This is a genomic window from Imperialibacter sp., from assembly GCF_040222815.1.
Lineage (GTDB): Bacteria > Bacteroidota > Bacteroidia > Cytophagales > Cyclobacteriaceae > Imperialibacter.
Map to the genome: position 1 here is coordinate 1 of NZ_JAVKCH010000055.1, position 43531 is coordinate 43531.

42 protein-coding genes are annotated in these 43531 nt (G+C 46.0%); 14 read left to right on the forward strand and 28 right to left on the reverse strand.

All coding sequences use genetic code 11. The features are described from left to right. The 3 genes from RIF36_RS25875 to RIF36_RS25885 form a co-directional block, all read left to right on the forward strand. Positions 1–198, forward strand: a 198-nt coding sequence (locus RIF36_RS25875) for an amidohydrolase family protein (RefSeq protein ID WP_350149703.1), incomplete at its 5' end; no start/stop codon positions are given. 203 nt (positions 199–401) lie between these two features. Then, the gene (locus tag RIF36_RS25880; RefSeq protein WP_350070429.1) at positions 402–971 is read left to right on the forward strand and encodes a Crp/Fnr family transcriptional regulator; all 570 of its coding nucleotides are present in this window, start codon (positions 402–404) and stop codon (positions 969–971) included. A gap of 74 nt (positions 972–1045) precedes the next feature. Further along, entirely contained in the window at positions 1046–1993 is a 948-nt protein-coding gene (locus RIF36_RS25885; RefSeq protein WP_350129553.1) for an SDR family NAD(P)-dependent oxidoreductase, read from the forward strand. A 155-nt stretch (positions 1994–2148) separates the two neighbouring features. On the opposite strand, the gene RIF36_RS25890 is transcribed toward RIF36_RS25885, so the two are convergent. From RIF36_RS25890 to RIF36_RS25905, 4 genes are read right to left on the reverse strand one after another with little or no spacing between them, the layout of a single operon-like run. Beyond that, positions 2149–2856: a LytR/AlgR family response regulator transcription factor gene (locus RIF36_RS25890; protein ID WP_350070423.1), complete on the reverse strand. Its 708-nt coding sequence runs from the start codon at positions 2854–2856 to the stop codon at positions 2149–2151. Next, on the reverse strand, positions 2853–3863 hold the full coding sequence (locus RIF36_RS25895; RefSeq protein ID WP_350070420.1) for a sensor histidine kinase: 1011 nt from the start codon (positions 3861–3863) through the stop codon (positions 2853–2855). Before RIF36_RS25895 ends, RIF36_RS25890 begins: the two co-directional genes overlap by 4 nt. 32 nt (positions 3864–3895) lie before the next feature. Further along, positions 3896–4516 carry a DUF2867 domain-containing protein gene (locus RIF36_RS25900; protein WP_350070417.1) on the reverse strand — a complete coding sequence of 207 codons (621 nt, stop codon included), beginning with the start codon at positions 4514–4516 and terminating at the stop codon, positions 3896–3898. After that, on the reverse strand, positions 4503–4898 hold the full coding sequence (locus RIF36_RS25905) for a hypothetical protein (protein ID WP_350070414.1): 396 nt from the start codon (positions 4896–4898) through the stop codon (positions 4503–4505). The genes RIF36_RS25900 and RIF36_RS25905 overlap by 14 nt, the downstream gene beginning before the upstream one ends. A 478-nt stretch (positions 4899–5376) precedes the next feature. On the opposite strand from RIF36_RS25905, the gene RIF36_RS25910 reads away from it, so the two are divergent. From RIF36_RS25910 to RIF36_RS25935, 6 genes are all read left to right on the forward strand, one after another. Beyond that, the gene (locus tag RIF36_RS25910; RefSeq protein WP_350129550.1) at positions 5377–5949 is read left to right on the forward strand and encodes a Crp/Fnr family transcriptional regulator; all 573 of its coding nucleotides are present in this window, start codon (positions 5377–5379) and stop codon (positions 5947–5949) included. A gap of 85 nt (positions 5950–6034) precedes the next feature. Further along, on the forward strand, positions 6035–6445 hold the full coding sequence (locus RIF36_RS25915) for a hypothetical protein (RefSeq protein WP_350129547.1): 411 nt from the start codon (positions 6035–6037) through the stop codon (positions 6443–6445). Positions 6446–6457: 12 nt separating this feature from the next. After that, positions 6458–7054, forward strand: a complete 597-nt coding sequence (locus RIF36_RS25920; protein WP_350129544.1) for an START domain-containing protein — start codon at positions 6458–6460, stop codon at positions 7052–7054. Positions 7055–7167: 113 nt separating this feature from the next. After that, complete coding sequence (locus tag RIF36_RS25925) at positions 7168–7407, forward strand: UPF0175 family protein (RefSeq protein WP_350070402.1); 240 nt, start codon at positions 7168–7170, stop codon at positions 7405–7407. Beyond that, complete coding sequence (locus RIF36_RS25930; protein ID WP_502880864.1) at positions 7404–7889, forward strand: PIN domain-containing protein; 486 nt, start codon at positions 7404–7406, stop codon at positions 7887–7889. The genes RIF36_RS25925 and RIF36_RS25930 overlap by 4 nt, the downstream gene beginning before the upstream one ends. Before the next feature lie 361 nt (positions 7890–8250). Continuing rightward, positions 8251–9333 carry a Fic family protein gene (locus RIF36_RS25935; protein WP_350129538.1) on the forward strand — a complete coding sequence of 361 codons (1083 nt, stop codon included), beginning with the start codon at positions 8251–8253 and terminating at the stop codon, positions 9331–9333. A gap of 105 nt (positions 9334–9438) precedes the next feature. Here RIF36_RS25935 and RIF36_RS25940 read toward each other — a convergent pair whose 3' ends face one another. Further along, entirely contained in the window at positions 9439–11070 is a 1632-nt protein-coding gene (locus RIF36_RS25940) for a carboxylesterase/lipase family protein (protein WP_350129535.1), read from the reverse strand. Positions 11071–11246: 176 nt separating this feature from the next. Here RIF36_RS25940 and RIF36_RS25945 point away from each other — a divergent pair, with 176 nt between their 5' ends. Then, positions 11247–11951: an NUDIX hydrolase gene (locus tag RIF36_RS25945; protein ID WP_350129532.1), complete on the forward strand. Its 705-nt coding sequence runs from the start codon at positions 11247–11249 to the stop codon at positions 11949–11951. Between the two features lie 58 nt (positions 11952–12009). Here RIF36_RS25945 and RIF36_RS25950 read toward each other — a convergent pair whose 3' ends face one another. The 4 genes from RIF36_RS25950 to RIF36_RS25965 all read right to left on the reverse strand — a co-directional run bounded on the left by RIF36_RS25950 (position 12010) and on the right by RIF36_RS25965 (position 18163). Next, complete coding sequence (locus RIF36_RS25950; protein WP_350129529.1) at positions 12010–13269, reverse strand: aminotransferase class V-fold PLP-dependent enzyme; 1260 nt, start codon at positions 13267–13269, stop codon at positions 12010–12012. Between the two features lie 136 nt (positions 13270–13405). Further along, positions 13406–16666, reverse strand: a complete 3261-nt coding sequence (locus RIF36_RS25955; RefSeq protein ID WP_350129526.1) for a S41 family peptidase — start codon at positions 16664–16666, stop codon at positions 13406–13408. Between the two features lie 183 nt (positions 16667–16849). Continuing rightward, positions 16850–17719 carry an alpha/beta hydrolase fold domain-containing protein gene (locus tag RIF36_RS25960; protein WP_350129523.1) on the reverse strand — a complete coding sequence of 290 codons (870 nt, stop codon included), beginning with the start codon at positions 17717–17719 and terminating at the stop codon, positions 16850–16852. A 33-nt stretch (positions 17720–17752) separates the two neighbouring features. Further along, complete coding sequence (locus RIF36_RS25965; RefSeq protein ID WP_350129520.1) at positions 17753–18163, reverse strand: GlcG/HbpS family heme-binding protein; 411 nt, start codon at positions 18161–18163, stop codon at positions 17753–17755. 205 nt (positions 18164–18368) lie between these two features. On the opposite strand from RIF36_RS25965, the gene RIF36_RS25970 reads away from it, so the two are divergent. After that, positions 18369–19367, forward strand: coding sequence for a Gfo/Idh/MocA family protein (locus RIF36_RS25970; RefSeq protein WP_350129517.1), 999 nt, complete (start codon positions 18369–18371; stop codon positions 19365–19367). A 17-nt stretch (positions 19368–19384) separates the two neighbouring features. On the opposite strand, the gene RIF36_RS25975 is transcribed toward RIF36_RS25970, so the two are convergent. The 5 genes from RIF36_RS25975 to RIF36_RS25995 form a co-directional block, all read right to left on the reverse strand. Continuing rightward, a complete protein-coding gene (locus RIF36_RS25975; protein ID WP_350129514.1) occupies positions 19385–20383 on the reverse strand; it encodes an NADP-dependent oxidoreductase in 999 nt (332 codons plus the stop codon). Between the two features lie 228 nt (positions 20384–20611). Continuing rightward, positions 20612–20977, reverse strand: a complete 366-nt coding sequence (locus tag RIF36_RS25980; RefSeq protein WP_350129511.1) for a cupin domain-containing protein — start codon at positions 20975–20977, stop codon at positions 20612–20614. Between the two features lie 31 nt (positions 20978–21008). Beyond that, positions 21009–22727: a GH39 family glycosyl hydrolase gene (locus RIF36_RS25985; protein WP_350129508.1), complete on the reverse strand. Its 1719-nt coding sequence runs from the start codon at positions 22725–22727 to the stop codon at positions 21009–21011. A 99-nt stretch (positions 22728–22826) separates the two neighbouring features. After that, positions 22827–23114, reverse strand: a complete 288-nt coding sequence (locus RIF36_RS25990; protein ID WP_350129505.1) for a hypothetical protein — start codon at positions 23112–23114, stop codon at positions 22827–22829. A gap of 87 nt (positions 23115–23201) precedes the next feature. Further along, positions 23202–24629 (reverse strand): sulfatase family protein, encoded by a 1428-nt coding sequence (locus RIF36_RS25995; RefSeq protein ID WP_350129502.1) that lies wholly within the window; start codon positions 24627–24629, stop codon positions 23202–23204. Between the two features lie 389 nt (positions 24630–25018). Here RIF36_RS25995 and RIF36_RS26000 point away from each other — a divergent pair, with 389 nt between their 5' ends. Genes RIF36_RS26000 through RIF36_RS26010 form a run of 3 tightly spaced genes read left to right on the forward strand, consistent with a single transcriptional unit; the run spans position 25019 to position 30743 of the window. Continuing rightward, positions 25019–26101, forward strand: coding sequence for an efflux RND transporter periplasmic adaptor subunit (locus RIF36_RS26000; RefSeq protein WP_350129499.1), 1083 nt, complete (start codon positions 25019–25021; stop codon positions 26099–26101). Between the two features lie 26 nt (positions 26102–26127). Then, positions 26128–29304 (forward strand): efflux RND transporter permease subunit, encoded by a 3177-nt coding sequence (locus RIF36_RS26005; protein WP_350129496.1) that lies wholly within the window; start codon positions 26128–26130, stop codon positions 29302–29304. Positions 29305–29309: 5 nt separating this feature from the next. Continuing rightward, entirely contained in the window at positions 29310–30743 is a 1434-nt protein-coding gene (locus tag RIF36_RS26010; protein ID WP_350129493.1) for a TolC family protein, read from the forward strand. A gap of 277 nt (positions 30744–31020) precedes the next feature. Here RIF36_RS26010 and RIF36_RS26015 read toward each other — a convergent pair whose 3' ends face one another. From RIF36_RS26015 to RIF36_RS26080, 14 genes are all read right to left on the reverse strand, one after another. Next, a complete protein-coding gene (locus tag RIF36_RS26015) occupies positions 31021–32046 on the reverse strand; it encodes a serine hydrolase domain-containing protein (protein ID WP_350129490.1) in 1026 nt (341 codons plus the stop codon). Positions 32047–32068: 22 nt separating this feature from the next. Continuing rightward, positions 32069–33502, reverse strand: a complete 1434-nt coding sequence (locus RIF36_RS26020) for an amidohydrolase family protein (protein ID WP_350129487.1) — start codon at positions 33500–33502, stop codon at positions 32069–32071. A gap of 141 nt (positions 33503–33643) precedes the next feature. Further along, a complete protein-coding gene (locus tag RIF36_RS26025) occupies positions 33644–34828 on the reverse strand; it encodes a PQQ-dependent sugar dehydrogenase (protein WP_350129484.1) in 1185 nt (394 codons plus the stop codon). A gap of 270 nt (positions 34829–35098) precedes the next feature. Next, complete coding sequence (locus RIF36_RS26030) at positions 35099–35809, reverse strand: DUF4386 domain-containing protein (RefSeq protein ID WP_350129481.1); 711 nt, start codon at positions 35807–35809, stop codon at positions 35099–35101. Between the two features lie 41 nt (positions 35810–35850). After that, the gene (locus RIF36_RS26035; protein ID WP_350129478.1) at positions 35851–36843 is read right to left on the reverse strand and encodes an NAD(P)-dependent alcohol dehydrogenase; all 993 of its coding nucleotides are present in this window, start codon (positions 36841–36843) and stop codon (positions 35851–35853) included. Between the two features lie 104 nt (positions 36844–36947). Beyond that, the gene (locus RIF36_RS26040; protein ID WP_350129475.1) at positions 36948–38693 is read right to left on the reverse strand and encodes a helix-turn-helix domain-containing protein; all 1746 of its coding nucleotides are present in this window, start codon (positions 38691–38693) and stop codon (positions 36948–36950) included. A 215-nt stretch (positions 38694–38908) separates the two neighbouring features. Continuing rightward, complete coding sequence (locus RIF36_RS26045) at positions 38909–39445, reverse strand: hypothetical protein (protein ID WP_350129472.1); 537 nt, start codon at positions 39443–39445, stop codon at positions 38909–38911. 83 nt (positions 39446–39528) lie between these two features. Next, positions 39529–40038, reverse strand: coding sequence for a hypothetical protein (locus RIF36_RS26050; protein ID WP_350129469.1), 510 nt, complete (start codon positions 40036–40038; stop codon positions 39529–39531). Between the two features lie 228 nt (positions 40039–40266). Beyond that, entirely contained in the window at positions 40267–40740 is a 474-nt protein-coding gene (locus tag RIF36_RS26055; protein ID WP_350149704.1) for a WapI family immunity protein, read from the reverse strand. Between the two features lie 187 nt (positions 40741–40927). Then, positions 40928–41332, reverse strand: a complete 405-nt coding sequence (locus tag RIF36_RS26060) for a type II toxin-antitoxin system VapC family toxin (protein ID WP_350129463.1) — start codon at positions 41330–41332, stop codon at positions 40928–40930. Further along, positions 41329–41559 (reverse strand): hypothetical protein, encoded by a 231-nt coding sequence (locus tag RIF36_RS26065; RefSeq protein ID WP_350129460.1) that lies wholly within the window; start codon positions 41557–41559, stop codon positions 41329–41331. The genes RIF36_RS26060 and RIF36_RS26065 overlap by 4 nt, the downstream gene beginning before the upstream one ends. A gap of 238 nt (positions 41560–41797) precedes the next feature. After that, complete coding sequence (locus tag RIF36_RS26070; RefSeq protein WP_350129457.1) at positions 41798–42313, reverse strand: hypothetical protein; 516 nt, start codon at positions 42311–42313, stop codon at positions 41798–41800. 244 nt (positions 42314–42557) lie between these two features. Next, complete coding sequence (locus RIF36_RS26075; protein WP_350129454.1) at positions 42558–43052, reverse strand: hypothetical protein; 495 nt, start codon at positions 43050–43052, stop codon at positions 42558–42560. 33 nt (positions 43053–43085) lie between these two features. After that, the coding region (locus RIF36_RS26080) for a hypothetical protein (RefSeq protein WP_350149705.1) at positions 43086–43531 on the reverse strand (446 nt) is incomplete at its 5' end.

Here is a 43531-nt window from a genome sequence, read left to right on the forward strand (position 1 = left end):
CCAGTTGAGATCATAAAAATGGGAACACTTAATGCTGCTGAAATGATGAGTGCCCAGGACAGTTTAGGTTCAATTGAAGTAGGGAAAATTGCAAATATGGTATTGCTGAATAAGAACCCTATTGATGACATCAATAACACCCTACTAATTAATTCTGTAATTAAAAGGGGCCGAATTCAGAAGCGACTAGATCAATAAAAACGACCACCAGCAAACACTAAAATGAATATGCGAACTGAGCATTTTGAAAGGACATTGCAGATAGGAAACCTAACTGCTTCTAGTAACTGGGGCGCATACTCATTTTAGCTGAGCGTTATGTGCAGTGGTGGTATTGTTAAGATTCAACTTTTTATCATATGACAATTAGTGATTGATTATCACCAAATAGTTTTGCGCTAATGGAACCGCTAATCAATTATTTGTTGCAGTTTGATCAACTCAATCAACAACAGATTGACTTAATTACAAGCAAAACAACCTTCCTGGAACTGAAGAAGGATGAGTACTTCTCAGAAGCCGGGAAGACTCCTAAACGTATAGCATTTATACTGGAAGGTATTTTACGTGTATGCTATTACAACAGCAAGGGTGATGAGATCACAAAATATTTTATAGAGGAACATAATTTCGTGGTGGACATCAATAGCTACACTCAGAAAATTCCTTCATCAGAGTATGTCCAGGCTGTATCCACTTGCAGGCTTTTAATATTCACTACACAAGCTTGGGAAGAGCTTTCATCCACCATTATCCCCTGGGATGGTATCATTGCAAAAGTCACAGAGAGGGCTCTGATCGAAAAGGTCAATAAATTAAGCCCAATGCTCTCCGAAGATGCTACTTCCCGATACCTTGCTTTCCTTGAAAAATTCCCCTCACTTGCCAACAGGGTCCCTTTGTCTTATTTAGCCTCCTATCTAGGTATTACCCAGTCTTCATTGAGCCGAATAAGAAAAAATATTCGATAGACTGCTATTTGCCAAATGACAAATGATTTCATTTTTCGCTGCTTCAAGTTTGCAGTGTACAAAAAATATCAAAAATGAAATCAATAATTATTACGGGAGCTACAAGCGGTATCGGCTATGAATGTGCAATACAAATGGCCAAAATAGCACCTCATGAACAAATAATTCTGACCTGCAGAAACTTAGATTCTGGTCATCATACAATCCGCAGAATCAAACAAATGACAGGCCATAATCATCTAGTTTGCATGCCACTTGACTTAACTTCTTTACAGTCGATCAGAGATTTTAAAACGGCCTTTGCAAATCTTGAGTCGAAAGGAATTTCCGCATTAATCAACAATGCCGGTATCCAGAATATTGGAAAGACACAATACACAAAGGACGGATATGAAATTACCTTTGGAGTTAATCATGTTGCACCACTTTACCTAACCCTATTGCTTTTACCTTTTCTAGAAAAAAATGGAAGTATAGTCTTTACAGCCAGTGGTGTACACGATCCCAAACAAAAAACACCAATCTCCATACCAATTTTTCAAAATGCAAAATCATTAGCTTATCCTACGGAAAATGGTGATACTGACAAAATCAATGGAGAACGAAGATATTCAACCTCAAAACTGTGTAATATCCTGACAGTTTATAAACTTCATGAAATGCTATTAGAGACCAATATTCGCATCAATGCTTTTGATCCTGGGATGGTTCCAGGTACAGGCCTTGCGAGAACATATCCTTCATTTATGCAATTCTTATGGAAGAACATTTTTCCAATACTTGTCCTTCTCAAACCGAATGTAAATACCGCTAAAAACTCGGGTAAACGTTTAGCCAACCTTGCTTTTTCTGAAAAGTACAGAAGTGCTAGAGGGAAATACTTTGAGGGGGAAAAAGTAATTAGCTCTTCGGATGATTCTTACAACAAATCGTACCAGGAAGAACTTTGGAATTCTTCCTTAGAACTACTCAATATGAAACAAGAAGATATACCCATGCTATTGCAAAATGCAGGCACATAACAAACACTTCCATCCATAAGCTAACTGAGCTACCTGTCTGCCGACAGGCAGGTTTGCAAAGGCAAGTGCTATAAGATACTTTTATAGATATTTGAAAATCCAGCTTACGGATGATAGTTGGACGTATAAGCAAAATTCTAAAATTCACTCACCTTTTACAGCAACCCTTTTTTGCCAAGGAGCTCGAAAAACTTTTCCTGATAAGTTTTACCTATAGGGATTCGCATCTCTCCGATTTTGATGATCGATCTTTCGATGCTGTTGATCTTGTCAATGGCGATCAGGTAAGATCTATGAACACGAACAAAGTTGCTTTCTGGTAACACGCCTTCGAAGGAAGCAAAGTTTTGTAAGCACATGATTTGCTTACCCTCTGTGGTATGAATCCGCAAGTAGTCACTCATCCCCTCTACATATAGTATGGTGTCGATGAGCACTTTTTCGATTCGATATTCAGTCTTTACAAAAATGCTGTTGTTGGGAGCGTCTTTTGTTTGCCTGCGCCATGTCAATTCTTCATACACCTTGTCGACCGACTTCAAAAACCTCGTAAAATCAAACGGTTTTAGCAAATAGTCACTCACTTGTAGTTCATAGCCCTTGAGTGCGTATTGCTCGTAAGCGGTGGTTAAGATGACCAGAGGCTTTTGGGTAAGGCTCTCCAGCAACTCGATACCCGTCATGGCATCCATTTGAATGTCTAGAAACACCAAATCCACAGGATGTTCCTTCATGTACTTGAGCCCTTCGAGACTGCTTCTAAAACTTTCCTTGAGATCGAGGTAAGGCGATCTATGGATAAAACCTTTCAGTTTTTCAGCAGCCAACGGCTCATCTTCGATGATAATGCAGGAGAGGGTCATGTCATTTTGATGGATAGGTCTACTTCAAATAGGTTGTCTTGTGTTGATATCTGAAGATCAAAAGCATCGGCATACAGCAACTCCAACCTTCTGCGAGCATTGGCCAATCCTATGCCATGTCTCATTTCCTTGGTATCCTCTTTTTCAGGGCTAAAATAGTTTTGACAGGTCAATCGCACTAGCTGATCGGTCACATCCATATGGATCTTTATGGCTGGCATATTTGCTGGCTTTGACACAAACTTGAAGGCATTTTCAATAAATGGCAGAAATAGCAAGGGCGCTATGGTCAATTCATTTGCTGTGCTGTCAATCTTAAGCTCTATATATTCGGGATGTTCAAACCTCAAGCGCTGCAACTCAGTCAATTGACAGATATACTCCACTTCTTTTTCGATAGGTACTTCCTTGCCATCACTTTCATAAAGCATATACCGAAGTAATCCTGCCAATTTGATAAGCATAGCTGATGCCTCGTCTTGCGAGCGATAGATCAGCGTATCAATATTGTTGAGGGTATTAAAAAGAAAATGGGGGCTCAATTGGGCTTTCAACATGGCCAACTCATTGCGCAGCGACTGATTTTCCAGGGCAGTTTTGTTCTGCAGGTTTTGGTTCCAGCTGATAAATCCACGCAGCAAGCTGCCACATTGACTGATTAGAAATGACCCAACTACCCCTTCCAGCAGCTTCTGCGTGGCAAACGCTCTAAACTCAGGATAGAGCAGCCAGAACCCCCCGACAAAAACCAGGGACATCACTGCGCTGAACGATACAGCAACAATGAGATAGCTAAAGTACCTCCTGGTGTCAAGAAACAATGGCTGAAAGTAGCCATAGAAAGCATAGAAATTGATGATGCCCCACAACCCCAACAGAACAGCCGCCTCAGGGTTGGCAGACAAAAAGCCAATCTCCCCGGGATTAGCGCTGATGCTCATCCAGGACAAGGCAGCAAATGTGGTCCAAAACAAAAAATGGACAATAAAATAAAGCAGTTTTTGCATGTGTCCTTTGAGTAGGGGTCAGTTCCAGCAAATTAATTAACCGACTGTTGGCCTGAAACTTTTCGTTGCTGAAACTTTTCCCACTGGCGCCCAATGAGCTTGAGCATGACGGGATAAACAATAAGCAGTCGAAATGGCTTGATCAATTGCATATACACTTCCCCAAAAAGTCCTTTTGGCTTTACATATACCGTCATCTGTACCCCGTATTGGCCATTCTCTTTTAGGACCCGCCCGAAGTGAACAGCCGCCAGCACTGTTACATTCTCTATCTCCGATAGCATTTCTTCCTTCAAATCATAGACTGGCACAAAGTCAGCAAAACCAGTATATTCAACATCAAGTGTCGACAATCCTTCCTGGTTCGCATACCGCTTCCGAATGCTGCCAGCCGGCATTGTTTCTTTGGTCTTGGGCGTGTCCTCCCATCCCAATACTTTTCCAATGAAAAACCTAAGTCTAAACAGCCAACCGGCCAGTCCGCTCGAGGTGGTTGCTTCCAATGCCTGTACAAAAGAAGCATTTAACTCCCCTATGTATTGATCGGTATCCAACTCAACTGGCAGATCCCATACGTCTTCTATTCTTAGATCCGGTAAGAGTCGATGCACACGCCAGGCATGTTTGAGATGTTCTTCCTTATTGATTCGCATGACTTAGGTTTTTGGTTTGAAATAGTGGCAAAACAAAAAAGAAGGCAGCTACCGTTAAGAAGGTAGCAAATACAATACTCCCATTAGGAAAATAGAACTCCATCGCCAATCGTGACAAATAGAGCGTCGCAAACATCCCGATAAAAGCTCGGCCCGCATTATTAGACAAGAGTTTACCCGGCATTACCAACAGCACGAACGCCGTGTAGAAAAAGAAAACGATCAAGAATAAATTGAGCATTTGCATGATATTGCTATTATCCACACTTAGCTTCGATAACTCATCATGCCAATCAAATATGCTCCAAAAGCTGACGTGTAGGATTCCGACCAACAGGTTGATCACCCCACCAAGCCGAATGAACAGGACATGTTTTTTCATAACTTTTTTTGGCAAAGGATGCAGGATAATACCTATGCACAAAACGTAATCTGCGAACTGACGAATTGTATCTGCGAACGCTGTGATTTAGGAACTAAAGACTTCATTGGTAGTGTCATGCTCACTCCTTAATGTTGTCGATTGAAGCTCAAGGCAAAATGAGTGGGATACTTATCAGGAGGTTAGCATCAATTATCTAGATGAAGCACATTTTTCTGACGTTATCATTTTTCGCTATTTGTCTCGGTAGGTACGGACAAATGATGCTAACACGCCGCTTCACAATGAATGTGGCTTCATAGGTTTTCGATCATTTGCTGGCTTGGATTGTCCGCCACAAAGGTTAATTTTATCTGCCGAGCTATCGGTAGAGTGGATAAGTGCTAGAGAGGACTGAACTGCATTATAGCTCCATGCCTTGGCCAAGTTAGTCGTTACCCACCAAAGACTCAGAATGGTCAACCTAGCCAAACACATTATGGAGAACCTCATTAAATTTTTTAACAGCACCATCCCGCTTTCTGAAAAGATAATAAGTCTGATGGCAGGCATGTTTGTTTGTGATGAGCTGAAGAAGGGGGCGTATTTTGTGAAGACCGGAGAATATGCAAGGGAAATTGCCTTTCTGGAAACTGGCATTGTAAGGGCTTTTTACGTCAACAATGAGGGGAAGGAATATAACAAGACCTTCTTTTCAGCGCCTTCAATCATTGGCTCCTATGCGTCGCTGATCAGCAAGCAAAAGAACAATGTTGCTCAGCAGGCCCTTACAGATTGCAAAATTTGGAAAGCTTCGTTTCACGAAATAGAAAAGGTATCCGAGGGAAATTTTGAGATAGAAAGATTGAGGCGAATAATAGCCGAAAATTACTTTTTGAGTAATGAGAAAAAAGAACTCGAAATGGCTATGCTGGACGCTGACAAGCGATACCTGATCATGCAGGAGGAATATCCGGGAATTGAATTAAAAATACCACAATACCATATCGCCTCTTACCTTGGCATTAGCCCTACCCAATTGAGCAGAATTAGAAAAAACCGATCCCTCTGACCAGCATTTCTTTACATATGTAAATGCCCAGCCGTTTTTCATGCTCTTACTTTACAATTCAATTTTAACCAAAATCGATATTGTAATGGAAAGCAATGAACTCAGTTTTTTCAAAGGCTTATTTGTTGTTTCAGCACTTTGGAACCTCATAGGTGCCATTTTTGGCTATTTCAACACCGCTTTCACTTTTCATGGTTTTTTCAACAGGGAGTTAACAGATCCGCTATACTATGCCATCTATCAGGGGGCTTGGGGAACGACACTGGTCTATTTTATTGGCTACTCCATTGTGGCGTACAATCCGCTGAAACATACAGGAATTGTCATAGTTGGAGGAATTGGTAAAGTTGGCTTTGCCATTTCGTTGTTGAAGTTTTACCTGTCGGGGCTTGCCGGGCCTGTTGTGTTCATCGTCATCATCGGTGATTTCATTTTTTCGATTCTTTTCACGTATTACTTCTTCAGGCTGTATCAAACCAAAGAAAGTATCCTCTAATCAGCAGAAATCGTGAAAGTTAGCATATTGCTGATAAGCGCATTCGGGTTCTTGTCAATAGTATCTCATGCCCAACAGTCATGGGAAATTGACAGGGACAAAGACGGTATTATCGTTTACACGAAAGAAGAAGAAGGGTCAGCTTTCAAGTCTTTTAAGGCCGTTATGGCCGTCGTTGCGTCAACGGACGAAATAGTGGAAATACTGAAAAATGCGGATGATTACACCAAATGGTATGGTTACACAAAAACATCGGCACTCCTAAAGCAAGCGGGTGATGCACAATACAATTATGTGGAGACCATATTTCCATGGCCATACAGTAATAGAGACATGGTTTACCGCATGTCTGTTAATGTGTCTGCCAACGGAATAGTGAAAATTTTGCTGAAAGGAATCCCTGATTACGTGCCGGAAAAGCAAGGAATAGTGCGAATGAAAAAAGCAGAGGGGTATATTTTGTTGCAGCCGATAGACGGCAAAACAGAAGTGACCTATGTATTTCACTCCGAACCAGGAGATAATATTCCGCCATGGCTGGCCAACAATTCAATAGCTGAACTGCCTTTCCGAACATTGTCTGGGTTGAGAAAGATGCTTAACGAGTAAAATAAAATACATCCGGCCAATACCAAGGTCTCAATTTGATTTAAGAAACAACTGCAAAACAGAATCTGTTTGGTTATTAATTGGTAAATTGTTTTCGATAAAATTTGAAGAATATGGCCCTCATCATCAGTGACGAAACGCTTTCAAAGGCTAAAACATCTGCCGGTGAATTACTCATCGATGTGGCATGCTACCTGTATGATAAAAAAAGGATGAGTATGGGACAGGCTCGCCATTTGGCAAGTCTTGATCAAATGAGCTTTCAAAAGGAGCTAGCGAAGCGAGATATTAATATTCATTATTCTGAAGAGGACTTAAATAGTGATCTCAAGAATCTTGGAATTGATCTATGACCGTCGTTTGCGACACGTCATCAATTTCTAATCTTCTGCAAATAGGTCTTGTAAGTATTTTGCACACACTCTATGGGCAAGTGTTAATCGCTCCTGCTGTGCAAAGAGAGTTGAGGGCATTCTCCGATCATGGTGAACAGATAGACCAATTTAGTTGGATAAATGTAAGGGCACCAGAAAACCGTGAGATGTTAGCTCAATTACTCGAAATGCTCGATTTGGGAGAGTCTGAGTCCATCATTGTGGCAATCGAAAGTGATGCAAACTACCTGATAATTGATGAATATAAAGGAAGAAAAATAGCTGAATTGTACGGGGTCAAAATATCTGGAATACTTGGGGTGTTGATTCAGGCTAAAAAGCTAGGTTTGATTTCATCAGTCCAAGAAAATATCAAGAAGCTCGTCGAGATTGGATTCAGGCTTGACAAATCACTTGTGGAAAGGGTGCTTAAGAGCCTCGGTGAAGTGAAGGGCGATTAAACCTTAGGTTCAAAAGAGTATTAAAAAAGGCTCCGATCTCCCGGAGCCTTTCAATTTACCTTTCTCCAAAAAATTTAAGGGGTTATTATGCGTAGTTTGGCAGAGCAACCCCTCTAATCGATTAACTCGATTTTCCCTCAGATTCTCCTGACGCAAGGAAGAGACTCTGAGGATGAAGAATCCAATCACCATTTTTGGGTAGGGGTTATTACTCAGAGACCCTTGTAGGAGATTCTTGGCTCTTGCCAATTGATGGCTGCAGACTTACCAGGGTAAAATTTACTTACTAGTTGTAAACGAGGGTAAAACTTTCGTATTTTTACCCTCTTTGAGTTGTCAAGGGTAATATTTACCTCCTTAAATGCCAGGCTTTAATCGAGAACTACCATACAATGCGTTGCCTTTGCTGCCTCCAAAAGAAGGAGTGGAGACCAAGCCGGTATTGATTAAAGCCATCGCCGCCAGCAGAGCACTGGCTCAATTGAACGGTGCACTTTTAAACCTGCCGAACCCAACACTATTTCTGGATACTATCAACTTGCAGGAAGCCAAAGCGAGTTCAGCCATTGAGAATATTATTACTACTAACGACGACTTGTATAAGGCCATTGTAGCAGAGAAGATGTTTGAGAAATCGGCCACTAAGGAGGTTTTGAGCTATAAAGAGGCAATTTGGCTGGGTCTAAGTAGATTAGAAGCGAAACCTTTCATTACAACTAATCTTTGTATTGAAATTGTTCAGTGTATAAAGAAAAACACAGGTGGCATCCGAACAACTCCTGGAACCACTTTAGCTAACCAAAAAGGCGAAGTAATATACACCCCTCCCTCTGGTGATGAAATCATCAGGGACAAGTTGGCGAATCTGGAAAAGTTCATTAATGATTACGACGGACTGGATCCGTTGATCAAAATGGCTATTATTCATTACCAGTTTGAGGCGATTCACCCTTTTGCAGATGGAAATGGAAGGACAGGCAGGATCTTATTGCTGCTTTACCTGAAGTTGAGCAAGCTGCTGGACATACCAGCTATTTACTTAAGCGAGTACATCATTGAAAACAAGGCGGAGTATTACCGCAATATAAGAGGAGTAACTGAGGCGGGTGATTGGGAAAGTTTTATTCTTTACATGCTTGAAATGGTAGAAACGACTGCAAAGAATGGGTTAATCCGCCTTGAAAAGGTGGTTTCGTTGATGACGACAATGGCTGAGGAGATAAAGCAGGAGTTGCCCAAAACATATTCTAAAGATTTGATAGAGGTGCTTTTCAGGCTTCCGTATACCAAAAGACAGTTTTTGATCGACGCCGGACTAGGAACTCCCAAAACCGTAGGAAATTATCTTCTTTCCTTGGAAGCCAGAGGCTTTTTAAGTGCTACTAAAGTCGGAAAAGAGAAACTATATCTTAACAGGCGGCTCATGGAAATACTGGAAGGCTAGGGAAATGAAAAGGCTCCGATCTCCCGGAGCCTTTCAATTTATCTTTCTCCAAAAAATTTAAGGGGTTACTATGTGTTGTCTGGCAGAGTAACCCCCTTTAATCGCTTAGTTCTTATACGCCTTGTCCAAAAACACATACCGGGCGTCGTCTTTCGCATCTACTGCTTTGGATTCCACATCGATAATCATAACCGGAGGCGTTGTGTCCTTCGCTTCAGCGGCTGGCCAGTTAGGTACGCCATCACCGTTGGGATTGCCGGTTTTAATGAAGTTGGCAAAGAAATTTTCCATGGTTTCTGACACTTTGAAGTCGTCCGGCGTCCAGGCATAGTCGTCGACCAGGTAAAGGTTGCCCATGCAATATTCAATTTCTGAGGCATGAGAAGCACCAACTGGTTCCGGCATTTTGGGTGCATTTTCATCTTTCTTCACAGTGCCGCCCGCCAAACCTGAAGCAAGTGTTTGGTCTCTCAGTGGAGGCCTCACTCTGCTGAACAGGTAGCGATACACTGGCTGGTTGCTATTTTTTCTGTGCAGGTCAAACCACTTCCAGGTGCTGTAGGAAATGAATCTGTCGGAAGCAAGTGCGGTGGCTGAAAGCTCGATCTCTTTTTCTGAGCCATAAGGATAGAGCTTCAGCACTTCTTTGTGGTCGTCCGGATATACTTCCTTCACTTTGGCCACATAGCTTTCTTCGTTGTAGGGCTTGCCCTGCATAAAGGCCATGCCAGGGATTTCCGCAGAGTTCCAGCCCAGCAGTAGCGGCACCATGGCCTGCTCTTTGGCATTGAAAATCTGCGGGATAGTCTTAGGGTAAAAGTACCCATCGATCACTGTAGGGAAGCCGAAGCGTCTGGACGCCTGGTAAATCTCATAAACTTCCTTGGTGCTAAGGGCTCTCAGTTCTTTCAGCGTTGGGTAGCCAGCTTTTTGCGCAAACTCCAGTCCTGTCTTTTCAGCCTCCGTCAATGGCACAGGAGCCAATGTTGGATTAATGGCTGCGCCACTTTCTCCAATAGCACCAGCAATCAAATCCTTGGAAAGGGGAGAGGCCATTTGTGCGCTTACCGAAATAGAACCTGCCGACTCGCCTGCAATAGTTACCTTCTTAGGGTCGCCACCAAAAGCAGCGATGTTTTTCTGCACCCACTTCAGGGCAGCGTTTTGGTCCAGCAAACCGTAGTTGCCTGAGCCTTTGTAGGGTGACTCAGCACTCAACTCTGGGTGAGCGAAAAAGCCGAAGATGGCCAGGCGGTAGTTAACTGTTACAACGACAATGCCCTTTTTGGCCATGCTGGCACCGTCGTAGCGTGGCTCGGAGCCATCGCCCGCTACAAAGCCGCCACCGTAGAAGTACACAAGCACAGGAAGTCCGGTTTCTTTGGCTTTAGCGGGTGACCACACGTTCAGGTAGAGGCAGTCCTCGCTGATGCCGTCGGAGCGGAAGTTCATATCGCCGAACACCGCTGCTTGCACGGCACGTGGGCCAAATTTCTTGGTTTGTTTTACACCACTCCAGTTCTCCACTGGCTGTGGAGCTTTCCATCTCAGTTCACCGACAGGTGGTTTGGCAAATGGAATGCCGAAGTACATTGATAAGCTGGTAGTCACATCGTAGTTGCCTTCGATGGTGCCATTTTCAGTTTTAGCTTGAACGGGGAAACTATTGTTTTTCTGTGCCATGGCTGTAGCGCTGATCAAACATAGCCACCCCACGAGTAAGGTGAGTTTTTTCATATGTAAGTGGGTGTTTTATTATTGTCTCAATTTGTAACAATAATAACCAGTATTTTGGAGAACTCCTATTTATTTTGAATTATTGGGAGTAGAGAAGAAGCCAAAAGCAATGTCGTGCCACCAACTCGGCTGTTGCCTTCGTTGTGGGCACGACATGGGCAACACTCATCATTCAAATGGACAGAACAGATTATCTTCCTCATATTGCTTACGACTCAGTCATTTTTGGCTTCTCTGGTGATAAGCTGAAAATCCTGATCATGGAGTATCACAACACGAAACTGTTCGCCTTGCCAGGGGGCTTTGTGGGAATAAAGGAGGATTTGAATGACGCCGTGCGCCGGGGTTTGAAAGAACGAACCGGTCTCGACGATATATACCTGGAGCAGTTTTATACTTTCGGCGACATGGCCCGTTTCAAGCCAGAGGTGATGAAAACCATTCTTCAGGCGATAGATGACAACGTGTCGGACGATCACTGGCTGCTGGAGCGCTTTATCTCCGTGGCGTATTATGCCCTTATCGATTATGAGAAAGTGGTGCCCCGGCCTGATGCTATTTCTGATTCATGTACATGGTATGACGTAGACGGCCTGCCAAAACTGATGCTTGACCACCAAAAAATCGTCAACAAAGCGCTTCAAACGCTCAGGCAAAACCTTGACCACAAGTTGACCAACCTGCTGCCGGAAAAGTTCACCATGAAAGAGTTGCAGTCGGTGTATGAGGCGATTCTGGGGGAAAAGCTACGCCGCACTACCTTCCAGCGCAAGTTGCTGGCGTCTGACCTGCTGGTGCGGCATGAGAAGCTGTACAATGGAGGAGCGCACAAGGCGCCGTTTTTATATTCGTTTGCAAGGAGTGAGGATTTGAGGAGCTGAGGAATCGAGTATTTGAGAACAATGCATCAAATACTCGATTCCTCAAATCCTCAGCCACTTACAGCGTTTCCCCAACAAATTCCACGAACCTTTCCACTTCCGCTTTTGAGTTGTAGATATGTGTCGATACCCTGATGGCATCGAGATGACTTTCAGGCACCACCCTCAATCGGAAACTGGCTTTGGCACCCAATGTGTTGAATTCCTTGTAGCCAATATTTTTCGGTTTAAAGGTGATCATGCAAATGCGTGAGGCCTCTTCAACAGGAGTGAGGATATTAAGTTTTTGTTTGAATTGACTGAGTCCATCGAACAGGAGCGAGGAAAGCTCTTTTACCCTGTTCTCAATTTTTTCTTTACCCACAGAGGAATGAAACTCTGCCGAAGCTGCAGCCCCCATGTACATAGGTTTGCTTTGTGAACCGTAGTCAAAACGATGGGCGGTAGGTACATTAGGACCCATTTGTGGTGGGTTGCTGTACAGATCCCAGCCTGTGTCGGAATAAGCACCTACCTGATATGCCTGCAAAGTGTCGAGTAGCTCCTCTCTCACATAAAGGAACCCCGTGCCATTCGGCCCCAGCATCCATTTGTGGCAGGAGGTGGCGTAGAAATCGCAGCCGAGCTCCCTCAAGTTCAGGTTGAAAGTACCAGACCCATGGGCGCCGTCGATGGCAGTGAAAATACTTTTGCTGCGGGCCCATGCGGTAATTTCTTTGATGGGTAGCACCAGGCCTGTGGTGCAGGTGATATGGGGTATTGCTATCACTTTTGTTTTTGGCGTCACCAGCGCTTTGATCCTGGCCAGGTTTTCGTCTGCTGTCATGGCTGGTTCGAAGGGTTTGAGCACGATGCCGTGTAGTTTGGCCCGATTGAGCCAGGGCAGGGCATTGCCCACATGTTCATGTAAAGTCACAATCACCTCATCGCCAGCTTTCAGGGGTAGCCCCCAGGTCACGATGTTGATACCTTCAGTGGTGTTGTGTGTCAGGCTGAGCTCCTCAGTTTTTACTCCCACAAAAGTTGCCAGTACTTCCCTGGCTTTATCAGTATGACCATACTCGCCCGAGCTATTTGTCTCGTCCAAGTACTTTTTGATGGTGTCAAGCACAGGTGTGGGCGACGGACCGAAAGTGCCATTGTTGAAGTAGACCCGCTTATCTTGAAGCGGAAAAGCTTTTCTTAATTCAGTCCAGTAGGCCTCGCCCTCGGCTGTTGGGAATTGGAAAGAAGCTGGTGCAGTTGATAGAAATGGTATGGCGGAGATACCGATGGCACTTTTGGAGGCTCGTCGTAGAAAGCTGCGTCTATTGCTCATAACCACTAATTTCTACTCCTTATTTAAAACAGACAAGGTTTTATTTTTAAAAGGATTGGTGAAAAGGCGATACAATCGCCTGTTTCATCCCTTCCCGTTGCAAACGGGAAGGATAGAAGATAGGCTGGCTACCCTGTTATTTATTCTCAAACGATTTATCAGGATACGCTGGCACTGGCGGTACTGGCCTTGGGTCTTCTTTGATCTTCTTTTGCAAAAACGCTATCGCTGCTTTCAGTTGCGCATCCTCACCCTGGAAGGTGGCATGGGGCAGGTTGTCTACCACAATGTCTGGTTCGAAGCCATGGCCTTCCACCAACCACTTGCCTTCGGGCCCATACACACCCATCATGGGCGCACGGGCAATTCCACCGTCACTCAAAGTGTTTGCGCCGCTTAGCCAGATTTCTCCGCCCCAGGTACGGGTACCAATGGCCGTGCCCAGCTCCAGTCTTTTGAAACCGTCGGCGAATGACTCCCCATCGGATGCCGTGTTTTGGTCCACCAGAATGACAATATGCCCTCTGAAAGCATATTGCATATTCCAGTACGGCTTGCCAGAGCGGCTTTTCCAATACATCCATGCTTTTCTTAGCAGCTTCTCCAGCACAAAGCTTTCGATATTTCCACCCCGGTTGTGCCGAACATCAATGATCAGGCCTTGTCGGTCAAACACCGGATAGAATTCCCGGTACCACTGCTCAAGGTCGCTGCTGCCCATGGCTTGCAGGTGTACATAGCCTACGCTATTGGCTGTAGCTTTGTCTACTTCCAATCGCCTGGAATACTCCCAGTCCCGGTAGCGAAGGCTGTATGGATTGCTCATAGGTACCACGATCACATCCTTTTCGACCGTGCCACGCTTCACACTCATTCGCACCTGCTTACCGGCCTGGTTGCGGATAAGCTCTCCAATATCCACGGCACTCAAAGCAGCCTTCCCATTTACGCTGGTGATCACATCGCCCACCTTTATGTCGAGGTAAGGGTCGTCCAGTGGTGATTTTTCGTCCGGGTAATCCGGATCCGCTTTGTAAATGTAGTCGATGCTGTAACCGCCTTTACTCTCATCCCTTGTGCAGATAGCTCCCAGGCTTGCTACAACGACATCCAGGGCATCTTCTCTAGTGTCGCCGCCCCTTACGCTTGTGTGCAGGGCAGAAAGTTCACCAACAAAGCGGCCAATCAGGTCGGAAAGCTCTTCTCTGGTAGTAACCCTATCCACGAGGGGCAGGTATTTGGCATGCATGGTATCCCAGTTGACGCCGTGCATGTTTTTATCGTAGAAATAATCCCTTTCCATGCGCCAGGCATCTGTGAAAATCTGTTCCCAGTCTTCTTTGGGGGTAATGGCAAACTTCCAGCCACTTAGGTCGATCTTCTTATCATTGAGGTCAGCTACCTTGCTTGTGCCTGTTTCAACCATGTAGTAATTCCGTTGCTTTACCACCAGCATTTTCTCGCCGTTTCCTGTCAGGTTGAAGCCGTTGATGTCTTCGATCATCGTGACCAGCTTGGGGTCGTCGTTGGTGATCTTTACCACGCCAACGTGGGTTTTGGCACCAACACCTGTTTCTCTGCTCAGCAGGTAAAGGCCTTTTTTTGTTACTTCAAGTCCTCTGTAATTGCCAGGGCTCACGGGCACTTCTTCAATTCTTTCGGCGATGCCGTCTTTGTCTATTTTTACGGCAACTGCAGGTTTGGCTTCCTCCTTCTTATCACCCTCCTTACTGTCTGGCTTTTCTGTTTTAACCGCTAATTCATCATCTGGCCGGAAGGGCGACCTGGTGCCTTTTTGAAGGGCAATGTGGTAAATCTTTTCGCTGGCATCGAAGTAGGGTTCGGGTTGCCTTGCACCCCATGGCGAGCCTACCAATGTGGTAAAGCTGCGATCTGATAAAAAGTAAATGAACTTGCCGTCGGGACTCCAGGCCGGCCAAAGGCTGTTGGCTCTGTCAGTAGTAATTGGAAAGCTATCGCCCGTGTCGACATTGGATACAAATAGCTGAGCCATGGTGTTATTGGCAGACTGTACAAAGGCTATCCACTTGCTGTCGGGCGACCACGAAAATTGACCTACCCCTTCTTCATTGGTAGATATTCTTTTGCTCACACCTGTGGCAATGTTGAGAATGAACAGATGTGCTTCCAGGTCGTCGTAAGCCAGCCACTTGCCGTCGGGAGAGGGTGCTCCTCTGTATCTCAGCACGGTGCCGTCTTTTGAGAGGGCTTTGTGCACACCAATGCCGTTTGCTGGCATGCTGATGAATTCAAACTCTCCGCTTTCGTCTGACAATGTGTAGATGTTTTTGCCATCGGCCGAGAAAACGGCATCCCGAAAGCGGACATCTTTCTTGTCGGTGAACTCCACTGTTCTGCCCGACTTCACAGGCACCACAAACACCCGCCCTCTGGCTGTGATCACTATTCGGTCTCCTTCTTTATCGGGTGAAGCTGAGCTGATGTACTTTGCAGGATTGTCTACCCATCTTTCCCTAAGCTGATCGAGGTCAGTAGGGATTCGGATGTCAATTTTGTTTTGGGCGTTGTCAGGAATGCTGTAATGCCAGATATCGGCACCCCACTGGTAAACAATGTGGCCGTTGGAAAGACCAGCGTCCCGAACGTCAAAGTCTTTGTGGGTGGTGTGCTGAGTTAGGTCTGCACCATTCTCATCAATCGACCAGACGTTCATGGTGCCGTCACGGTCGGTGATGAAATAGACACGCCCATCGTACCACATGGGGTGGTGGCTTTCACCTGCATAGCCGAGCGTAAGCTGAACTGCCTCCGGGCTTCCTTCGGTATACTTCCAAATCTGTCGGGCGGTGCCTCCTTTGTACCTCTTGGTCACATTGCCATGGTACGACGGCCTTACGAAGTATACCGTTTTGCCGGTGGCGTCGAAGGACGCTTCACTTGCCTGAGCCAGAGGAATTCTTGTTTTCTTTTTTGTTGCGGGGTCAATGGTCACCAGCTGACGATCGGGGAGGGTAGCATACGCCCTGGTGTCGTACACCACTTTTCCGTCGGGCGTCCAGCAGTTCATCGTGGAGGGGTCGCTCTCAAATGTCCAGCGGGTGGGTAAACCACCGGAGATCGGCATGGTGTAAATCTCCTGCGGCCCTTCGTAGCTCGCAGAGAAGGCAATGGTGGTGCCATCTGGAGAAATGGCGGCGTCCGTTTCTTCCTCCGCATGGGTGGTGAGTCGCTGAGCCAATCCGCCGGTAAGCGGCACGATCCAGATGTCTCCCTCAGCGGTGAAAACGACTGTGTTCCCGTGAATGTTAGGGAAGCGGTAATAGCCTTCAATGCCCTGGGCGAAAACAGCAGTTTGTATGAGAAGTAGGGAAAGTGCTAAAAAGGAGAGTAGCTGCTTATTCAATTGGAGATTCATAGGAATGGTCTTTTTGGGTTGAATGCAATATCTGAGTCTAATCAGGAAAATACTTGGTGTCCAAGATCCAACTGCCTCATGGAGGCTGTCTACGGGATTATACAATGCAACAATTTAGTGCTTTCTGGAGGAAAGTATTCTCCATTTATGTATTTGCATTCTTCCTGCCAGTGGTTGATGGGACTACTTCAATACCTCCTTCAAAAACGCCACTATTTTGGCTGTAAACTCCGGCTGGTTGTACTCCTCCGTCCCATGACCAGCGCCATACACTACTTCAAACTGCACCTTCACGTGACTTGCCTCGCAAGCACCTACCAGTTCAAGCGACTGGTTGATTGGCACCTGAATATCCTGATCTCCATGCGCAATGAATATCGGCGGATCGGTAGCGTCAACCTGATAAACCGGGCTGGCCAGCTTTGCCAGGTCAGGCACTTGTTCTACGGGTTTGCCCAGCAGGAGAGCCAGTGCTGGTGCCCGCACACTAATGCCGTGCGGGGTTGACTGGCTCAGGATGGTTGTAAAGTTGGTGGGGCCGTACAGGTCAATGGTTGCCTGTACATCAGAGCTTGTGGTCAGGAAGTAGCCAAGGGTGCCTTCGAGTTCCTTGTTTCCGTTGGTAGTGCCGATCAATGCGGCCAGGTGGCCACCAGCGGATGAACCCGCTACTATCATCTTGTCCGATCTGTAACCATATTTTTTGGCGTTAGCCCTCAGGTAGCGGATGGCAGCTTTGACGTCGTGCGCCATGGCCGGAAAGGGTGCCTCCACGCTCAGTCGGTAGTCGACGCTTGCCAGGGCATAGCCATTTTCGAGCAGTTCTTTAGGTGGGTTTTCTTTGGAACCCGAATGCCAGGCGCCTCCATGTACCCACACCACAAGGTAAGGCTTAGGTGAGTTTTCAGGCAGGTAGATATCGACCAGTAGGTTTCTGTCCCCTACTGTTGCGTAAACAAGGTCTTTGTACTGCTGTCCGACAACCAGCTGCGTGGATAGAAGTAGCAGCAGCACTGCTATCAGGGTTTTTTGTGTGGTATACTTTGTCATCATTGGACTAGTAGTTTAGCTATTCCTTGATGAAACTTACTGGAAAACAGCCTGAATAGCTTCTTCCGCTATTCTTTCATCTTCCGATTCGGTGAGTCCGCTGATGCCGATGCCACCAATTACTTTTTCATTTTGGACAATTGGGAGGCCACCACCAAAGCCGGTAATGCCAGTGTCGGTCCAGTAGCCCTGCTCACGATCAACGGTGCGCATAAATTCCCCCATGGACCTGGTTGATTTCCAGTCCCTGGCGCTGGTGTAAGCCTTACTTTGGGCGATTTGAGCTGTGGCTGGATTGGCTCCGTCCATGCGAAGAAAGGAGATAAGCTCACCTTCCGTGCCCGATACAGCCACAGCGATGTTTTTATCGATTTCTTTAGCCAGCTCTACGGCTTTTGCTACAAGCTTGAGGGCTTCTTCCGCACTTACTTTCTGAATCGTATGCATTTACACTTAGTGAGTTTAAGTTATTTGTGTCTTTTATGGGGTAAGCCCTGAAAATAGGCATAATATTAAACATTTGCCCGAGCCTTTGAGTCAAAGGTGTGTGGGACGTGCCACCGTCCTGCCATTGAGCCGACCGGATTTTCATTATCAGCCTGAAGTGGTTATTATTGTCTGAAACGATGTTTTTCACAAGTCATCAATAATCATGACACAGCAAAAAGTTAGATGGGGCATTATCAGCACCGCCAAAATTGGCATGACCAAGGTGATCCCCGGCATCCAAAAAAGTGAGTATTGCAACGTAGTAGCGATCAGCTCGAGAAACCAGTCTTCAGCTAACGAGGCAGCTAAAAAATTGGGTATACCCAGGGCACACGGCTCCTACGAAGCTTTGCTGGCCGACCCTGAGGTAGATGCCATTTATAATCCATTGCCCAACCATTTGCATGTGGAATGGACGATTAAAGCCATAGAAGCAGGCAAGCATGTGCTTTGCGAAAAGCCGGTGGGTATGAATGCCAAAGAAGCTGAGCAATTATTGACTGTAAGCAAAAAGCACCCCCAGCTCAAGGTAATGGAGGCCTTTATGTATCGATTCCATCCTCAGTGGATCAAAGCGAAAGAGCTGGTGAAGTCGGGAGTCATTGGGCAAGCCAAAGTGGTGCAGTCTTTCTTTTCTTATTACAATGTTGACCCCAACAATGTCCGTAACCAGGCCGATATTGGTGGCGGAGGACTGATGGACATCGGATGCTACTGCATTTCGTTTCCCAGGTTCCTTTTTAGTGAAGAACCAACAAGAGCTGTGGGCCTGTTGGATTTTGATCCGGTGATGAAAACGGACAGAATAGCTTCCGGGCTGCTCGATTTTTCAGATGGAAAATCAGCCACCTTCACGTGCTCTACGCAACTCATGCCATATCAGCGCTGCATAGTGTTTGGCACTGACGGCTATGTTGAAATAGAAATACCAGCCAATGCACCGCCCGACACTCCCTGCCGGATCTGGCTGGTCACGAAGGAAAAAAAGAAAGAAATCATGCTTCCCGTTGCTGACCAGTATACTTGCCAAGCAGATGTTTTTGCAGAGGCCATTCTCGACAACAAACCAGCGCCAACTCCGCTTGAAGATGCCGTCAGTAATATGAAGGTGATTGATGCTATTTTCGAAAGTGGTAAAAGTAAAGGTTGGGTGATCATTTAATCACCCACTTTTTTAGCTTAAGCCTTCACCAGCATCTTTCCGGTATTCTCTCCTTTAAAAAGGCCGAGCAGTGCAGTTGGAAGCTGATCGAATCCATCAATAATCGTTTCAGTCGTTTTCAGCTTGCCCTCTTTTACCCACTGCGCCAGGTGTTTGAAGCCTTCAGAGTATTTGTCTTGAAAATTGAAGACGATGAAACCCTGCATAAGCACACTTCTCGTAAGTAGCATAGGCTGGATACGTGGTCCCATGGCCATTTCCGTATTGTTGTACAACGAGATTTGTCCACACAGCGGAATGCGAGCGTGAAAGTTGATATTGCTGATGACTGCATCTGAGATAGGGCCTCCCACGTTGTCAAAATAGATATCAACCCCATTGGGACATGCCTCTTTTATCGCTAAACGGATGTTGGGCGTGGTTTTGTAGTTGATCGCTTCGTCAAAGCCAAACTCGTTTTTGATCAAGGCGACTTTTTCGTCGGTTCCGGCAATGCCTACCACACGGCAACCATGAATTTTGGCTATTTGCCCGACGAGCACGCCAACGGCACCTGCTGCGCCTGACACCACAACCGTTTCCCCCTCCTTCGGCTTGCCAATATGCATGAGGCCGAAATAAGCAGTGAGCCCTGGCATACCCAAAATGCCCAGATAGTAGCTGGCCGGGGCAATCTTCGTGTCAACTTTCCTTAATTCCTTCTCATTCGCAACGATCTGCTGTGCCCATGAAAGCATGCCGAGCACCACATCTCCTTCTTTGAAAAGGTCAGACTTACTTGAAAGCACCTTGGCTACTACGCCGCCGTAAAAGGGCTTGCCTACCTCAAAGGGTGGGGCATATGACTTGGCATCACTCATACGGCCACGCATGTAGGGGTCGACTGAGTAATACAATCCCTGCAGAAGTACCTGACCTGCCTGCAGTGCGGGCACCTCAGTAGTTTCAAACCTGAAAGTATCTTTGGTAGGGGTGCCAACGGGTCTGGCGGCCAGAACGATTTGTTGCGTAGTCATGCTCGAGTGTTTGAAAGTAAAGGTATAAGAAAAGCGGTGATTCGATGAACGCTCACCCACCAACTGAAACTTCAGTTCTTGAACAGCCTAGCGGGATTATGCTTTTTGGTGATCGTATTCACCAAAAAGCATAACTATTGGTGAATACGATCACCAAAAGTCATGTTTTGTACCCGAAGCCCACCCAACTATTGACCCCCACTGAAAACGGCAGGATATAGTAGTCGTTTAAATTTTTTCGATCTTCTCCCTTGTAAGTTCACCGGGATCGTTTCCAGTGTTAACAGTTGCAGCAGGCTCAAACAGCATCACAGCCACTTCTTCTTTGGCTACCGGCCGGTGCTCCACACCTCTGGGTACAATGAGGAATTCATTTTCGTGGATCACGATAGTTTTATCCCTAAACTCCATTTTCAGCTCCCCTTTGATCACGTAAAACAACTCGTCTTCGTCGTCGTGCTTGTGCCACACAAACTCACCGAGGAGTTTAGCCAGTTTCACATGCTGGCCATTGAGTTCACCCACAATGCGTGGATGCCAGTGGTCGGAGAATAATGCGAGTTTCTGGTCGATGTTGACTATATCAGTTTTCATCAATAAAGTTGGAGGTTGGTTTTTGACAAATCTACCACTCTAGCTTCAAGAGAGAAATACCTTGCCTTGGCAGCTTCATGCTGATAGAAAGTTTACTGTCCTTCACATTCACCCACTGCGGCGAATCGTAAAGTTTGAGTTGACCAGATTTTTCCAGTAGGCTGATTTGTTCGGAAGTTGGATTTTGAGGACTCCCCATCTCCTTCCAAACCGTGTAAGAGTTGCTGTGCTCCTGATCGATTCGGTAATGGGTGAGTAAGATTCTTCCATCTGCCGGAAAGCCTTCAAGGGTTATTTCAACCGGTGAGTCTTCCACTTGCAGGTCATTGGTGTCGTGATAGTTCCAAACCATCACTGTTGCTGCTTTGTCCGACCTGGAAGCCAGTGCATTGACGTCAGGTGCCGGGCCTCGCACACTTTCATCCCGGACTTTGGCGTAGTCGTAGCTTAAATTGTCCTGCCTTACTTCCACTCTTTGGCTCTCCATCATTCCAAACATTCGGAAAGTGTTCAGAACAGGCTTATCCACGCCATTTGTGGCCATGTCCCGAAAGCCGGCAAACCAGGGCTGCTCCTCAAATTCGAAGCCCCAGGTAATGGCACCGAGGAGGTTGACGCCGTGGTGTTTGGCGAGGTCATACTTTCTGGCAAATGCTGCCGCTGTGTAGGCTGCATACATGGTGCCGTTGCGGTAAGCATTGTGCGGATAATCGGCTTCTGAGCACGCCGCACAGCCTTCCGGATCCGACTCGCCAATCAAAATAGGTAAGTGTTTGAGGGTGGGGTAGGAGGCTACGACTTCAAATCCTTTGTCGATATCACGCAGCTGGGTGCCCATGTTCATTTGCACCATGTCGTCTACTACTTTTGGGCTGCCTTTGGCGTGGAAGGAAATGAAGTCCAGTGGAGAGCCGGTTTTGCCAGTCACGTAGTTTTTACCGGACACTACATGATCGAGAAAAGTGCGGAGGAATTCGGCTGCTTTGTCCCAGCCTGGGCCGGTTGTTTCAGGGCCACCCACTTTGGCTGTTGGTAAAGCTCGTTTTACTGCATCGGCGCTGTAGTCGTATAGCTTGATATACTCTTCGGTAGTACCCTGCCAGTAGCCGATATTAGGCTCATTCCAAAGCTCCCAATACCAGCTTTCCACTTCTTCTTTACCATACCTTTCCACGCAGTGGCTTACCCATTGGTAGACGAGCTCCGCCCACTTTTTATAGTCTTTGGGAGGATAGGCCCAGCCCGTGTAAATGTCGTTGTACTCGGCGCCGGGCTTCCAGTAGTGCCGGTAGGGCTCGGGCTTGCTCGAAAGTGCCTGAGGCATGAATCCGATTTGCGCAAAGGGTTTCATGCCCCGCTCGATATAGGTGTCGAATATCCTGTCGACGATTGTCCAGTCGTAAATGGGTCGGCCTTTTTTATCTTCAGTATAGGCATTGGTAGAGCCCCATTTTAGGCCGTAAGTGCCTTCGCCTGTTACCAGCAGGCTATGTGCTCTCACATACACTGCTACCTTGCTGAGCTGAGCTATTTCCGAAAGCAGCTTTTGCCCATCTTTCATATACGTGTAATTGGGCTCGTCGTAGCCCCACCAGGCCCAGATGGGATCAAGCTCACCCATTTGTTTCGTTAAGTCGATCTGGATGGTTACAGGTTCAACGGTGTATTGGGCGAAGGAATGATAGGTGGAAATAGAGAAGAGGAGGAAGCATACTGGCTTCCACAAAACCAATGATTTTGATGTGGTCATTAGAAGAGGCGTTGGATGTAGCAGTCAGCCCAATGTAAACAAAAATACTGGCTTGCTGTAGCTACAACTGCACAAAGCTAAGATTGACTGAATTTTCAATCAGAAAAGAAGGAAGTAAAAAGCCAGACTGATTGCGGTCACAGTTGCCACCAGCAGCATTCTTTTTTTACTAGTACGTTGCTTATCATCAACCGCCAGTTGTGCTCTCAGGGATTCGAGGTATTGAGCGCTTGCCTTTCTATAAACAGGAGCCTTTCTGGAAATGATGGTATCGGTGATATAAGCCGTGTCGAAGTTTTTGTAAGGCCCGGCACCTTTTCCTTTCAGGAGAGAACGGTTGTTCCTGAGGGTTTTAATTGCATCGATGGCAAAACCTGCGCCGTGCATAGGGAGTGAGGTTGTTTCTTCTTTTAACGGTGCAAGATTGCTTCAGGTTGCCGGCTTGGCATGAAGGAAAATAGCCTCTGTTGCCATCTATTTTCCTCCCGGAAACCATTCCCCATCAAAAGCGCTTCTTAGCTCCTTTAATCTTTCATCATACTCCGGGTCAGTCGTAAAATGAGTCATTTCGTAGAGGTCTTTGTTAAGGTCGATCAGGTTTTCCTCGATCCCGACTACGTCGTAACGCAGGTATTTGAGACCGTCTTCAGACACCACCATCTTTCCTACCTGGCTTTCCACGCCAAGGTGCTCCCGCCAGTCCACTTTCTTTCCCTCGAACAAAGGCCGCAAGCTTCTGCCCCGGGGGTCTGATTTTCCGTCGATGCCAGCATAATCGCACAGCGTTGGTAGCAGATCCAGCCCGTTAGATATCAGGTGCACGCTGTCGACCTGTGCCGCTGGAATCTTGCCTTTCCACATAGCCAGAAAGGGCACGTTCGCCGCCTCTTCATACAGCAGGCTTTTATGCTCCAGCCGGTGTGACGCATCCATTTCGCCATGGTCGCTGGAGAGCATAACTAAGGTATTTTCTTCCTGTCCGCTTGCCTTCAGTGCATCCAAAATTGTTTGAATCTGCCTGTCGACCACCTCCGTTAGGCGGTGGTAGGCCCAGCGGTGCATGCGCCATTGCTTTTCCGTATAGTGGTCACGGGCCTGCTTCTGAAAATTTCTTTGATCAACCCGCCAGCTAATGGCTGCCGGTTCATCTTCCTGAGGCTCAAAGTTGGGTGGGAGTGGAGGGCAATACTTGCTGAAAAACTCTTCTTCGCCTACACCCTCAGGCAGCTTCAGCGCCTCGTCGAGCGTGGCTAATTCTGTTTCGCCAATTTCGAGTAGCCTCTTTTCCTGCTGTGTTTCTGCAAAATCCCTAATGGCCATGTAGCAAATGTCGTGGGGATTGATCAGCGACACCACTAGAAAGTAGGGCCTTTCATGGGGTTTGGCAATGTACTTTGCTGCCTCCAGGGCCAGTTCGTCTCGTTCATCGTTGGTGATGTCGGTAAAGCCGAGTGTCTCCGGTGTGAGTGACTTTGGAAGATGCTCCTTTCCGCCAAACACCAGGTCGTATCCGGCCGCTTTCAGATAAGCTGCTATGGTGGTGCTTTGCACGTCTTCCGACACGTTGGGAATCTTCATAGCTCCAACATTCTCCCGGACGGGTTGCCCATTGGCGTCATTGAAGTAACCCGGAAATCTGCCTGTAATCATGCTTACCCGTGAAGGCGTGCAAACCGGGTTGGTCACATAGGCCCGGGTAAACCTGATGCCATTGGCGGCTATGTAGTCCATGGCTGGCGTCTTCAGCCACTGGTTGCCGGCGCAGCTCATCATGCTGGCATTTTGCTGATCGGTGTAGATATAGATGATGTTCGGTTTTTGACTAACCTTTTCTGATTCGCTGCCGCACCCATAAAGGGCGATGGCAAGTATCCCTATGGCGAGCTTTCTTATTTTATCCATTTTGTCAAACTGTATGCGAGTGGTAAATTTTTTGTAAGAACCGCTTTGAGGAAGGTGCTGGCAACAAGAACAGTGACCTGGTTTTTCGATGTATTTTTCACTGTTTTTCGAGTCTTATTACTGACAAACCAATATAATCAATTGCATAAAGCAACCGGGTAGTTTTTCAAATTTTGTGCAGCCTTGCCGGTTAACTCTTTACAAATTCTCATTATCAGGCACTGTTTTTTTGCACGGTTAACAATCTCTTTCAAGGCTTTTTTTAAATCTTCAGCAAAACTTCAGAATTACTCCCGAAATACTTCAGAATCAGTAGATGAATTTTGTTCGGTCAAAAGTGACAACTGAAATAATCAAGTTTTTTGGAGAATCAAGAACGCAAAATTATTATGAATAAAACACTCATGTTCGTGGGTTTGTGTGTGCTGTTGTGCTACACAAGCTGTGAATCGCACAAAGAAAAAAAGGAGGAAGAAACTAAATTTTTAGTGACTAGTCCGTTGAGGATGGACACAACTGTTACAAAAGATTACGTTTGTCAGATTCGGTCCGTACAGCACATCGAACTGAGAGCGCTTGAAAAAGGCTATTTGCAAAAGATATACGTGGACGAAGGGCAGCGTGTAAAAAAGGGGCAGCTAATGTTCCAGATAATGCCCAAACTATATGAAGCTGAGCTCCAAAAGGCACAAGCTGAGGCCAGTTTTGTTGAAATTGAATACCAGAACACAAAACGACTTGCCGAAAGCAATGTGGTAGCACCAAATGAGCTGGCCTTGGCCAAAGCAAAGTTTGATAAGGCAATGGCTGAGGTATCGCTGGCTGAAGTTCACCTCGGATTCACTCAAATCAGGGCTCCTTTTGATGGGCTAATGGATCGTTTTTTCGTGAGGCAGGGCAGCCTTGTTGACGAGGGAGACCTGCTGACAAACCTTTCGGACAATAGCAAAATGTGGGTCTACTTTAATGTTCCGGAAGCAGAGTATCTGGAATACGAATCCAGTGTGAAATCTGAAGAAAAGATGGAGGTTGGTCTCTTGATGGCTAACAATCGCCTTTTCAACCACAGGGGCGTAGTGGAAACCATTGAGGCTGACTTTAATAACGAAACCGGCAACATCGCTTTCAGAGCAACCTTCCCGAACCCCAATGGGTTACTCAGACATGGTGAGACAGGCAATATACAAGTGACAGTTGACCTTAAGGGTGCCCTGCTTATCCCTCAGAAGTCGACTTTCGAAATCCTTGACAAAAGATATGTTTATGTGATCGACGAGGAGCATAAGATCAGATCAAGGGCAATAACCATTTCAGCCGAAATGCCGCACATATATGCTGTTCAGAGCGGGTTGGAAGCCAACGATAAAATCCTTCTGGAAGGGCTGAGACTGGTCAGAGAAAATCAGGAAATAAGTTTTGAGTTCAGGGATCCGGCAGAAGTACTGTCGCATTTAACGCTTTATGCGGAATAATTAAGCATCCTTAAAATCGAGAAGAAATGTTTAGTAAAATAATTCATAGGCCCGTTTTTGCCATTGTAATTTCGGTCATTATCGTTTTTGTGGGTTCGCTGGCAATTAAGCAGCTGCCTATCTCGCAATTTCCCCAAATTGCCCCAACAACCGTAAGTATTTTCATTGCTTACCCAGGTTCCAGTGCCGACGTGCTGGTTAAGTCGACGCTCATTACCCTGGAAAACTCCATCAACGGTGTTCAGGGCATGAGGTACATGACCACCGATGCCACCAGTGCTGGCGAAGCTACAGTCACCATCATCTTCGAACCAGGTACGGATCCCAACCAGGCCGTAATACGGGTTAAAACGAGGGTCGACCAGGTCATGCCTCTTTTGCCGGAACTAGTTCAGCGTGAAGGTGTGATTATTACACCTATTCAACCAAGTATGTTGATGTATGTGAACCTCTACAGCACTGAGGAGGGATTGGACGAAAAATTCCTGTACAACTACGCCAACGTTAAAATGATTCCGGAAATAAACAGGATCAATGGCGTGGCCAGAACGCAGATATTGGGTAGCCGCACCTATGCTATGCGGGTGTGGCTTAACCCGGATCGCATGAGGGCCTACAATATCTCCATTGAGGAAGTAATGGAGGCGCTGGGAGAGCAAAGCATTATTGGTCGTCCGGGTAGGATAGGCCAAAGCTCGGGCATCGCTGCGCAGTCGTTAGAATACGTGTTGACATACAAAGGACGGTACAACAAGCCGGAAGAATATGAGCAAATCATTGTTCGGGCGAATGCCGAAGGTGAAAGCATACACCTGAAGGACATTGCCACAATTGAGCTGGGCAGCGAATTCTTTGACATTTATTCTAACCTGGATGGGCACCCTTCTGCGGCCATCGTATTGAAGCAGAACTACGGCAGTAATGCCAGTGAAGTTATTGCTCAGGTGAAGGCGACGCTTGAAGAGATGAGGGTCAGTTTCCCTCCAGGAGTGGACTACAAGATCAGTTATGACGTGTCCAAGTTTCTGGATGCCTCTATTGAGCAGGTGACACACACTTTGCGGGATGCCTTTATCCTTGTGGCTCTCGTAGTGTTTGTATTCCTTGGCGACTGGCGCTCCACGCTCATACCGATTCTGGCTGTTCCGGTCTCCCTTATCGGTGCATTCTTTGTTATTCAGTTTTTTGGGCTGTCTATCAACCTGGTGACACTGTTTGCACTGGTGCTGGCCATTGGTATAGTAGTGGATGATGCCATTGTGGTGGTGGAAGCTGTGCACGCCAAAATGGAAGAAGAGCACCTTTCGCCGTACAATGCTGTGAAAAAAGTAATGGGGGAGATCAGTGGGGCGATTATCGCCATCACCATGGTAATGGTGTCGGTGTTTCTGCCTATTTCGTTTATGACCGGCCCGGTGGGTACGTTCTACCGGCAATTCTCTATTACGATGGCCAGCTCCATTGTGATTTCGGCGGTGATAGCACTTACACTTACGCCGGTATTGTGCGCCATGCTGCTGAAGAATACGCACGGGCAACCCAGAAAGAGAACGCTGATGAACAGGGCACTTGATAGTTTCAACAGCGGCTTCGAAAAAGTGACTGGCAAATACACGGGCTTGCTAAAGCTGATAGTTAATAGAAGGGGGCTTACTTTCATCATTTTAGGAGTTTTCTGCGCAGGCATATTCTTTGAGAATGAAATTTTACCAGCTGGATTTATCCCCAGTGAAGACCAGGGTACTATTTATGCCATTATCCAAACACCTCCGGGCGCCACGCTGGAAAGAACCAATCAGGTGTCGCAGCAGCTACAGAAAATTTGCGAGGAAATTGACGGCGTGGAATCAGTTTCTTCGTTGGCAGGCTACGAGATCATGACGGAGGGTCGGGGCTCCAACGCAGGTACTTGTTTGATTAACCTAAAGCCCTGGTCGGAGCGGGAGCATTCGGTGAAAGAAATCATGGAAGAGCTGGAAGAAGAATCCAGAGGCCTTGGGGCCATTGTCGAATTCTTCGAGCCGCCTGCTATTCCGGGATTTGGATCCTCCGGTGGCTTCTCCATGCGTTTGCTGGATAAAACTACAGACACCGATTACCAGGAGTTTGATAAAATAAACAAAGAGTTCATGGATAACCTGGACAGGCGTCCTGAATTGACCGGTTTGTTTACCTTCTTCGCCGCTAATTATCCTCAGTACGAATTGTTGATAGATAACGAATTGGCCATGCAAAAGGGCGTTTCTATCGGCAAGGCGATGGAAAACCTGAACATACTTATCGGAAGTACGTATGAACAGGGCTTTATCAGGTTCGACAGGTTTTTCAAGGTGTATGTTCAATCTGCGCCGGAGTTTAGAAGGCTTCCCTCCGATGTTTTGAATTTATTTGTGAAGAATGACCGGGAGGAAATGGTGCCCTACTCATCGTTCATGACCCTTGAGAAGAAGCAGGGGCCTAACGAGATTACCCGCTACAACATGTACAACTCGGCAGCCATCCGGGGATTACCCGCTGAGGGGTATACTACCGCCGATGCTATCCAGGCCATTACTGAAGTGGCGGCCCAAACGTTGCCTAAAGGGTATGACATTGCCTGGGAAGGTCTTTCTTACGATGAATCAAAAAGAGGGAATGAAGCGCTGTACGTCTTTATCATTGTAGTGCTGTTCGTCTACTTTGTGCTGGCGGCTCAGTACGAAAGCTTCCTTCTGCCTCTGGCGGTAGTATTCTCCTTGCCAGTTGGGGTGTTTGGCTCCTTCCTGTTCCTTAAGGTAATGGGGCTGGACAACGATATTTATGCACAGATTGGCCTCATCATGCTGGTAGGTTTGCTGGGTAAAAATGCAGTGTTGATTGTGGAATTTGCCGTACAGAAACGGCGACATGGAGCAACAATTTTTGAAGCAGCCATTGAAGGTGCCAGGGTGCGTTTCCGCCCTATCCTGATGACATCATTTGCCTTCATTGCCGGTTTGATTCCTCTGGTGATTGCCACAGGAGCGGGCGCTATAGGTAACCGAACCATTGGCTCTTCGGCCCTCGGCGGTATGCTCTTTGGAACCATATTCGGTGTGATCATCATTCCGGGACTGTACTACATTTTTGGAAAACTAGCGGACGGCCGTCAGCTGATCAGGGATGAATACGACAGGCCTCTGAGTGAAGAGCCCCAACACACACATTCGAAAGAAATAAATTGATTATCATGTTGAAACGAATCATATATAGATGGGTTGGAGTGGCCTGCCTTGCCTTAGCGGTTTGGGCTTGTAAAACGCCCGACTTGGTACAAAAAACAGAGAACAAGGCAGTGCCTGCGAGCTACAACAGCTCGCAGGATACCACTAACACTGGCAAGGTTCAGTGGAAGGACTATTTTACTGACCCGTACCTGATCTCCCTGATTGACACAGCGTTGCAAAACAACCAGGAGTTGAATATTGTCTTGCAGGAAATTCAAATTGCCAGAAACGAGGTTCAGGCCAGAAAAGGAGAGTATCTACCTTTCGTTGGCTATGGTGCGGGTGCCGCTGTTGACAAGCCTGGCCGGTACACAAGCAAAGGCTCCAGCGAGGCTACGACGGAAATTAAACCGGGAAAGGAAACGCCAGATCCGCTGCCCGATTTTATGGCGGGGCTGTATGCTTCATGGGAAGTGGACATTTGGCACAAGCTGCGCAATGCAAAAAAGTCGGCCTTCAACAGGTATTTGGGAACAATGGAGGGCAGGAACTTTCTGGTGACCAACCTGATTGCAGAAATTGCCAACTCCTACTACGAACTGCTGGCGCTGGATAATCAGCTGAGAATAGTACAGCAGAACATTGAAATACAAAGCAATGCGCTGCAAATAGTAAGACTGCAGAAGCAGTCGGCCCGGGTGACGGAGCTGGCAGTGCGAAGGTTTGAGGCGCAGGTACTCAACACCAGAAGCCTTCAGTTCGGTATTCAGCAGCAGATCATCGAAACAGAGAACAAGCTCAATTTTCTGGTTGGCCGGTTTCCTCAACCCATTCAGCGCAACTCACAAAATTTTATTGATTTGGTGCCCAATGTGCTCAACGCTGGTGTTCCCGCTCAGCTGCTCGAAAATCGTCCTGACGTAAGGCAGGCTGAGTTAGACCTGGTGGCAGCCAAATTGGATGTGCAGGTGGCCAAGGCCAGGTTCTATCCTTCGCTGGGCCTTTCTGCAGGCCTGGGCTTTCAGGCATTTAACCCGATTGACCTGGTCAAAATGCCTGAGTCGGTGATATATGGGCTGGCGGCTGATTTAGCCGGGCCGTTGATTAACAAAAATGCGATCAAGGCAGCTTATTCAAGCGCCAATGCCATGCAGATACAGGCGGTGTATAATTACGAGCGAACCATTTTGACAGCTTATATTGAAGTGGCTAATCAGCTGTCCAATATCGGCAATCTGGCAAATACTTTCGAACTGAAATCGCTTCAGGTAGATGCCCTGACCGAGTCGGTTGATATTTCAAACAACCTGTTTCGGTCAGCCCGGGCCGACTACATGGAGGTGCTGCTGACTCAACGAGATGCGCTGGAATCAAGGTTTGAACTGATAGACACCAAAATGGCACAAATGCACGCCGTCGTGAATGTGTATCAGGCGCTGGGTGGTGGATGGAGGTAAGCACCACCGCCTAATGTAAGAAATGGAGCTGTTTGGGTTAGGAAAAAAGGTTGATCGATTGTAGTAACAGTAGTAGAACAACTCCACAAGAGGCCTCCGAAGTCTAAAGATTTCGGGGGTTTTTTCTTTTACGCACGAAGTGGTCTTGTGTAAACGCAGCAGTGGAACGTAGCATCGTCCACTGCTAACTCCCGTTTGTCGCAAAGGCCCTGGAGGGAAGAAAGCCCCTCTGGGGAGGTGCGGCAATTTGACGTGAAAATGTCTCTTTACCCGGCCTTCATTGCCTTCTTAAAATTTTAACAATCCTACTATAGACTACCTCCGATAAATTCCAGTTATAGCCATCAAAATTGGTTGTATTCGTGAATTGAATCACAACCGTGTCAATGTCTTTGTGGTATTCAGCAATGCTCTGATAGCCGACAAGCAGCCCTGTATGTTCATACTCGTAGACGGAGGAATAGATTTCCTGTTCCCCTTCTTTGAACACCGAACCATCGTTTAACGCCCTCAGGAATGTCCCAACGTCCTCTGCTGTAGCTAGCATCAAGCCTGTATCTTCGTACTTAAAGTCTTCATCAATGCCTACATAATAGCCACTCATTACGTCGTCTATGTCCACTTCACTTAGCGATCCGAAAGTGTTTTTTAGCCCAAGTGGTATCAAAATCTCCTCCTTGATATATTGCTGGTGAGGATAACCCACCACCTTATCAATGAGGTCGGAAATCAACATATAATTGGTGTTTGAATAGCCATAGTCTTCACCTGGTTCAAAGTCAGCTGGTAAATCCAGTGCGTACTCAAGTGTTTCCTGTTTGTTTTTGGGTGGATTTTTCCAAAAATCAGGATGGTCTACAAAATTGGGAATGCCGCTCCGGTGTTTTAACATATGTCGCAGGGTTATTTTGTCTGAATTTTCAATTCTTCCCGCAAGTTCTGGAAAGTACTCAGCAAGTGTTTTATCCAAAGACAAGCGCCCTTCTTTGACTAATTTTGTGGTAGCAACAGCCACATATAGCTTGGTAATGCTGGCAATCTTGAATAGGGCGTGTGGGTTGGCAGGTATTTTGGCTTTTCGATCGTGCCAGCCTGCAGCGTAAAAGCCAGGTTCCTTACCAGCCTGATTTACATAAACAATGATTCCGTCAAATCCATGATCAAGCGCTTCGTCTACCTGCGCCTGCACTGTATCCGGCAGGGGTAGTATCCACGCCCACACTATAGGCCACGGCACAAAGTACAGGGAGCCGATGCTTGCGAGAATAAATACTATTCTGAGTACTCGTTTTATATTGTTCATATTTGACACTGTATGGGTTTGTTTACTTTTCTATTATTAAATTCTCGGCATACCTGAGGGCCGATGCCAGCAGATTGCTTCGATTCCTGGCTTTTTCCTTAAACTCATCAAGTATTTCTTGATTGATCATCCGTCCCCGTACCATCACCATTTGAGGATTCCTAAGCACTTCCAGGCGATCCAGGGGATTGTCTTTCGTCAGAATTAAATTGGCTAGCTTTCCAATTTCAATACTTCCCTGGTTACTTAAGAAATCATGGGTTTTTGAAGGATTAATTGTGGCTGTTTGAAGTGCCTGATAGTTGCTCATACCCGCTTGTGTGTAGAAATTCAGCTCCTCGTGCAGGGAATAACCCGGTGGTGTTACGCCAATGCCAGCATCCGTGCCGGCAACGATCTTCACCTGGTGTTCATGCAATTTCTTGATGACAAGCAAGTGGAAGTCGTGCTGGTCTTTGATCCTGCTCACTATGGTTGAATCATTGCTCTTTGTGCCTGCCCAGCGATCAAACTGGGCCTGGCTGTCTACGGCACGAATGATTGGGTTCATGTATGCCAGCTCTTCCGAGTTTAGAATGTCATCTTCTGTCAGGAGTCGGTAAATATTGTAATAAACCACAAGGGTAGGGCAAAGTGCAGTATGTGGGTGCGAGGCATAGAGATCGACCACCTCACTTAGCCTGGCAGTGTCCAGGCGGTACTCCAGCGGTTGTTGTACAATCTCCTCGGCATGCTCAATGGTAACGATTTCAGGTTTGAAATGGTAACTATAAGGCACCTTGGGGCTTGGGTGTGCAACAATGTCAAAATCTAACTCCCGCCCTTTTTCCACTACCGCATCAAAGAGCTCGCCGGTCAGTCCGTAATAGGTCTTGATGAAATCATACCCTCGTTCTTTGTATTCGGCAACTTTTGAATAGGCCTCCTCGGCAGTGAACAATTGGAGATTGTCATCGCCCATATACTCGGGGCCTGTGAGTTTGGGACCGGAAGTGAAAAAAACAGGCCCAATAACCTCTTCGTTACTTATGGTTTTTTTCATGCGCAGGTGCATTGGTTGCCCCCACAGATTTCTCACAGTAGTGACACCATTTGCCAAATAAAGACCAAGCTCATACTCGTCCCACACATGAACATGCATATCGACCAGACCCGGCGTAAGGTACCCTCCTCCGGCATCAAACACTTTTGCTTTTGAGTCGGTTATTGCATCTGCTATCCTGGCAATCACTCCATCCTGAATAAGCACCATTTGATTCAAAAGCACTGTGTCGGCGGTCATTGGCACAATATTGACGTTTGTGATCAGGTAAGTGTTGGATTCAAATGCTGGATTGCCTCTGACTTCCAGATAGGCGGTTCCCTTTTTATCTATAATCAAAGCTCCGGCTGCCACCAAAACCATCATCAAAATGAGAACGCCAATGGCCAGAGCAGTTATTTTCAAAATTTTCATGCTATTTACGTTTCAGTTTGTCAAAAAATATTTATCTCCTTTAAAACCAGTTAAAATACAAATCTCATCCCGGTCATGCTCTTAAAAGCGGTTTTTTCGCCATTTTAAGCGGGGTAGTCGATTTCGAAATTTTTTTGGACACTAATTCCCTATCCTGATAATTTTCCCATTGGTTTTCATCAGGTCGCTTCTTTCAATCAGTGCGATGATGTCTCCGCCGGGAAGTTGTTTGACTGTCCTGACCCTGCCTTTTATCGACAAGCCAAAAGTTTCACCCGTTTTGTGGTTGTATTTCATCAGCCTTCTATAGGCCAGCGAACCAAAAATAAAATAATCGTTCCAGTCCGAAATATTGCTTTCGCTCACCTTTAACAAACAGGCGGGAGCAACGGCCTGACCACCATCTCTCGTTGGCACCGTCCAGTAGTGCTCTGGAAATACGGTAAACTTAGCCGCAGAATCTTCGGAAATAGTAGACACCCAAGCACCGTCATAATTGATGCCATAAGTAAAAAGCGGCCAACCGTAGTTCTTTCCCTTCTCTATTATGTTGAACTCATCCCCGCCTTTGGGGCCATGCTCAATCCCAAAAAGGGTATGGCTGGACGCCTCAAAAAACAAACCCTGCACGTCCCGGTGCCCGTAGCTCCAAATGGTGGTAGGGGAAGCATACCCATCGAAGACGGGGTTATCCGCAGGGATACTTCCGTCGTCCTTTAACCTGTGGATCTTTCCTGCATCGTGGTTGAGGTCTTGTGCATGCAACACTGGATACTCACTGGTTGAAAAGTCTGAATTTCCGATATTCAGAAAAAAGTGAGCATCGTCTTCCCACACTATCCGCATGCCGTTGCCGGTATAGTTTTGATGTCTGGTTGTGAAAATAGTTTCAAACTGAGAGACAGCATCGTCCTGTATTTTTAGTCGGGATACTTTAGCAAAACCATCTGATGCCAGATAGGAAATGTATATCCAGGAATTGGTTGCGTAGTCAGGATGAAGACTTACGTCCATTAACCCACCGTGCATAATGGCAGCTAAACCCGGGGTGCCAAATGTAGCAACCTCCGGCATTCCATTGATCTCCGTAAGCGTGCTGTCTTCAAAGTGGAACATTTTTCCTACCCTGTCGGTAATGAAGTACTCATTTTCACCAACGATGGCTATTCCATAGGGTATGGTGAAGCCACTTGCTATCGTTTTAGTAGTAAAAGCATCATCGCTTACCGCATAGGGAGAATCCGGAACCAGCACAAGGTTTTGTTTGCAGCTAACCAGGCAACCAAATGAGAGCGCCAGCAGCCAGAGAATAGTAATTAATTTCATGTGTATAAAATTTGTTTTTTAGAGGCCAGATGGAATAGCCTGTACCATTACGGAATAGATCGTAGTCTGTTGACTGGTTATTCATCGTTCCACGCCGGTCCGTTGGGTAGGGTATTCCTTATGGCTATTTCATAGTCCTATCAGGTTTAATAATTTTTGTGTTTTTGGTCTTACAAAGGTCTGTCACAAGTGCAGGGGCCAGTTATGAGCTATGAAGCGAAATCCATCAAGTTTAGGCAAGGCCTGTAAATTATGATGCGGGGCTATAAACTATGACGCAAACGGCATAGGATGGCCCTGGCCAGGCAGTGGCCTTTTAGACTTTCCGCCTTTCCATATCAACCACACAGCCAATGCCATCTCGGCAATAGCCATAGGTGCCCCCAGGATCATTTCAGCCATGGCGATGGTGTCAGCAGCCTGAGGAGCCATGGCTTTTGCTGAATGGATTCCCATATAGCATAGTCCAGCGATGTGCAACAACCAGCCCATCCATTTGGGAACGAAGTTGGATTTTAGGGAAAGGTACCCCAGCCCCAAAAGGTGAACGCCGAACACAATAAGACCAAGCGACCAGTATTTTTCAAAGCCAGCTACCAGGTTCATCACGGTCACTGCCTCCTGATTGGTAGAAAAAAGCATTTGCCATACACCCACCAAATGGAAGATGGCAAAACCAAGGATCGCTGAGTAGACGGCTCGCACCAGTCCAGTAGCAATAGAGATTTTAGCGTCGACCTGAGCAAAGAACCGGTAGAGACTCCATGCCACGAGCAGATCGGTGATGAGGATGATGAACCATCCGATGACGCCGCTGCCGAACAGGCCAGGTGTGTTGTTGAGATTGGTTAGTGTTGCTGCTGGATTACCAACCACTACAAGGCTGCTCTGCACATAGCCGTAAGCATAACCGGCTGCAAGGGCCATGACGATGAGTGAAACACCGGCGACGATGGCATCTTTTCTGTTTGAGTTTTTCATAATTGAGAGATATTTAAAATTGATCAGACTGATTCGTTTCCTTATGCTGCCACTACTATGACCACATTGCCTTTTTTGTGCCCACAAGCGATGTAGTGATGTGCTTCAGCGACCCTTTCAAGTGGGTATTGTCTGTCTATGACTGTTTTCAGTTTGCCATTTTTATGAAGGTCGACTACTTCAAGCAGCAACGTTTTCAGCGTGTCGTCCGCATTGGCACCTGTGGCTTCAAACTTTGCTTTCTTTTTGCCAAAAAGCGAGGAGGCAATCATTTGCATGAGCAGTGGAAACTTTAGAACCGGCGACAGGTACATACCACGTTCAGCTAATACGTTTTTAGCTTTGGTAAATGAACTCTTGCCGACTGTATCAAAAATGATATCATACTGAGTAGTCAATCGGGTGAAATCTTGTTTTTGGTAGTCGATGACTTCATCAGCGCCCAGCGATTTCACCATTCCTGCATTTTTGCTGCTGCAAACTCCCGTCACATGAGCCCCCAGGTATTTGGCAATTTGTATCGCTGACGTGCCCAGGCTGCCGGCAGCTCCGTTGACCAACACCCGCTGGCCAGACTGCACCTCTGCTATCCGCTTCAGGAAATTATAGGAGGTTAAATGACCATCACAATAGCTGGCTGCTTCAGTAAAAGGCAAGGAGGCTGGCTTGGGGAGCATTACTCCGCTGGCCGGCACCACTACATACTCTGCGTTGGTGCTAAAGCCAAGGGTAGTTTCACCGAAAACCTCGTCACCAACAGAAAAATTACGGACCTCACTCCCGATGGCTTCAACTATTCCTGCAAACCCAGTGCCTGTTATTGGATGCTTGGGTTTTGTCAGGCCAACGAATAGCCTGGCGATATAAGGCTTGCCAGTCACCATCATGGTGTCGGCGGTAGTGGCAGCAGAGGCTATTACCTTGATCAGTACATCCTTCGGGCCAGGGGTTGGTTTTTCCACAGAGGTGAATTTTAACACTTCCGGTGTTCCGTATCCGCTGGCGACAATAGCTTTCATTTGATTTGCGTTCATGCTTTTGAGTTTTTAATGATGAAGCAAAGGAAAAGCAAATCGCAGAGGCATGTGTTCCGAATCAATGGCGATAGGTTCGGAATTATAAAATGGAACTCATTTGGTTAAGATTGGCGCTTCAGGAAGGCGCTGGGAGTCATTCCTTCTACTTTTTTGAAGTAGGTATTGAAGACCGTTTTGGAATTAAACCCACTTTCGAAAGCCAGCCCAACCAGCGAAATATGTGAGTTGGTGGCATCTACTGCTAGCTTTTTGAAATGCTCAATCCGATAGTTGTTGATGAACTCATTGAAGTTTTTGCCGATTTTCTCATTGAGCAACCAGGAGAGCTGGTTGGGGTGTATCTCGATTTGCCCGGCCAGCGATCTCAGGCTGAGCGAGGGATTCAGATAAGGCAACTCATTATTGACGAATGCCATCAGCTTTTCCTCATAAGCGGCGGCCGTGGCCTCATCTAATTGCGATGTATTGGTTTTTGGGGTTGACTCCTTAGGCTCAAACTCGGGATAGATCCGGTCTGCATAGGGCTGAAATCGCTCATCCCCTCTGAGATTCTTCGCCAACGGATCATAATAATTGAGTAGCAATATGGACGACTGATGCGTAAACAACTTTTCGACGATGGAAAAGGCTTCGTCTGCTTTGGATTGTTGCGCATAGATCCAGAAAGCATAGGCATCTGCCTGAAAAGAGGCATTTTCATTGGACCGGGATATCACCTGATTGATATAGGGTTTGGCATTTTTGCTATCCCCCTTCATTAGGTGCGCCAGTGCGTTGATGCCTGCTCTTTCATCGGGTATCATGATTTCGTCCGGCATGTTAGCAGTTTCTTCAATCACCTGATCGATCTGCCCCAGATGAAACAAGCTGTAGCAATGAACGATGTAGGCTGGCAGGTTTTTGGGGTTTACTTCCAGCAACTGTTGGCAGATCGCAGCTGCTTTCTCAAAGTCCTCTGCCCTATAAAGGTAGTAGGCCTGATAGAACAGGGTTTCCTGATTAAGCGGGTCGACGGAGCGCACATATTGCAGGTGCTCATTCGCTTTGGCGACCTCGTTTTTGAGCAGGTACAGAAAGGCCATGAATTGCTGCCCCTCAGGGTAGGTGGGCCTCGACTCGATGCTTTTCAGGGTGTATTTGAAAGCTTTATTGTAATCAGCTTCCGTAAAAAAGGCATGATTGGCAAGCTGATAGTTGAGTGGTGCATGGTTCGGATTGATTTGCTCCACAATCTTCATGTGCTCAAAAGCTTTCTTCCAGGAGGCCTCCCTCGGAGCAAAGCCCGCCGTAGCCAGGAATCCATAGGCATCGGACAATCCCATATGAGCGTCCAGCAAATCAGGATCCTGCTCAATTGCTTGTTCAAAGAGACTGATGGCTTTGTTTACATCCTCGGGGTTCCAGCGGTTAAACAGGTATTTTCCTTTGAGCAATAGCTCATAAGCATTGAGGTTTTGAGTGGGTGACTTCGCCAGGTGATCGCCAATTTCCATGTGCCCAAACTGCTCCCTGAGTCTATCTGCAATGTGGAGGCTGATCTCATCCTGTATTTCAAAGATATTTTCGAGCTTTCGGTCCCAGGTCTGCGACCAGAAATGTGAATCTGTCGCTACTTCGATCAGCTGCGCTGTGACCCTCAGCATATTGCCACCCACACGCACGCTGCCTTCCAGTATTGCCGATACATTCAGCTTTTCGCCTATCTCCTGAATAGATGCTTTGTGATGCTTAAAATAGAAGCTGGAAGTGCGGGAAGTAACCTTGAGCTCCGTGACCCTGGCCAGTGCATTAATGATCTCTTCGGTGATGCCATCACAGAAGTATTCGTTCTCGCCATCGGCACTCATATTAACGAATGGCAGAACCGCAATGGAGGTCTTTATGTGGGTGGGAGTACTAAGAATGACGGATGCTTATTAAAATAGTTCAGTTCGAAAATAGCTCGATTTTTTTAGTTTCCCATGGTGGAATGTCTGGTACTTAAATAAGGGGGCAAAAGTTAATGAAGGAAGGGTGGGTGATTTTGGGTTGGGGTTTGGGAGCATGTCCAAACTGTCTTCACTCACTTTTCACTCAGTAGTCTCAATTCCTCAGCTTCTGTGCTGTTATACTCAGTTGTCCGTGAACAATGATTTGTCCAGTACGTGTTTTCCTTTTGTGATCCATTACTCAGGTCAACTTTGTCCCTAAACATAAAGCCCAAGCTATTCTTCGAAGCGTAAACTATGTAAGATTTACCTAATTCAAACTTGTAGCCACAAGACGCACTGTGCATTGGGGTATAAATTGTCACCGTGGCACGAAGGTCTGTTCCTTTATATCTCTCAACTATTGCAAGATCAATTTTGAAGATATAACTCATCTCAAAAAATTGAAGGTTCTGTTTATCGTCTTTCAATCTCTCCTTAATTGCAGAAACGCTATCTGGCCTAATGGTCTGTGAGAATGGAACTAATTCTTTACTTAAAACCTGTCCGCTTACCACAACGTAACTAGCCTCAAAAGAGCTTTTCACCGTCCCAGGACCGCCACATTTACAAGCGTAACTGTATCCCGCTAAGCCGAGTAGTATTATTATCAGACCAAATCTAAATCTCATATCTATTTATTGGCTTTGTCCCAAGCCAGTCGTCGTATGACGACTGGCAGCTCCCACAAATGATAGGCATATGCTGGTCGTGCTTATTCTTTGAGTGCAGCTATTGTTTCTTCAATTGTTTTTACAATCTCAACTAGTTTAATTTGCACGTTTTGAATTTTTCCAATCTCTGGTTTATTAGGGTGTTCAGGCCGCCAGAATTGGTACGTCAAATAATATCTGCCATTCCAAGGGATGATGAAGGAACACAAATTATCAGTGGTTGGTCCCCAATTTAGAAAATTGTGGGATGGAAAAATATTGTCATCCTCAATGTCGTATTCCTTTGCTCCTTCAGTTCTTGTACGGAGTATGAATTCATGAATTTCACTGATACTTTTTCTTTCAAAATATCCGTGATACTTTTCCCAGTCATTTTCTGCAATTCGATTAATATCGAACTGCATACTTGCAATAAATTGAGGAAGATAAGCTGAATTGTCGTCACAACATACATGTCGATTACCGATCACAATATCGACTGTACGAAGTTGAGTGCCTAAGCGCTGTTGGCCGATATCAAATGCAAAAGTTGTCTTATTTCCAATGATCATAGGTTAGGTGCTGAATTCATCCGATAGCAATATGTTCTAAAGGTGTCTGCTTAATCGCAGAAATTAATGTCAACGGCTAGCTCGTGGGTGGGGGTTTAAATGCAGTTTGGCTCCCGTTAGCACTTAGTCCCTTATCTGATAAAATTATGAATTGTGGCGGACAATCCAAGCGAACTGCCGTTGCTTCACTACTGAGCCCCAATGCATGATGGTTTGTGTTGTGTGGCTTTATTTTCGGACAGTATATCTTCGGAGTTGTTCAGATAGTTCGCTTGCCATGCGCAGAAAAGCAGGCCCATCTGCCTCAAAATCGACAAAAAATTCTTCGTCTGGCGCTGCGGAACGAGGTCTAGACTCTAGCTTGAAATGAATTCTTAGCTGCTTTAGATTGTCACAGAAGTCGTTTAGAAGTTTAAAAGAAATGTTAGGTTCTATGAATTCAAGGTGACGGTATTTTGGTTCTCGGTTGTCAGAAAGATCCAATAGCCACCCAGCTAGTTCTTCTACTTCCCAAGTTAAAAGGCTGGGGTCTATGGTCTGCCAGTTACCTTGTTGACTGTTCACACTAAGATAGATGTTGAGCCAGTTGCCGTCATAGTCCCTGTCCAAAGTGTAAGGATACTGATAGCTAGCAATCCGCAGTTCGACGCTCTGATTTTTGATCCCTTGAATTGTCATTTCAGTTAACGCAGTCAATGCCACACAACGCCTCGGTAAAATGAGTATGGGAGTTTTATGCAGCTCCGCTTCCACTACATTTTAGCCCCGCCTTGCCAATCGTAGCTTCAGCGATGATAAAATTAAACTATGTGGGGGAGAATCCAAGCCTTGAATCATTGAAAACCGATGAAGCCACCATTCATTGTTAGCGGCGTGTTGTGATCCGTTTTTATTCGTTCCAGTTGGTAGTAGAAAGTTGTTCAATAGGTTGGTAATGTTTCTGGTTGTTCGTCACCAGCGTCAAGTTGTTCGCCAGTGCGATCCCTGAAATTAATAAATCAGCGGTTCCGATTGTAATTCCTTTTTCTCTAAGATCAGAATAGATGTTTGCAGAAAGTCGCAACGAAGATGTTGAGAGTTTTAGGACTTCACATGTTGAAATGAAGTTTTCGAACTCTTGTATTTGTTTAGTGGCCTTCTTAAAAGTTAAGCCGGACAGAACTTCGAAATATGTTATTTCTGAAATCGTGATTTTCGATTGTTCCTTAAGATATAGTTTAACGTTTTCAGTCACCTGCTCATGACCTTTCAAAAAGTATGAAAGTATGTCTGTATCAATAAGTGATCTGTTCAAAATTGTGGAATTCGATAATTATTATCTTCTCTTGATATATGGAGGTCAGAAGTTAGTTCGGTTAATTCGAGGTCTTTAAAAATTCCGCTGAAAGACAATGGCGATTTGTCAGTCGGCAAGTGCGACTCCAAATCAGAGAGATAGGCATCCAGGTTCGGAAGTTTGTCGTCCGAAAGTTTCTTGATCTTGTTGAGGATCGATTTTCTTAGTTTTTCCTCAGTTGCCATGCGATAAAGTTAGAGAATTTCCGGTTTGCAGTCAATGAACCACAACGCCTGCCTAAATGAGTATGGGAGTTTTATGCAGCTCCGAATCCATTAGCACCTAGCCCAGGCCTTGCCAACCGTAGCTTCAGCGAAGGTTGGGTGCCGCTAAATTTATGCTTTGTGGCGGACATTCCAAACCAACAAATGATTGAAAACCGATAAAGCGGCATTCATTGTTAACGGCGTGTTAGCAATTTATTCAGAACCCTTTGCCGTTGTAAATTCCGAAGGATTCAAACTTGGTTTTAAATTTACTTAAATGCAGTTGAAAGTCTTCCTTCAACAGTATTGGATAAAACTGCACGGAATCTGCATCAATAAGTTCTTGGGCTCTCTCATCTGGAGCGAACCTGTATTCTACAATTTCACGATGAAATTCGTTACGAAGTTCCCTATTAAACGATTCTATGCTGTCTAATGGAATCAGGAGTTGGCATAGCGCACTTGACTTATCGATTATCAAAGTCAGGTCGTCAGGTTGTATATATCTTTTAATGTCCTTGTGAATCGACTTTAGATGAATTGTTGAATCGTTAATGTAGTCCCATGTGTAAGTTGAAAAATTGTCGCTCAGATAAGCACCCATGTCCGAATACCCCCGAGTATAGACAACAGAATCCTCAAAAATCATAGAGTACCAGGAAAACCCATTGCCAATAAAAAAGACGGGGAAATTCTGCTGTTGCTGTTCAAAAGACTTCCGGTTCGATGTCATTCTGCAGGAAGTGCAGAGTAAGATTAGAAGAAGAGTTCTGCTCATCAAGAAATTATTCCTCGGTAAAATGAGTGTTGGAGTTTTATGCAACTTCGCTTCCATTACTTCTTAGCCACGCCCGACTGAAAGTCGTTCGTTCGGGCACGCCGATGTTAAAATTAACTTTTGTGGTGGAGATTCCAAGCCAGCAAATGCTTGAAAACCGATAAAGCCCATATTCATGGAACCGTTGTGTTAGCGAGCTTTAATCCCCTTGATGTATCCAGATAAATTGGTTTCCGTCAAAGTAGATGAGGCCTCCAGACCCCTCGTCCTCTCTAATGCTAATTGCTGGATTCTTAAGTTCCACTGTTTTAGTCCCGTCGATGTCTCCATTTGGAAGAAACGTTGTTTGATGAGTTTTCGACTTTAGAAAGATTCCCCACTTGTCAGCCCATTCGAAGTTGTCGCCACCGGCTCCAAATGAATCACCAGCTCCAGCTAGAAAGTACCGTTCTCCATCACCGTCGAACAGAAATAGAATACCTGTTTTATTGATGGACTTTTCTCTCACAAAAATCGCCACGTCATTTGTTCGGTCACCATCAAGGTCAAGCTCGATATATGTTGGCTCAATCTGATCGTAGATGTCGAACCTCTCAGAGAATTGAACGAAATGCTTGAACGCCCAGTCAGGAAGTTCCGTTGTCGGGGCCTTAACAGTTATAAAGGAAATTATCAGAGTTAATTGATACAGCATTTTATGCGTCTAGGTATGGTCGACAACTGAGAATTAGCGAGCGAATCGTTTTCGTTGCTCATTACTGAAAATCACTGGGAGTATGTAGCTTTCGTATAAAGGTTCACCTCTTGAATAGAACTTTCGAAGTTGAGGAAAATTAGTCAATATTCTCTGAACCTCCTGAACGTAAACTTCGGGAGCAATACTGCGAAAAATTGTGAGGCTATCAACCTTACCCATTTTTAGATCCACAAATACTTTATAGTCTTTCGAAAACCCTGGTAAACCGTCCCAATTGATTCGACTATAAACTTCTGCGATTATTGAGTCGGGATTACTTGGAAGGCCAGTATCGCCAGGTCGATAGCCATTCACAAAATGCTGGCGATCCATAAGATTACCCTCCTGAATTTCAACTACTGTTTCCTCCTCAAAATATTGTGCAAACCCGGAATGATGATATTTAATCATTTTGCCATGTTGGACAAATAATTTTC

What these genes read in the sequence shown, in the direction of transcription:
- RIF36_RS25900 (WP_350070417.1), bottom strand. Translation starts at nt 4,516, where the DNA reads ATGCGAATCAATAAGGAAGAACATCTCAAACATGCCTGGCGTGTGCAT.
- RIF36_RS25880 (WP_350070429.1), top strand. Translation starts at nt 402, where the DNA reads ATGGAACCGCTAATCAATTATTTGTTGCAGTTTGATCAACTCAATCAA.
- RIF36_RS26040 (WP_350129475.1), bottom strand. Translation starts at nt 38,693, where the DNA reads ATGAGTGCCGATGGCGAGAACGAATACTTCTGTGATGGCATCACCGAA.
- RIF36_RS25885 (WP_350129553.1), top strand. Translation starts at nt 1,046, where the DNA reads ATGAAATCAATAATTATTACGGGAGCTACAAGCGGTATCGGCTATGAA.
- RIF36_RS25890 (WP_350070423.1), bottom strand. Translation starts at nt 2,856, where the DNA reads ATGACCCTCTCCTGCATTATCATCGAAGATGAGCCGTTGGCTGCTGAA.
- RIF36_RS25990 (WP_350129505.1), bottom strand. Translation starts at nt 23,114, where the DNA reads ATGCACGGCGCAGGTTTTGCCATCGATGCAATTAAAACCCTCAGGAAC.
- RIF36_RS26045 (WP_350129472.1), bottom strand. Translation starts at nt 39,445, where the DNA reads ATGAGATTTAGATTTGGTCTGATAATAATACTACTCGGCTTAGCGGGA.
- RIF36_RS25915 (WP_350129547.1), top strand. Translation starts at nt 6,035, where the DNA reads ATGGAAAGCAATGAACTCAGTTTTTTCAAAGGCTTATTTGTTGTTTCA.
- RIF36_RS25965 (WP_350129520.1), bottom strand. Translation starts at nt 18,163, where the DNA reads ATGCATACGATTCAGAAAGTAAGTGCGGAAGAAGCCCTCAAGCTTGTA.
- RIF36_RS26030 (WP_350129481.1), bottom strand. Translation starts at nt 35,809, where the DNA reads ATGAAAAACTCAAACAGAAAAGATGCCATCGTCGCCGGTGTTTCACTC.
- RIF36_RS25970 (WP_350129517.1), top strand. Translation starts at nt 18,369, where the DNA reads ATGACACAGCAAAAAGTTAGATGGGGCATTATCAGCACCGCCAAAATT.
- RIF36_RS26005 (WP_350129496.1), top strand. Translation starts at nt 26,128, where the DNA reads ATGTTTAGTAAAATAATTCATAGGCCCGTTTTTGCCATTGTAATTTCG.
- RIF36_RS25985 (WP_350129508.1), bottom strand. Translation starts at nt 22,727, where the DNA reads ATGACCACATCAAAATCATTGGTTTTGTGGAAGCCAGTATGCTTCCTC.
- RIF36_RS26025 (WP_350129484.1), bottom strand. Translation starts at nt 34,828, where the DNA reads ATGAAATTAATTACTATTCTCTGGCTGCTGGCGCTCTCATTTGGTTGC.
- RIF36_RS25980 (WP_350129511.1), bottom strand. Translation starts at nt 20,977, where the DNA reads ATGAAAACTGATATAGTCAACATCGACCAGAAACTCGCATTATTCTCC.
- RIF36_RS25950 (WP_350129529.1), bottom strand. Translation starts at nt 13,269, where the DNA reads ATGAGCAATAGACGCAGCTTTCTACGACGAGCCTCCAAAAGTGCCATC.
- RIF36_RS25955 (WP_350129526.1), bottom strand. Translation starts at nt 16,666, where the DNA reads ATGAATCTCCAATTGAATAAGCAGCTACTCTCCTTTTTAGCACTTTCC.
- RIF36_RS25945 (WP_350129532.1), top strand. Translation starts at nt 11,247, where the DNA reads ATGGACAGAACAGATTATCTTCCTCATATTGCTTACGACTCAGTCATT.
- RIF36_RS25930 (WP_502880864.1), top strand. Translation starts at nt 7,404, where the DNA reads ATGACCGTCGTTTGCGACACGTCATCAATTTCTAATCTTCTGCAAATA.
- RIF36_RS26050 (WP_350129469.1), bottom strand. Translation starts at nt 40,038, where the DNA reads ATGATCATTGGAAATAAGACAACTTTTGCATTTGATATCGGCCAACAG.
- RIF36_RS26075 (WP_350129454.1), bottom strand. Translation starts at nt 43,052, where the DNA reads ATGCTGTATCAATTAACTCTGATAATTTCCTTTATAACTGTTAAGGCC.
- RIF36_RS26070 (WP_350129457.1), bottom strand. Translation starts at nt 42,313, where the DNA reads ATGACATCGAACCGGAAGTCTTTTGAACAGCAACAGCAGAATTTCCCC.
- RIF36_RS25995 (WP_350129502.1), bottom strand. Translation starts at nt 24,629, where the DNA reads ATGGATAAAATAAGAAAGCTCGCCATAGGGATACTTGCCATCGCCCTT.
- RIF36_RS25925 (WP_350070402.1), top strand. Translation starts at nt 7,168, where the DNA reads ATGGCCCTCATCATCAGTGACGAAACGCTTTCAAAGGCTAAAACATCT.
- RIF36_RS26000 (WP_350129499.1), top strand. Translation starts at nt 25,019, where the DNA reads ATGAATAAAACACTCATGTTCGTGGGTTTGTGTGTGCTGTTGTGCTAC.
- RIF36_RS26035 (WP_350129478.1), bottom strand. Translation starts at nt 36,843, where the DNA reads ATGAACGCAAATCAAATGAAAGCTATTGTCGCCAGCGGATACGGAACA.
- RIF36_RS25960 (WP_350129523.1), bottom strand. Translation starts at nt 17,719, where the DNA reads ATGATGACAAAGTATACCACACAAAAAACCCTGATAGCAGTGCTGCTG.
- RIF36_RS25935 (WP_350129538.1), top strand. Translation starts at nt 8,251, where the DNA reads ATGCCAGGCTTTAATCGAGAACTACCATACAATGCGTTGCCTTTGCTG.
- RIF36_RS25905 (WP_350070414.1), bottom strand. Translation starts at nt 4,898, where the DNA reads ATGAAAAAACATGTCCTGTTCATTCGGCTTGGTGGGGTGATCAACCTG.
- RIF36_RS25895 (WP_350070420.1), bottom strand. Translation starts at nt 3,863, where the DNA reads ATGCAAAAACTGCTTTATTTTATTGTCCATTTTTTGTTTTGGACCACA.
- RIF36_RS25975 (WP_350129514.1), bottom strand. Translation starts at nt 20,383, where the DNA reads ATGACTACGCAACAAATCGTTCTGGCCGCCAGACCCGTTGGCACCCCT.
- RIF36_RS25910 (WP_350129550.1), top strand. Translation starts at nt 5,377, where the DNA reads ATGGAGAACCTCATTAAATTTTTTAACAGCACCATCCCGCTTTCTGAA.
- RIF36_RS26065 (WP_350129460.1), bottom strand. Translation starts at nt 41,559, where the DNA reads ATGGCAACTGAGGAAAAACTAAGAAAATCGATCCTCAACAAGATCAAG.
- RIF36_RS26015 (WP_350129490.1), bottom strand. Translation starts at nt 32,046, where the DNA reads ATGAACAATATAAAACGAGTACTCAGAATAGTATTTATTCTCGCAAGC.
- RIF36_RS26020 (WP_350129487.1), bottom strand. Translation starts at nt 33,502, where the DNA reads ATGAAAATTTTGAAAATAACTGCTCTGGCCATTGGCGTTCTCATTTTG.
- RIF36_RS25940 (WP_350129535.1), bottom strand. Translation starts at nt 11,070, where the DNA reads ATGAAAAAACTCACCTTACTCGTGGGGTGGCTATGTTTGATCAGCGCT.
- RIF36_RS26010 (WP_350129493.1), top strand. Translation starts at nt 29,310, where the DNA reads ATGTTGAAACGAATCATATATAGATGGGTTGGAGTGGCCTGCCTTGCC.